This window comes from Paenibacillus woosongensis (genome assembly GCF_009725165.1).
GTDB classification, from domain to species: Bacteria; Bacillota; Bacilli; order Paenibacillales; family Paenibacillaceae; genus Fontibacillus; species Fontibacillus woosongensis.
Genome location: NZ_WNZW01000006.1, coordinates 1 through 57,671 on the forward strand (window position 1 = coordinate 1; position 57,671 = coordinate 57,671).

Genomic DNA, 57,671 nt, shown 5'->3' on the forward strand with positions numbered 1-57,671 from the left:
ATACGGGAAAAATGCAGTTGAGTGGGTAAGTAAAGGACGAGAAGAATTACGCACGAAAGTTAAGACCAATGTAGAGCAAAGCGCAGCTGTAAGAGAAGCGTCCAACTTCGATGTGCATTTGAAAAAAAGGGGAGGAAATTCTTGGAAGGATCAAGAATAAGGGGACGCCAAAAGCTAAGTATACTACGAATAATTTACCAAAGGATCCTAAAGAATTAATTAATAACGGCTGGAAAGATACAACGCCAGAAGGAATAGCGAAGAATACTAGCTCGCGAGAATATATTGACCCTGTTACAGGAATGAAAGTTAGGTTTGACCCTGGGAAACCAGGAGCAAATGGTTTTGAGGGTAAAGATCATTATCATATTCACAACCCAAATAGTACAGTGAAAAATGATTATTACCTTGATGTTAATGGTAATCCGGTAGCAAAAGGCTCGAAAGCATCTCACATTATACCTTAGATTAGGAGAGAAAAATGAAACCATCAGAATTTATTAAAGTGTATAACCTTTTTGATAGTCTTGTAGAGGATTTAGAGTATAATGAAGTCGAGAAGCAGTTAAGGATGACTTTAGAATTGTGTCAGTGGAAGCAATCTTTCTATGTTGAAACTGAGCCAGAAATGCAACTTGGAATATTAATTTTCTCCGATGTGACATTCTACAAAACTGAACCTCATTTATTTAATTTGGACAGTAGTGAGATACTAGAGGTTGATGTACTCCCATTTGATGGAGAAGGTGAGCATATTAAAATAGTTCTTAATGGTTTGGACGATGTAATTGTACTAAACATCCAATCTAACGAGATTGAATGGAGAGAAATAAAAACTGCGGATGGACAATAGTTAGGAGTTTGCAGTACGAAATGAGATCGTAGGTGATTGAGGTAGCCATTTTATATTTATTCATGTGACATACTAGTGTTGCAAAAACTCAATAAAAGCTTATTTCTACCTGTTTATAGGTGGGAATGAGCTTTTTTTGGTTATAGTGATGTTTCGATCGAACTTATCCGGCAAAGTATCTATTACACTTCATGAGACTAACGGCGTTACCATCAGCAGTCCGGAGAATGTACAAATTCAAGGCGGCGACATTAAGCTGGAGGCAGGGAAGGGACTATCACTACAAGCCGGCACAGCGCTGTATCTCAAAGGCGGAGCCAGCAGCATGGTGCTGGATGGTGAAACAGACCTCAAAGCTCCGGTGATCGAGCAGGAAGGGACGATTAAAGCCCCGGTCTTTGTCACCGAACTGCCGCCTGTCCCAGAGCCTGAGCTAATCAGCGTACAGGAATATGAGGCAGCCCAATCATCTGCCGCATCCCATACTTCATCGGGTAGTGGAAATTCTCCTACAGCCAAAATTACGAGCCCGGCTGCTGAAGCCGCGGCCAATAGCATGCTGGCTACAGAGTCGAAGCTGGTGGGTTCGATTCCAGCGATGGCGGGAATTTTAATAGGTGCGCTAGGGGGGCCTGTGAATAAGGCTGTAGGCGTGGCGCTGCTGGCAACGGCAGGGGTTCCTGTGCGAAGTGATGGGAAGGCGCGTGATGTGCCTGCTAATAACCCTTTTCATCCGCTAAAGCAACTAGCAGGCCTGCTCCTACAGGGACTGATCGACCAGCGATTGTACGAAGAAGAAAGACAGGCTTACTACACCCAGTGGATTTTGGGGAAGATGACGACAAGTGCCCGCCAGATGCTGTATTCGTCCAGCCCATTAGATCTTGTTCATAACGTGTTGAGAGAATCGAACAACATGTTCCAAGCCTACCATCAGGTTCCTGAGGATGTGAGAAGGCGCTGGGAGCCTCCTAGGTATTTTCCTGAGGAATATGTGGACACCCATCGGTTAACCTTAGAAGTGCAAACAGAGCTGAATTGGTCCGATGAATTAACTAAGGATGTGGCGCAGCGAATTGCAAAGAAACAGGACTATAACTTGATTGTAAAAGAAATGAAACGGAAGTATGGAGTAGATGTACTCGGTGGCGTAGCTATTATTTACACGTGCTACAATGCCGAAGGAAACGGGGTTACTTTAAATGAACTTTTCTGGGGGAACTCTATTGATATTCCGACAGTAAAAGGCGGGGGCTTCATAGGCCCTAACTTGGGTTTAAAAAAGCCTGGGCTTAACAATATGAAAACGGAGATGCCTAAGGAGACTCCAAAACCTCCGAATCCGTCGAATACGAGTAAGATTGAAGGAATGCCCCCTATTGTTCAGTCGAGAATAAACTTAAGAAATGGTAGTGCAGAAGAAGGGGCAGGTTTTAATCATGTACTAGATAGGCATTTTAACCCTTCGAAGAATGCTTCCCAATTCTCAATTACACCCGACGAACTAAAGGGCGTTCTTCAAAGTAAAGAAGTTGTGAGCACTCCAGTGTCAAGAGTTTTATACTCAGACTTAAAGTTAGCAGATGGGACAAGTGAGAAACAGGCTAGATATGTAAGAGAAGTTACATTAGACTCAGACATAGGTATTGACAAGTTTAGTGGTTCTCCTACAAATATTATGACGGTATTAACCGACAAGCATGGAAATCTAGTTACTGCTACACCGGGGGTGATAAAATGAAACTGATAGGAAGCAAACAGGAACAGGATTTCAGAAAGGAGTTAGAAGGTTCGAATATAGTTTCGGCTAAAGACATTAAAGCAGAAGCGATATTGAATGTGTTAAGAAACACTTTTGGTGAAGTGAAAAGTGCATATATTTTGAATTGGACACCTGAACAAGGCGAAGATATATTCACTATATTAGTTGACCTTGATAAAATTGCTAAAGTTGAAATTAGCAGAGTCAATCCTTCGGAAGTTCCTATTATTGAAACTTTTAATCTGAAGGATTTCCAAAGAAAGTTGAGTAAAGTATTCCAAATTAAATTAGCCGTGGCCATTGATTTGGCGAAAAAGGAACATCAAAACGGTTAAAAAACTGTATTGTGAAACCTTGATTGACTTTATGCCTTCAAGGTTTCCTTTTTTGGTGGGGGGTGACGAATGAACCCATCATTCCATCAATAATACATATAACCCATATAATAACGTGAAGAATTAATCTTCCTGAAAATTTGCTGGTCATTTATGATTCGGGTGGTGAGGAGTTATTTTGCTAAGACTTTTCCACTTTGAACGAAATAAATGAACCAACGGTTGTTTCGTTTATACCTGGGCAGCCGCTGACTTCTCAAAAATATGAGACAGTATCTAGTGATTTTAGGGATTTCCTGTAGGATTTGGTTACAAAAGAGATAGAAGAATAGTATTCTTTCCATTGACCTTGAGTGGCTCCATACCTTTCAAGGTTTCTTTTTTGAATGGGAGTGACGAATGGACTCTTCATTTCAACCAATAACGCTGAGAATGAAATAGATGGAGTTCGTTGGTTGAAGAAATTTTGAAAGTACAGAAAAAACATTAGTAAAGCCAAGTGTGGGAAGTTGAAGTGAAAAAGTACAATCCGAAAAGAAGTTGCTAAACTAAGAGAAGAGACTCGCAATTTCTCTTTTATGGAGGTGACTAATGTGCATATTGCTGCACTGGAAAAGGCTTTAAATGTAAAATTTCCTAGTAAATATAGCGAAGAAATGGAGTATATATCCAAGAAAATTTCTAGTGGTAATAAGCTTGTACTAAACAATGGAGAGGACTCTATTTCCATAAAAAGGGTATTAGATATGGATTGTGAAAAAGAAGAGAGTATATTTCAAGTGTATACCGAATTTAGAGACTTAATGAAAGATGGCAGTATCCCTATAGTAAATGCCGGGTATGATGATTATATATGTCTATACTTTATTGATAGGAAATTACCACCAAAAGTTATATTATGGTGTTACGAGAGGTCATTTGAGAGCATTGACTACGCGATATTTCCTTTAGCAGAAACTTTTGAAGAATTCATAGATAGAATAGAACAAGTAGATGTTTAGAACAAGGCTTGGTGTCACGTTTGTTTAGTTCACGACTATTGATTAATTATCTTCATGGTAAATACAGCTATATTAAAACCAAAATAAATGGAACTTAAAGCTTCAATTAAAAGGCTTATCCCACTTAAATAATGAGTAGGAATGAGCTTTTTTTCATATCGTAATCCGTCTATTGTATCGGTCGGCCATCCAAGTATTTGGAAAAGTCTGATATTTATTTTGTGTAAGTCCCGTTTAATAGAAGATATTAATAATGAACACTCAAATGGAGATGATAGTCTGTAATCCAACATAGACATTACTTGGGAGATTGGAGTAGTGGAACTCCAGAGAGAAGTGGCCACTAATAAAATATCGATTATTCAAGCTTGGAGGTTAAAGGGACATTGCTTAGTATACATGACAATAAAATTATATCCTATGAAGTTGATTTTCAAAAATCTAGAATTACATTGCACACAATAGCTGGTAGAAGAGATTCAAATATCACCAAAATCGAGTTTAATGAGGTGCTGGCTCATGTGTTTGAAACACAGTTACGGGGGAGTATTATTCTTGACATTAACACATTAGATGTAAGCCTATTTCTTGAACACAACAAGGAACTGCTGGAGAAGGAGAAGGAGAAGGATTACGCATGGCCGATATATTATGAAAAATTAGAGGATTTACTTGAACATTTACAACATGAAAAATATAACTATTATGTAATTTCAGCTTCATATGGCCTTAATGGGTGGGTAATTGCTAAAGAATATAAAGTTTATAGTTAAATATTGATTGATGGTCAGATATCACTTTGAATGGCCTGTTATTGGTTATCTTCTTTTTTCACAGATGAGGTCAAGGAGCTTTACATTCAATACATCTTTACATACCCCGCAGGGGTATAATATAATAATTCTTAAGGAAAGGAGTGATAGCCGTATGACAGAACCTAGGGAAACGGAGCATCATTGTGCGGATCCCTCAGCAGATTCGTCCGCAGATGAGAGACGCAGTCATCATTCCGATGAGCTGAAGAGCAATCTGAACCGGCGTCTGAACCGGATTGAAGGGCAAATTCGGGGAATTAAGGGGATGATCGACAAGGATACGTACTGCGACGACGTTCTCAACCAAATTGCGGCTGTACAGTCGGCTCTGAACAGTGTTGGCAGGCTGCTGCTTGAAGGCCATATGAAGAGCTGCGTCATTGAACGCATCCAGGCCGGGGAGACCGAAGTGGTGGAAGAGCTCCTGGTTACGGTGAATAAGCTGATGAAATAATGGCTGGAATGAATGCTAATTATATAACCGGATGAATTAGAGGAGGAATGGAAATGCAAACAGTTACCTTGAACGTAGAAGGAATGTCCTGCAATCACTGCGTGAACTCCATCGAGGGCGCGGTATCCAAGCTTGGAGCGAGCGCCAAGGTCGATTTGTCGGCAAAAAACGTCACGGTCAGCTATGACGAGGGCAAGCTTAGTGTAGAGACGATCAAGGAAGCGATCGAAGATCAGGGCTACGACGTGGTATAACGCAATACAAAGCTGTCCGGGAGTACAAGAAATCTTGTGATCCCGGGCAGCTTTTTTATGAGAATCAGATATTCCCATCAGCTAATCCAAGTGTTAGTCGCCTCAATCACTTTCCAGGCCCCGTCCTTCAATTCCAGCTGGATGGCTATGCCGACGGCCCCGTTACCGGATCGGTACTTCATGCCTTCAATGACGGCTCCGTGCTCGCTGATTTCCACCTTATCGATTTGGAGCAGCACGCCGCTCAGTACCATCCCGTTAACGGTAAAATCGTCGCCCTCGCTTTCCTTCAACTGCTCGAAGGTCGCGTCTCTAACCGGGGCGGCAAACCTGCTGCTTATGTATTCCTCAATATACTGCTTATCTTCCTCTGTTAATTGCGTCAGTACGCTGAAATCTATCGCAATGTATTTCAAGTCCTCATTCAAGGCTTCGTCGATCGGCATCATCGCTTCAAAAACCAGGCCGTACAGTTGCCCCGCGCTCCCATCGGCTTCGGGATTCGAAGTTGTGTCCTGATCATTCTCAGTCTCCCCAGGTTCCCCGGCTTCCGCTTCGAGGTACCCTGCAGCATCTGCTTCATTCCCGGCATCGGCTCCGGCACTGACAGGCTCAGGGCGCTGCTCGAAGGCGGCGGGCTGTGGAACGCCTGGCTCGCTGTTAAGCTCCTTTGTATTTTTACAGCCTGCAATGAGCAGGAATATCGCTATGACGCAGGCAACAAGCAGCACAAAACGCATAGTACGCATGGTATGACCCCTCCCATCTAATTAAACGGTACCAGGGTCACAATAGTTGCCTCGGGTTGGGTTGTTTTAGCAAAATATGATAGGGATTATACATTAGGACAAAATAGACTCGATGATCTCCGCCAACTGGGCAAGACTGCGCTCCATGTCATCCAGAGAAGCAAAGGCATATGACAGGCGGATATGCTGGTTCGCGTCCCGGTCGTACAGATGGCCGGGATTGATGAGAATGTTCCGGCGCAGCGCCTGGTCGAACAGGGTTCTCGCGGGAAGCGGGGCATGCAGCTTGAGCCAGACATAAAAGCCGCCAGCAGGCACTTTCCAGCTTGCGATACCAGCGAAATGCCTGTCTAGGCTGTTCAGCATGACGGCACGGCGCTCCCTCAGCCGTTCACGAATCCGCTCCATATGCTGCTCGTACATTCCGCTGCCCAGCCACTCGGCGGCTGCCTGCTGGGACAATGTGCTGGAGCCGTAGTCGCTTTGCATCTTGATGTCGGCGAGCCGCTCCAGCACGGGCTGAGGACCGGCGATCCAGCCGATGCGCAGGCCGGGGCTGACCGTCTTGGACAAGCTGCCCAGATAAAGGACGTTCCCGCTGGCATCCCTGGCTTTAAGCGGGCGGGGAGGGGGAGCGTCCAGCCATAAGTCGCGATATACGTCGTCTTCGATCACCGGAAGGCCCCCGGCTTCGGTAACCTCCATCAGCTGCGCGCGGCGTGCCTCGCTCATTGTCGTACCCGACGGGTTATGGAAAGTTGGGATCGTATACAGCAATGATGCGTTGTATTGCCTGGCGTAAGCGCCGACCAAATCGGCCCGCAGGCCGTTCTCATCCATCGGGACACCGCGCAGCTTCATGCCCGCGGATTGAAACACGGGAACGGAGTACAGGTAGGAGGGACGTTCTACAAGCACGGCCGACCCGGGCTCGAGCAATCCAACGGAGATGAGCTGCAGCGCCTGCAGCGCCCCGGAGACGATAAGCACGGAAGCGGGAGAGGCCGCGATGCCGAGCTTCTGGAGCCGGGCTGCAAGCAGCTCGCGAAGCCGCAGGTCTCCCATCGGCTCCCCATATCCAAGTGGGGGAGTCCGATCCGCCACGCGGCGCAGCACATTGCTCATCTCCAGGTGCGGAAGCAGCTCGGGCGACAGCTCTCCCGTGCCGAGCCGGATCACACCGGGATGGAACTCGGCGCGGTTGATCTCCTGGACGGCGGGCAGGTTGGGCCGATGGATGCCGGATTTGACATAGTCGTTCCAATTTGTCGGCGGCGTAGCAGCGAGCGCACCCCACGTATGGTTGACTACCCGAGTTCCGCCGCCTTTGCAGCCCTCCAGCATCCCGGCGGCCGTGAGCTCGTCCAAGGCAGTCACAACCGTGCTGCGATTCACCTTGAAGGCCTCGGCCAATTTGCGCTGCGAAGGGATGCGGGTGCCTACCGGCCACTCACCGCCGACGATTTTGTCCCGGATATACTGTGTGATTTGCATATGCAGCGGGGTAGCCGATTGACGGCTGGGCTGCCAGTGGGATTGCTCCATAACCATCCTCCAACGTCGCGATGTGCAGGTGCGCAGTGGCACCATGCCAAGTTTCATTTAATCCTATTATATAATTTGGTTGGTTTGCTATCCATCCAAATGGCTGGAGCCAAACCCGTCTCTTACTGCTTACAATGAGAACAGCAACTTTTGCAGAAAACGGAGGAATCATTGTATGTGGGAAGCGACGATTTATGGCCTGGTCCTGGCATTTGGACTGATATTGCCGCTTGGCGTGCAGAATGTATTCGTATTTAACCAGGGAGCGGGGCACCGCAAGTTTCGCCACGCCCTGCCTGCGGTCATAACGGCGGCTTTATGTGATACGCTATTGATTGTGCTAGCAGTTGCCGGGGTCTCCCTGATCGTTCTAACGATATCCTGGCTGAAAATATTGCTGTTCATTGTTGGCGCATTGTTCATGCTGTACATGGGCTGGTCGATTTGGCGGAGCCGTCCGGATTTGCCAGCGGCTGGTGAAGCCAGCCTCCCGGCGGGTAAACAAATTGTATTCGCGCTTTCCGTGTCGCTGCTCAATCCCCATGCTATCATGGATACGATCGGCGTAATCGGCACGAGCTCGCTTCGCTTCGAGGGACTGGATAAAGCATTGTTTGCCGGCGCAGCCGTCGCGGTATCGTGGGTCTGGTTTCTGGGGCTGTGCTGGATGGGACGCCTGATTGGCGGCATGGATCCAAGCAGGAGACTGCTGCGTCATATCAATAAGCTGTCGGCGCTCATCGTCTGGGCCATGGCAGGGTATATTGTGATTCAGTTATTTTGAGTAGAAAGCATGAATGCATTGAAAAGGAGAGAACCAAGCGATGAATAACGAAAATATTACCGATGCGATGGAGTCTATGAACGAAACGATGGCCTTGCTGCTTAACCACCGCTCCATCCGTAAATTTACGGATCAGGCGTTGACGCGGGAGCAGGTCGAAACGATCATTGCTGCCGGACAAGCGGCTTCGTCCTCCAGCAATGTTCAAGCTTACAGCGTGATCGCCGTGACCGAGGAGCCGCTTAAAGCAGAGCTGGCCCGGCTTAGCGGCAATCAAGCGTACGTGTACAGCTGTCCCGTGTTTTTGGTGTGGTGTGCCGATTTGTCGAGATTGAAGATGGCGGCGCAGCAACACCGGGCTGGTCAGGAAACTTACGAAGGCTCTATGGAAAATCTGATCGTAGCGACCGTAGATACCGCATTGGCGGCCCAGAACGCCGCAGTTGCCGCTGAGTCACTGGGCCTTGGCATTGTGTATATCGGCGGCATCCGCAATCAAATCGCCGAGGTCGCCAGCCTGCTAGGCTTGCCAGAGCTCGTCTATCCGGTGTTCGGGATGTGCGTCGGCTACCCGGACCAACAGCCCGTGCTTCGTCCAAGGCTGCCGCAGCAGGCGGTTCTGCATTGGAACGGCTATGACGCGTCCGGTTCGGAGAAGCATGTCGAACGGTATGACGAGATCATGTCGGCGTATTTGCGCGAAAGAACCGGGGGAGCCAAAGACACACCGTGGTCGGAGCTGATGGCGGATAAGCTCGCACAGCCTTCGCGAATGCATATGGCTTCCTTTTTACGTGAACGGGGGTTTGGCACGAAGTAAAGAAACTCTTCAACTACGCCTATATACCGTAAAAACGCTTCGTATTCTCGCGCAGCCGGCAGCGCGCCTCCTCTGGGGCGATGCCTTGAATGGCGGCCCAAGCTTCGGCGACCTTCAGCACCATGGCCGGCTGGGTAAGCTGCCCTGCAAACGGCCCTTCGAAAGGCCAGGGGCCATCCGTCTCCGCCATCACCTGATCGAGGGGATAGCTACGGGCGAGCTCCATGATTTCTGGTTCATAGAGCAGATCCGGAGTAAATGAAATGTAATAGCCGCGATCGGCCATTTTTCGCACCGTATGCTTTGCGCCCTTGAACCAGTGGAAGTGAGCCTTGCGAATGCGGTAGCGCTCCAATAGATCGCACGCGAGCTCGGCATCCTCGTACACGGCATGAAGCACGACGGGTTTGCCATGTTGCCCGGCAAAGCTAAGGAACCGCTCCAGCAGCTGTACATATGCGTGCAGGTCGAGGGAGCGGCCTTCCTTGGCCATCTGACGGCGAAGATAGTAAGGCAGGCCAATTTCTCCTACGGCGATTATGCGGGGGGCCTTGCGCTCCATCCAGGACAACAGCCGGCTGACTTCCTCCTCATTTGGGAGGGGGTTCTCCGGATGATAGCCGAAGGCTGGATGGATGATTCCCGGGTACCGCTCGGCAAGAGCCAGGTTAGCCATTGAGGACTCCAGATTTGTGGATACGCACACAAGCCCCTCGATACCGCTGAACTGCATATTTTTCACAATACGCTTGATATCGGCATCGCTATACTGGTCCAGGTGGATATGGGCATCAATCATGCTCTGTGAATTCCCTCCCCATTCGTTGGTATGACTTCGTTAACCTCATTATATCTGTTCACCCAATAAACCACAGCATCGCCTCAATCGATTAAGTCCCGTTACAGTGCTTGTGGAGGGCGTCGAGCGGCGGGAGGGGTTGAGTTTTGCCATGGCAGCTGCGCCGTACTTGCGCAAGGATATCTGTTCGGCCGCCCCGGAAAGCCGTGAAGTGGTGCAGATGGTGAAATGACCCTGCCGTATTTTTACAGTTCATTTGCTTTTTTCCTGAGATCAGGATATAATTAAAAATGGTCGATTCAAGTGAGGCATACCTGAAATTCACCCTTTGAAAAGAGTGTCACCTTGTGAGATGGAGCTTTTTTCAATGTGTGAATTTTTTTTGTAAAAATGAACATGTTAATATTTTTAGGAGGTATCCTCATGGAAACTGGAACAGTAAAATGGTTTAACGCTGAGAAAGGCTTCGGCTTTATCGAAGTGGAAGGCGGAAACGACGTATTCGTACACTTTAGCGCGATTACAGGCGAAGGCTTCAAAACGCTGGACGAAGGCCAACAAGTTCAATTTAACGTTGTTCAAGGCAACCGCGGACCGCAAGCCGAAAACGTAGTCAAACTTTAATGCAGGCTCAGCTGCTCTTAACGAACTCCGTTAAGGGCAGTTCTGTTAAAGATGTTGATCGTGGTTTGTCTATAGTGAAATTACGTCCAAGGAGGATGAACATGAATTACCGTAAAAAAACGTTAGAAGAAATTCCTGAGGAGAACACGCCGGTCTGGTCTTGTACGAGCGAGAGCTGCAACGGATGGATGAGGGATAATTTTGCGTTTGATTACACTCCGGCATGTCCTCTGTGTTCTTCGGAAATGGAGAAGGGGATGCGCATGCTTCCTCAATTGGTGAACACAAACTTGGATCAGAAGTCGCTGCCTAAAGGCGTAAGAATCGAATAGCTAGTCACTGATCGACAAGCAAAAGCAGCTGCAGCTCCAAACAACGGAGCGCAGCTGCTTTTTTGCATACTATAGAGGGCTGAGGAGCGAGATGGTTAGATCGCTGGTGGCGGTCATTGAGCCTCAGGTTTTGCTAGGTAAATGTATTTTATACAGCTAGTTAAGCTGTTTGTTTAAAAAACATACGTTAAATGTAAAACATGCAGTTAGTTTGCCTGAATGGAGCCAATTCGCCGAAATACCTTGAAACTAAATGCAGGTACTGCAGTTAGTTCCCTCTAAAACGCCTAAATCGGATGAACTAACTGCATGAAATACATCTAGTTGCCTTGGCATGAAATGCACTTAGTTACCCTAGTATGAAATGCACCTAGTTACCTTGGCATGAACGCACCTAGTTACCCTGGTGTGAAATGCATCAGTCACCTGGTCTTGTCCTGCTGGGAACAGTTATAAATCAGTAGTTGTTAGCACATTACTTGTTGGGACCGTGGTTGATTAGAGATAGTTACATAGCTGGTTAGATCGCCGTGGCGGTCATCGAGCCTCAGGTTTTGCTAGGTAAATGTATTTTATACAGCTATTAAGCTGTTTGTTTAAAAAAACATACGTTAAATGTAAAACATGCAGTTAGTTTGCCTAAATAGAGCGAAATCGCCGAAAAAGCATAAAACTAAATGCAGGTTTTGCAGTTAGTTCTCTTTAACATGCCCAATTCGGATGAACTAACTGCATGAAATACATCTAGTTGCCTTGGCATGAAATGCACTTAGTTGCCCTAGTATGAAATGCACCTAGTTACCTGATCTTGCCTTGCCCATCTAGTTACCCGAGCCTAACCATCTGCTTACCCCAGCCGGTTGTAGCTTTTCCAATACAATATAGCGAGTTGCGTCCGGTCGCGAACCTGCAGTTTGGCGAGAATGTCGGTAATGTAGTTTTTGACGGTGCCCTCGCTGAGGAACAGCTTCTGGGCAATCTCCTTGTTGGACATGCCGTCCGCAATCAAGGCTACGACATTTTGCTCGGCTGGGGTTAGTCCTGCTGCCCGCAATTTGCTCTGCACGGAGTCGGCTGGCGCGGCAGAATCCGAGCTGGAAGAAGCTGAATCGGAAGAAGCCGAACTGGAAGAAGCCGAACTGGAGGAATCCCCGCCGGAGGAAGCTCTGCCGGAGGAATCCCCGTCGGAGGAAGCCCGCCTGGAGGAAGCACTGCCGGAAGGAGCCGGACTCGGAAGCTGCTCGGAGCTTCCTGCCGCATCTCCAGCACTTTGTTCAGCCCCAGCTTTGAGCGCATCAGCCCGGAGCATTCCGGTCAGCTTGCGGGCGATGTCCGGATGAATGAGCATGCTGCCGCTATGTACAGTTTTGATCCCCTCGATAATCCGGCTGGGCGGGATGTTTTTGAGCAGATACCCGCTGGCACCGCTTTGCAAGGCCTCGATAATGAACTCATCATCATCGAAGGTGGTCAGGATGAGCACCGAGGTTTGCGGAAAAAGCGCCTTGATTCGCTTCGTTCCCTCCACGCCGTCGCATTCCGGCATCCGGATATCCATGAGTATCACGTCCGGCACAGGCGTCTCGCCGCTTTCCAACAGATTTACGGCCTCCAGGCCATGGCACGCCGTGCCAACGACTTCAATTTGGGGGTCCATGCCTATCAGCAGGGACAAGCTCTCTCGAATGAATGGATCGTCGTCCACGATTAATACGGATAAATGCACCCCTGCAGCTGCGTTTGCGTTCGTTGTTATGTTTGTCATAGCAGCCTATTCACACTCCCGATTATAAAATATCTCCTTGATGCGTCACGGGAAGCCGGGTCGTTACGGTAAAGCAAGGCTCCGCCTTGACCTCCAGCCATCCTCCCGCGACCTGGCATCGTTCCCGCATTCCCGACATCCCTAAGCCAGCCGTTCTGCTGTTATTCCAATGGGGCGGCGGCGCTGTTCCGTCATTGCTGACGGCCATGCGAACCTCGTCCTCCCCGTAGGACAACCGGATTTCAACTGCGCGGGGCTGACCGTGCTTTAACGCATTGGTCAGGGCTTCCCGCGCATTTTTATACAGAATGGTCTCCAGGCTTGGATATAACGGGTAAGGCTGTCCCTCTACGGACAGCGTCGTCCGGATGCCGTTCTCCCGGCCGATTTCCTCCAGCATCAGGCTTAGCGCCTGAATTCCCGTCGTCTCGGAAGGCGGCTTCAGTCGGCGCACCGTGGCACGCAGCTGGTCGAGACCGGCAGAGAGCTGATCGCGAATTTGCCCAAGCAGGGCCATTCCTTTGTCAGGATCAGCAGGAACGACGTGCAGTGCGGCTTCCATCATCATCTTCACACGGATCAGGCGGTGCCCCAGATCATCGTGAAGCTCCCTGGAAATCCGCGTCCGCTCCTCGGCCTGGGCCGCGCCTTCCACCTGCTTGCTGAACAGCATTAAACGGCGATGGGTCTCATTGAGCTCGTAATGCCGTCTGCGGAGGTCATCGTATTTTTGCTGGAGCTCGTCCTGCTTGCTCTTGAACAGTTGGAGATAGGCGAGAATACCTGCCAGCAATGTTAGAAACAGCAGCACGCCGAACCTCCAGAACAGCGGCTGGGACAGCATTGTGAAGAAGATTGCACCAGTATGAAGCGCAAACAGACTGATCCGCACGAACCTGCCGGGCATGGACGAATAGACGAATACCGGTGCCAGAGCCGACAGGCTGGCAAGTCCGCCGTAAATATAGCAAAGCCACGCCGAATAGGCGATGAGCATAAGGCACCAAGCCGTTAAATGGATGCTCGCCTTCGCGAAGCGCCCCAGTACGGCCAAGGCGAACAAGACCAGCATATGGATGACGTACCGGTCATAAGGAGGGTTTTGCAGCAGGAAAATATGTAAAAATCCCGGGAGCAGAATCATCCCGTACAGAAAAGGAAGAAGCGAAGGCTTCTTCATCGTTCTCAACCCTTTTCATCGAAATAAGATGCAATTATTATAGCATTCCTATGAGAGTTCGGGTGCGGCAAATGGTGACTTTCGTCATTTTATATTGGTGACCATCGATACCTTACGCGGGTAGCGAGGCCTGATACAATGACTACAGAGTCAAAGATGCGTGGGAGGGCGAAACCAGAATGGCATTCGTAGAAGTAAACAATGTCGTAAAAAGATACGGAGACAAATTGTCCGTCGATCACTTGAATATGACCATCGAAGCCGGGGAAATATTCGGGCTCCTCGGCCCAAACGGAGCAGGTAAGAGTACGACCATGAACATGATCGTCGGGCTGCTGCCGATGGATCAAGGCAGTATTACGGTTGACGGGATACCTGTCAAGGAGCGGCCGCTCGATGTAAAGCGCAGAATCGGGCTCGTTCCCCAGGACCTGGCTTTATATGAAAATATGTCTGCGGCGGATAATGTAACGTTTTTTGGCCGATTGTACGGCCTGCGGGGAGGGGAGCTGAAGGAGCGGGTGAAGGAAGCGCTGCGGTTTGTCGGTCTGGAGGAGCGGGCCAAGCAGCTGCCGCATACGTTCTCCGGAGGGATGAAGCGGAGGCTCAATATCGCCTGCTCGATCGTGCACCGCCCGAAGCTGATCATTATGGATGAGCCAACCGTGGGGATCGATCCCCAGTCACGGAATCATATTCTGGAATCGGTGCGGGAATTGAACCGCATGGGTTCGACCGTAATCTATACGAGCCATTACATGGAGGAGGTCGCCTCCCTATGTGATAGGGTAGCGATTGTCGATCAAGGCCATGTCATTGCCTGCGGGACGGAGCAGGAGCTCCGGGAACGGGTCGCCGGCGAGGAGAAAATCGTTATGACGGCCTCCGGTCTGGGGGAGGCGGTATTGTCCGAGCTGAAGCAGCACCCGCGGATCACCCGCATTCTGGAGAACGAGAATGGGCTGGAGCTGTACACGTCTTCTTCGCAGAACGAGCTGCAGGACATTCTATACATTTGCGCCAAGCATGACGCCGTGATTCATTCTGTAGTATGCGAGCAGCCGACGCTAGAGACGCTGTTCCTCAATCTGACCGGGCGCACGCTGCGGGATTAGGGCTAGGGGGGATACGCTGTGAAGCTATGGACAATCGCCTGGTTCGAGCTGCGGATGCTTACGCGGACGCGCGCCGTATTACTGAACTTATTTTTGCTGCCGATGGTGCTTATATTCATTCTGGGCAACGCCCTCTCCAGCAACTTTAAAGACGAGGCAGAAGCTTCGGTGGAGCAGGCCAGGGTCTTGATCGTGGAGCCGAATACCGGGGCAGCTGTACATGGAGAGCTTGAAGTGGGACTAGGGCTTCGCGAGTTTTTGAACAGTCCGGAAATTAAACAAAGAATGCGGATTGAAAAGACCGTGAGCCGCGAAGAAGCGGTTGAAGCTTTGACCCGGGGCGAAGCAGATTTCGGCGTCGTCATTCCGACTGATTTCGAAGAGCGGGTAACAGCAGGGAAAGAAGCGCAGTGGGAGCTCATTCCCGGAAAAAACAGCATGAAAAATTACGTTGCCCAGATGATCTTCCATGCCTATTTGGATGAGGTCAACCGGATGCAGGCAGCGATCATCGCCCTAGGCCCGCAGGGCATTGGAGAGGCCATGGGAACGATGAGCGGGCTGGAGGCGACGTATGTGGAGACCGCTTCGTTGAATGAAGGGGGCGAGACGTATTCCGCTTTTCAATACTACGCTGCCGCGATGCTGATCATGTTCCTCCTGTACTCGGGACTGTCAGCCAGCATCAGCTTATCCGAAGAGAAGCGCAAGAAGACGCTGTACCGTTTAAATTCGATGCCTGTAAGCACGCTGGAGATATTTATGGGGAAAATCGCCGGGAACAGCCTGGTCGCTTTTTTACAGGCCGCCGTTATTATTTGCGGAACGTCATGGTTCTACGGTGTGGACTGGGGCCGTCATCTGTGGATGCTGGCGCTGACCTGTCTGCTCGTAGTGATCGCCTCCATGATGCTGGCCGTAATCCTTACCTTGTTAACCAAATCATCCGCGGTTGCCCGTTCGGCCGTCGTGACGGTCATCGTCGTCATGACTTTTCTGAGCGGGGGGTTCCAGCCGCTGCCGATGGAGATCATTCAACGGATGGGCGAATTTACGGTGAACCACTGGGCAATGCAGACCATACTGCGTTTGATGCTCGGGGCGGATCCGGGCGAAGTGATGCATTACTTGATGATGCTGGGCTTATTCTGCGGCCTGCTGCTTGCCGCCGGCATCGTTTCATATCGGAAGGTGGGTTATCATGAGTAGCTTGACGATTGCCTGGAATGTCATAAGACGAACGATCGGCACCAAAAAAGGGCTGCTTGGCTATATCCTGCTGCCGTGCGTCGTTATCTCTCTCGTCATCGCCCTGCTGGGGCAGGAAGAAATGACGCTGTCGCAAATCGCGTACGTGGATCAGGATCAGGGGGTGGCCAGCGCGTTCCTGCTGGAGGAGCTGACTGACAAGCCCGGCTATGCCTTAAAGGAATATGACGATGATGCGGCGGTCAAGGATGCGCTGCTGTCCAAACAAGCCGCGATAGGCTTTACCATCCCGGCCGGGTTCACCGAAGGAGTCCGCTCCGGACGCGTCCCCAAGCTCCAGGTATATGATTTGGCAACAAGCGAGGCGACCTTTACCCTTAGAATCAACCTGGATGGGCTTGTACGGGGGATGGCGGCTTCCGCAGGGATGGCTAGGACTGCTGCCGGCGAGGTCGGACAGGACAGCGCAGCGCTGGCCGATGTGTTCCGGGAGACGGGAAAACACCGCGTAACCGCTGTCGATCAGGAACTTCGGCTCTACCCGAAGGAGGGGCTTAGCACAGTCACCGGCTTTACGCTGTTATTCCTGATGAGCTTAATCAGCAGCTCGGTGACGCAAATTGTGGAGGACCGCAGCAAGCGGACGATGGCCCGCATATATAGCGCACCGGTCAGAGCCTGGGAGATCGCTGCGGGCAATTTCCTTGGCAGCTTTTTTGTCGGCCTGATCCAGATTGCGGTCGTATTGATGCTCAGCCGCTGGGTGCTGCGATATGATGCCGGCATCCCGCTGCATTTGCACTTTATCGTACTGGCTGCGTTTATGCTCGTAGCGATGGGCATCGCAAGCGCGGCTGCCGGATTGATTCGCAATCCGCAGAACGCCGGGATGCTGAACAATCTGATCATTACCCCGACCTGCATGATCGGGGGCTGCTTCTGGCCGATTTCCTTCATGCCGGAATACATGCAGAAGGCAGCTAATTTCGTGCCGCAGAAGTGGACGATCGAGGCCATCGAGCTGCTCTCTTCGGGAAGCAGCCTGAAGGGAGTCGTTACTCCGCTGCTCATCCTGGTGCTCATGGCGTTCGTGCTGCTGATCATCGGTTCGGCGATCCTTCGCCCCAGTGAGGGGCAGGCAAGGGCATAAGGACGAGGGTGTATATTATGGCATCACAAAAACAGGTTATCCCGTTGACGGTCGGCGTCATCTGGATAACCTGTTTGCCGTTCAAGAACACGGCAGAGAAAATGTAGTGGAAAAAGATTGCATCCCTATATAAAATTTAATATGTTGGATAGAAGCTCGGGTCGGTCAACCCGCATGAAGCTGTCCTGTTATACGGCGGTATTCCTGAAGCATGAACAGGCGCCAGCGGAGAATCATTCCGTAGGCCAGCAGGAAAAATACGGAGCCCGTCTGAAGCACGGAGATATACTGCTCTACGACTTCATGCAGGACGAGTCTCAGCGCAAGTAAACCGATCAGGATATAGGCAAAGCCGCGGGTGCGTTTGGCGTATACCTCGCCGTCAATCAGTTCGAATTGTGTGCTGCGGTTCAGCGGGTAAGAGAAGAGTAACCAACCTACGGCAAAGGCGACGGCGCCCCAAAGAATCGGGATATGAAATTCAGGAACGATGAACATCCCGAAGCCGGTAGTCATGCCTAGCGGCGGAATAATGATCTTCTTGACCGTTACGGGCCTGCGGCTGGCTTTTAACCGGATAAACAACGCGAGTGCAGCCATAACGATGGCTCCGACGGTTACAAAAACCTGCATATAAGAAGGAATGGTGATATTCATAGAATGTCCCTTTCTTGAACATGTGTAGTTGGCGAGACCATTATAACATAAATCACATACGGAAAATAAAAATGAGCCCAAGGCTCGCGAAATCATCGGCGCGCCCGTGTTTCAAGGATATGACGGAAAGGGGAAAGGAATATGAACAGCGAGTTTACAGTTGCCCTGCATTGCCTTCTTTTTTTGCATATGAATGCCGATTACATTGCCAACAGCGAGAAAATTGCGGCGAGCGTGGCCACGCATCCTGCCCGTGTCCGCAAGGTGCTGAGCATGCTAAAGAAGCAAGGGTATGTGTCGACGAAAGAAGGAGTGGGCGGCGGCTACTTGCTCAGCGCCGATTTGAATGCCATCAGCCTTGGCGACTTGTACCGCCTGTTCGCGAAAGGCACCCTTCAGCCAGGCTGGTGCTCGGGCAGCCAGGAATCGAGCTGCCAGGTATCCTCGAAGATGCGTGAGGTAATGGATCGGATTTTTGCCGGAGGCGAGGATCAGCTTGAGCGGTATTTTGACGAAATCAAAGTATCCCGCGTGAGGGGATTGCTTCAGGAGCTGCGGGCTGAGGCAGGTTCGTAAATCAACCAACCAATTAGGGGGAGAAAGTCTATGAGTATCTTTAAGCCAGAGGAACAGTATTTCTATGTTGGGGGTTACTCTTCCGGAGAAGAAGCGGGGATTCATCTTTGCAGCTTAAATACGGACAGCGGAGAGCTTCGTCTCATTCACGGCATCTCAGACATCGAGAACCCGTCTTTTCTTATCGTAGCGGATAAACAACATGCAGTTCGTCAGGCGGCTGCAAACGTCATGCAGAAACATGAAAGCGATACCGCGGAAAATTCGGCCAACCCTGTTAGCCCGGCAGCTGGGGATGCGGGAACAATGCGGCTGTATGCCGCTTTGGAATGCGAGGAGGGCAAGGTCGCTGCCTATGGCATTAATCCGCAGGACGGCAAGCTGAACTTACTTGAAACGGCACGAACGGAGGGGGCAAGCCCGTGTCATTTGTCGCTGTCCCCTTCCGGGCATCTGCTCGTCGCCAACTATTCCAGCGGCCATGTCAACAGCTTTGAATTGGATGGGGAGGGGAGCCTAGCCCAAATGTCGGCGGCTGTTCAGCATGTCGGCAGCGGCTTTCGCCAGGATCGCCAGGAGGCAGCTCATGCCCACAGCGTAATCCCATCCAAGGATGGCAAATATGCTTTCGTATCCGACCTGGGTCTGGACCAGATCGTCGTTTACAGAGTGGAAGACGGCAAGCTCGTTACGCACCGCGAGTTGACGCTGCCGCCTGGAGCGGGGCCAAGGCATTTCATTATCCACCCGTCCGACACGTTCGCTTACGGCATCAATGAGCTGAACAACACAGTGACCGTGTTTGCGTACAATCCAACCCATGGTATTTTGGAAATTATTCAGCATATAAGCACTTTGCCCGAGGACTTTGCCGAAGAGAGCTATGCGGCGGACATTCATCTGTCGCCGGATGGCAAATATGTATACGCATCGAACCGTGGCCATGACAGTATCGTCCGTTTCAGGCTGGATGCTTCGACCGGACAGCTCAGCGCCCCGGAATGGACTAGCGCTGGCGGAAAATGGCCGCGCAACTTCGCTGTCCTGGACGACTATGTGCTTGTGGCGAACCAGTTTAGCAACAGCATCACCTTGCTGCGCCGCGACCGGGACACTGGCAGCCTATCGCCTGCCGACAGTGTGCTGGAGGTGAAAGAGCCTTCCTGTATCGCGATTGTTCCGCGGTAGCACACTGATCAGTGGCTTGACTTGGATACAGGTATCTGGGAAGTGAGTTTAAGTTGGCAGCAGGCAGCAGTAGCGGACTAATGGGTAGCCGGTATGAAGGTAGTGGAAGCGGGGATGTAAGTGTAAGCTGAAAGTAAGAGTCAGTAAGCTAATATGCAAGTAACGAATTGCTGTTATACGAGTGGTGAGTTGGCAGGTATGCAGGTAGTGGCTTAGCTGGTGTGCAAGCAGTGGCTTAGCTAGTACACATGAGCGAGTAACTGGGATATAAGAGTCAGTAAGCTGGTATACAAGTAGTGAAATTGCTGGTATACAAGTGAGTTAGTTGGTGTGCAGGCAAGGTATATTAGTGAGTTGGCTGGTGCGGGTAAGCGAGTTAGTTCGGCTGTCGGGTTAGAAATATTGGCGAACTGGTTCTTTAAGCAGTTAGAATCGCAGTTTGGTGAGATTTCCGCCGATTGCAGATGGAATGGCTGGGCATATGCGAACCTAACGGACACAGGAGGCGCTATTTGTGAAATAACGGGAAAATTAGAGGGCTAACGGACCAGTGTTCCGCTATTGCTCCCAAAAGCATGTTTCTGGCAGTCCATTTGGCCAAATAACGGAACCAGGGTCCGCAAGCACCGGTGAAAGAGGGCTATTTCAACAAATAGCGGATCTCCTGTCCGTTAGGAAGGAGCCAATTCCGAGGGGGCCGCGGCATCAATACCGCCGAGCACACCCGAGCACATCAATCCCTTCAGTTATTAGGCACATTAGACTCATCAGCATATCAAACATCGTGTACATCAAACACCAAGCACCAAGCACCAAGTACACCAAGCACACCAAGCACACCAAGCACACCAAGCACACCAAGCACACCAAGCACACCAAGCATTCCAAACACTCCAGCCTTACCGTTTCCATCAACCCACCCGTCTCTAAACCTCACGAAGCTACGCTCCCCACCCCCGCTGAAAATTGAAGGACAAGGCCGACTGGCCTTGTCCTTTTTTGCATACCTAACTACCTAATGCCCCTCAAAAATGTGCTTTACAAGGGAATATAAGCTTCTCTTATAGTTTTTTAATACATTTCCAATAAAAGTGTTTGACAAGAAAACCCAGCGCATATAGAATACAATCATAGCATACTAAACAGGTAGGAATAATAAATAAAATAATGTTCTCACCGTACGGACGGAGGAACGCTCTACTTGCCTTGGCAGACACGTAGCAGTTCGGTCTGACCGTAGGGATAGGGCGTTTCTCTTTCTATTTTGCTAGGCAATTGACATGAGAATCAGTTGAGGCACATCGAGCATTTCTGCAGAAATAATATGACAGGTTTCTTAAAGAGAGATGGGGAGAGTGAGTAGTTATGAAAAAGGTGTTGAAGCAAGGGTTGATCGCAGGTCTCGTATTGGCTGTGTCGCTGGTTGCCGCGGCTTGCGGAAATTCGGGAAGCGGGGCCAAAGAGATCAGTCTGCTGAACGTATCCTACGATCCGACCCGGGAGCTGTATACCGAGTTCAACAAAGCATTTGCTGCTCATTGGGAGAAGGAGAAGGGCGAGAAGGTATCGATTAAGCAGTCGCATGGCGGATCAGGCAAGCAGGGCCGGGCGGTGATCGATGGTCTCGATGCGGATGTCGTTACGCTGGCTCTTGGTTATGACATCGACGCGATCCAGCAGGCCGGATTAATCAATGAAGGCTGGCAGCAGAAATACGAGCATAACAGCTCGCCATATACGTCGACGATCGTGTTCCTCGTTCGCAAGGGCAATCCGAAAGGCATCAAGGATTGGGATGATCTGGTCAAGGACGGGATCGAGGTCATTACGCCTAATCCGCAGACCTCCGGCGGAGCGCGCTGGAATTACCTTGCGGCATGGGGCTATGCCCTGCACCAGAACAACAATGACGAGGCCCAAGCTCAAGAGTTCGTAAAGAAGCTGTATGAGAATGTACCAGTACTGGACAGCGGTGCCCGCGGAGCAACCACGACATTTGTGGAGCGCGGACTCGGGGATGTGCTGCTGGCTTGGGAGAATGAGGCTTGGCTGTCCGTAGAGGAGCTTGGCCCGGATAAGTTCGACATCGTCTACCCGTCGGAAAGTATTTTGGCTGAACCGCCAGTAGCGGTAGTGGATAAAAATGCCGACAAAAAAGGCACCCGCGAAGTGGCCGAGGCATATTTGCAGTACCTGTATTCGGAGGAAGGCCAGACGATTGCAGCGGAGAATTATTACCGTCCTACGCTGGATAGTGTAATAAGCAAGTACAAAGATGCTTTCCCGGAAATCAAGCTGTTTACGATAGATGATGAATTTGGCGGATGGGCTGAGGCACAACAGAAGCATTTTAGCGACGGCGGCATATTCACGCAAATTTATGCGCCGAAATAAACCGACCATACAAACGGAGGGGCATTCCTGCGGTGATCGAGCGGGATGCAACGGATGGAAAGGATGAACCTGCATGCACAGTAGCACTTCAAAGCGCGGGGTGCTTCCCGGCTTCGGGATCACGATGGGTTACAGCGTACTATATATCAGTTTGGTCGTATTGATTCCGTTATCTGCGCTGCTGCTGAACTCTACGGGTCTAACCTGGGAGAAGTTCTGGGAGGTTGCGACAGATTCGCGCGTACTCGCTTCATATAAAGTCAGCTTCCTCACCGCGGCAGCGGCTGGACTGATTGATACTGCACTCGGTCTGCTGATCGCGTGGGTGCTTGTTCGATATGAATTTCCCGGCAAAGGATTGTTCGATGCGATGATTGATCTTCCTTTTGCTCTGCCTACTGCGGTTGCTGGAGTATCGCTGACGGCGATTTATTCGGCGAACGGCTGGATCGGCTCCTTGTTTGAACCCTTGGGGATCAGAATCGCCTTTACCCCGATCGGCATCACCCTGGCGCTGATGTTCATAGGGATTCCCTTTGTCGTCAGAACCGTTCAACCGGTGCTTCAGGAGCTGGATGCCGAGGTTGAGGAGGCGGCCTCCACGTTAGGTGCCAGCCGGTTCCGGACGTTCCGCTCCGTCGTTCTGCCGGAGCTGATTCCGCCGCTGATGACGGGATTTGCCTTAGCCTTCGCCCGGGGGATCGGGGAATATGGCTCAGTCGTCTTCATTTCCGGCAACATGCCGATGAAGACAGAGATCGCCCCGCTGCTCATCATGTCTAAGCTGGAGCAGTTCGATTACGCGGGGGCTACAGCCGTGGCTCTTATGCTCCTGATCATTTCTTTTGTACTGCTGCTGCTCATCAACTCTTTGCAGCGGAGAGTGCGCAAGACGGCGAAATAGCAGGGGCATAACCGCCCGCTGCCAATGTCTCATCGCTTTTACTGCCCAAGGCGTAATGCCATGATACGGGTCATATATGGGATGTATGGCGATGTTAGACGGCAAGGAATGTGAAACAGAATATCGATTTGATGATCAAGCGATGAAGCAATCCAGTGATGAAGCAATCCAAAGATTCAGCATTCAAGCGATCATCAAGCATCCAGTATTAGTATTCGGGGAGGTATCAGGAAATGGCTGGCTCTGTACCGCTATCTGCCAAGAAGCCATCCACGGTCAGGCAGCGCAAAGTGAATGAATCAAGCGCTGTAAAGTGGATTCTGATCGGTGCGGCAGTTTTGGTGCTGCTGTGGCTTATCGTACTGCCATTGGTTGTCGTTCTTAGCGAAGCCCTTAAGAAGGGCTGGGAAGTATATATTGAGGCCATCCGCGACCCGGATGCGCTGTCAGCCTTGAAGCTAACGCTTCTCGTCGCCGTTATCACCGTGCCGCTGAATACGATTTTTGGCGTCGCCGCGGCCTGGGCCGTGACGAAGTTCAAATTCCGCGGGAAGCAGCTGCTCGTCACGCTGATCGATTTGCCTTTTGCTGTATCTCCGGTAATCGGCGGTTTGATCTACGTTCTGGTGTACGGTGCCAACGGCTGGTTTGGCCCATGGCTCGAGGAGCATAATTTAAAAGTTATTTTCGCTCTGCCGGGAATTATTTTGGCTACCTTATTCGTGACCTTTCCCTTCGTTGCCCGCGAACTTATCCCGTTAATGGAGGATCAAGGACAGCAGGAGGAGGAGGCGGCGGTTATGCTGGGGGCACGGGGCTTCAAAGTCTTCTGGAAAGTAACGCTGCCGAACATCAAATGGGGTCTGCTGTACGGCATCATTTTGTGTAATGCAAGAGCGATGGGGGAATTTGGGGCCGTATCCGTCGTCTCCGGGCATATCCGGGGCGAGACCAACACGCTTCCCCTGCATGTGGAAATTTTGTATAACGAGTATCAGTTCTCGGCGTCGTTCGCCGTAGCTTCGTTGCTGCTGTTATTGGCGCTCGTGACCCTGATATTCAAAAGCTGGTTCACACGAAAAAGCCAGCATTAATGTTGTTTTTCATTAAACGGAATATTCACAGGCTGAATTGCCGAGGAGAGGGAGGCAGTAAGTATGGCAAAACCATTGAAGGTTGACGATGTATGGTTGGATCGGATTGCAGGATTGTTAGACGAGATGGAATTCGGGTCGCTCAACATTGTCGTCCATGAAGGACAGATTGTCCAGGTGGAGCGTACAGAGCGTAAACGGTACGAAATGGGAGCCTCCGGCGCTGCCAAGTCCTCCGGGGGCCAGCGGAATGCGGCCCGGCCCTTGCGTCAGTCAGGAACTAGATAAATAAATTATAGCGATATGAAAAAGAGACAACCCCGATTCCGGTGGCTTCGAGGTCGGCAGACCTCGGAGGACAGCAGATATCGGGGTTATTTTGCCTGCGTTCGCGAAACGGACGCATCATTCCGGCGAAGAGCTTTTGGACTCCGCTGCGGAATCCGTCTCAAGGCCGGGCAAATCCATAATTTGCTCCTGAAGCAAGGCTAATTCGTCTTCTTCGAAATAATGGCCCACGAAGGGGCGCGACTTGCGCGGCTTGCTGCGGCTGAAACGAAATCCAGACAGGAATAGTAGCAGCTGAAGTGCAAGAACATACGGTGCCCAGGCTAAACCTATGAAATGAAGCAAAGCAGCCAAACCGATCGCCACGGCTAGCCAGCGCTGCAGCAAAGAACTGGATGTCTCCCTGCGTCCGCCTCGGAGAAATGGATACACCACGATCAGCGAGAACAGGCAGGAGAGGAAGCGAGACCAGACATACAGCCCAGCCCAGCGTTCGTCCTGCATCTGACTCGCCTGGTCCAGCGAGCCCAGGAACCACAGAATCAAGATAAAGAGGCTCGCGGTAAAAGCAAACGGCAGCGCATGCTGGATCTGTTGCCAGACCGTCCAGCCCCAGCCCGGCTTCTCGGCGCGGCTCAGCAGCGCGCTGCGCTCGTCCATCAGGCGTTCGGTCTCGCGCTCAATCGTTCTAAGCAGCAGCGAGAGGCGCGTGCTGTCGCGTTCCTCCATCATATAAGCCGCGATTTGTGCGAGTAAATCTTCGGTGACATAGGGCGCGGCTTTGCAGGCCAGCAGCTTATCGACCAGCGCGGCATGCTCGGCTGAGGCCAGTCCGCGCTGGCTGCCCGCTTCCCGGAGGAGCGCTCCCGTGGCTGCGGTGTACAGCTCCAAGCTGCGGTGCAAGCGGTCAAGCCGAACATTGATCCGGTAGGCCGTTCTTCGCTTGGAAGCGGCATACTGCCACGCAAATATGACGACCGCCGGGGCTATAATTATGGCTGCCGGGGTATACAATTGAAGCCACGCGATCCAATCCCAGAGAACCACCCGTACCACCCTTTCGATATTCCTCATTCCACTATTGCATACGTCAGGTGCGTTTTTCAAGCGCCAGAATTGGAAAATAACGAAGCGCAATTTTTTTGCAAATCAAGAACCTCCTAAAGTGGGTATATAGAGAGCACTACCTTTCTTTTGGGGGGATTCACATGGTTATTGGAAAAATCGCGCTGAAAATATTTATCGGCTTCGTGGGGCTGTGGGTACTGACACGCCTGCTCGGAAAAAAGGAAATTTCCCAGCTTACGCCGTTCGATTTCGTTTCATCCGTCATGCTGAGCGACCTGGTCGGGGAGACGGTATATGACGAAGACATCAAATATTCGGAATTGATCTTTGCGTTGTTTTTATGGGGATTACTGTCCTTCGTATTTGAAAAAATATCGCAGAAGCTGAAGCGTGCCCGCGGCTTCCTGGATGGGAAGCCGTCCATCATCATCCGCGACGGCAAGGTGGATCTCCGGCATATGCGCCAAAACGGACTGGACTTCGATCAGCTGCGCATGCTGCTTAGACAGCATGAAGTCTTCTTCATAAGCGAGGTCGCTTATGCTATATTTGAACCTAACGGAACGCTAAGCGTGATGAAGAGGCCGCAGGAGGAAGCGATCAAGCGCAAGGACCTCGGCTTGGACACCTTCAATGAGAAAGCGCGCCTGTCTTACTGCCTGGTAGAGAACGGCGTGATCGACCGCACAAGCCTGCAAATGATCGGCAAAGACGAAGCCTGGCTGCAGCGGCTGCTGGAGAAGAGCGGTTATGAGCGGGTGGAGGACGTGGCCTATGCGGAGTGGAAGGAAGACGAGAACCTTTACGTGGTGCCGCAGCAGCGGAACAGAAGGGAGAATTAGAGTGGAGCGGGAGCAAGTTCGTGTAGTAAGGGAGATTCCGGATGCTGGAGATTATGCGGCCCTAAGAAGCCAAGCGGGTCTGAGCCCGCGGAGCGAGCAGGGAATCAGGGTCGGCTTGGGCAACTCTCTTTTTGCGGTATGTTTGTATGCTGGAAATGAGCTCATCGGCATGGGGAGAGTTGTAGGCGATGGAGGCTGTTTTCTGCAAATCGTGGATATCGCCGTGCGTCCGGATTATCAGGGGCAAGGGCTTGGAAGGCTCGTCATGGACGAGATCATGGCCTATCTGGCCAGAGAGGCGCCGCCGGAAGCCTATGTCAGCCTCATCGCCGATCAGCCGGCAGACAGGCTGTATTTAAAATATGGCTTCCAATACACGGCCCCGGCGTCTCTCGGGATGTATTTGAGGATATCACAATAGCGCAGCATGAGCTGAGCTTGTTGCATGATCCCCTGAACTGATAAATAAAGGAGATGTCTGTTTGACTGCCACTGTCATTGAAATTTTGTTGATTGCTGTCCTGGCCGGAATTGTAGGCTCCATTCTCGGTCTAGGCGGTGGAATCGTCGTTACTCCGGCACTGACACTGCTGTTCGGAGTGGAAATCAACCACGCGATCGGAGCCAGTCTGATTTCGGTTATCGCGACTTCCAGCGGCTCGGCCGTAGCCTACATAAGAGACCGAATTACGAATGTGAGGGTAGGCATGTTCCTGGAAATTGCCACGACGGTAGGGGCGATTACGGGAGCGTTCCTCGCGGCGTTAATTGCGCCGAATTTCTTGTATTACATTTTTGCCCTGCTGCTATTGTATTCGGCTTATGCGATGGTGAAGAAGGGCAAGGAGGAAATCCCCGTGAACGTCCCGCAGCATCCCGTGGCAGAGAAGCTGGGGCTTGGCGGAGAGTACTATGATAAAGCGCTTGGCAAAAATATTACCTATAACGTGGACCGGGTATACGAAGGTTTTGGCGTCATGTACGGCGCGGGCGTAGTATCCGGACTGCTCGGCATCGGCAGCGGAAGCTTCAAGGTGATGGCGATGGACGTTTTTATGAAAATGCCGCTCAAAGTATCCACGGCGACGAGCAACTTCATGATGGGCGTTACCGCCGCGGCTAGTGCGGGAATCTATTTTCTTCGCGGCGATATCATTCCTGTCATTTCGGCCCCGGTGGCTCTCGGTGTGTTGATCGGGGCGACAATCGGAGCCAGGATCATGCAGCGGCTGAAAAGCAAAACGATCCGCAAGCTATTCATTCCGATCATGATCTATGTAGCCTGTCAAATGATCTACCAAGGATGGGGGGCGTAACCTATGGCTGAGCAACAACAAGCAAGCCGTCAGGATCGGGCGGCGGAGGTCGAAATCGCCATTAGCAAAATGCTGCGAATCGGCATCGTGCTGGCCGGCCTCGTGATCGTCGTCGGCTTGGTCCTCTTTCTCGTTACCGGGGACAGCGGTTATCCCGGGGATACCTTCCCGACGAGCCTGCCGGAAATTTTGCGCGGTATGGTGGAGCTGAAGTCCGTAGCCATTATCGAGGCTGGCTTGATCCTGCTTATCCTGACCCCGGTGTTCCGCGTCTTCGTCTCTATGTTCGCGTTTATCCATGAGAAGGACTACCGCTTCGTGCTGATTTCGATTCTCGTGCTGGTCATCCTGGCCCTCAGTTTTGCGCTTGGCAAGGTTGGAGTCTAGTTTGGGCTGGAGCAGCTTAGCCTGACCTAGCGCAGGGCTTAACTTTTGGCTAGCACAGCTTAACTTCCTGATCCAGCATGGCTGCACATGTTGGCCTGGAGCAGTTTAGCTTCTTAATCCAGTTACCTTAAACCTAAAGCAGTTTCACTTGATGGTGCAGCACAGCTATAGTTTTATGCACACCAGCTTTACGCATACACACTCGCTTTATGCACAAAGCCTCTTCCGCTAAGCAGGAGACTGACTTTTTCTCGCAATTGAGGGCGTGGTCAGCTCCTATGCGCCTGGAAGAGGCCCTTTTTGTCGTCTGGGGTTGCCTGCGACGTTTGAGCCGAGGCGCTTTGTGATAATTATAATAGAAAGCATCATCAAAACCAGAAGAGAGAAGGCGTTTGAAATGAAAATCGTCATTTACGGCAGTACGGGCACGATTGGCAAAGCCATTTTGGCGGAAGCGCTGCGGCGAGGACATGAAGTGACCGCAGTCGTTCGCAATACATCCAAGCTTGAGGCTGAGTCGGGGCAGGAGCGGCTTCATTTGCTGACCGGAGATATTTTGATGCCGGAGTCGATTGCACAGGCAGTGGAGGGGAAGGACCTTGTCATTAGCGCTTACGGCCCGCAGTTTGGAGAGGAGGACGAGCTCCCGGAAGCAGCCCGTTCTTTGGTGGAGGGTGTAAAGCGGGGAGGCGTCCGCCGTTTGATCGTCGTGGGCGGAGCCGGGGGATTGGAAACGGAATCCGGCGTTCAATTGATGGATACCCCGGAATTTCCGGAGGAAATCCGGCCTTTGGCCAGAGCGCATGAGGAAGCCTATCACGTCTACAAAGCCTCCGATCTGCTGTGGACGGTTTTAAGTCCAGCAGCTGTCATTGAGCCGGGCAAACGCACAGGGCAATTCCGGATTGGCATTAACCGTTTAGTTACGGACGAAAGGGATCAGAGCCATATTTCCGTAGAGGACTATGCAGTGGCTTTGCTGGATGAAGCTGAAGATCCGCAGTTCCCTGAGGCGAGATTTACGGTTGCATATTAGTTCAAACCAGTAGTATAAAATTAATTCTATTAATTAAAGCGTCTGCTGATGTGAGTGTTCGGATTGGCAGGAAGGCATTGGCATACTTAAGATGTAAGCAGCAGGATGTTGATGGCAGGCCTGGATGGACAGTAACAAAGCACGGATATTGAGGGCAGAACTAGATGATCGGTAACAAAGCCGGATATTGCGGACAAGCCTATGATGAACAGCAATAAAGCAGGATGTAGCTGGGCTGGGCATGGCTAAGATGAATAGCAATGATGTTGCTGGATTGATTATGATCAAAAGCAATAAGGCAGGTTAGCAGGCAGGGGGGGGACAATGCAGCTGGTAACTTCGGAACAGATGAGGGAGATCGATCAGTACACGATAAATATGCTGGGCATTCCGGCGATGGTTTTAATGGAAAACGCCGGACGGGCCATCGCTGAGGAGGTGCTGGCTTATTGCCGGGCCAACAGCCTGCGTACAACCGATGGCCGCCAACCGGCGCAGTGTCACGCATGGGGGAGGAACTGGCAGAAACACCCGTCGGACGCCAAGGATGGTGCCTGGCAAGCTATCCAAGCGACCCGGGAGGTGATCCGCTCGGATGCAGGCGATAGAGAGGCGCTGGCCGGGGAATGTTGGCTAATCCTGATTGGCAAAGGCAACAACGGGGGTGACGGGCTAGTCTGTGCCCGTCACTTGGCGGACGCGGGCCTTGGCGTCCGCCTGCTGTATGCGGAGCCGCCGGAATCGCTTCGCGGGGATGCGGCGGCACAGCACGCGATCGCGGAAAGGCTGGGCCTGCCGCGATCGGTATACACGCCCGGTGAGGCCGGGACTTTCTCCGGCTGCACCGGGATCGTGGACGCGCTGCTCGGCACGGGCGCGAAAGGGGCTCCGCGAGGGGCTTACGCTTCCCTGATCCGCGAAGCGAATGGAAGCGGTCTGCCGATTATCGCGGCAGACATCCCGAGCGGCCTCGACGCCGATACGGGCAGCCTGCACGACCCGTGCATCCGGGCCCGGAAGACAGTTAGCCTGGCCTTTATGAAGGCGGGGCTGACCCAATATCCGGGAGCGGAGGCGTCTGGTGAGGTCGTGGTGCGCTATATCGGCATCCCGGCTGCATTGCCTCCGCATGTGCCCGGGGCAGGGCAGCTGCTGACCGAGGCCTCGCTGCAGGGCGGGCTCGGCGTCAGCGTGGACCGTACCCGCCAGGCGGACGGCCACAAGGGCACATACGGGCACGTGCTGCTGGCCGCGGGCAGCCTGCCGATGAGCGGCGCGGGGCTGCTCTCGGCCAAGGCCGCGCTGCGCGCCGGCTGCGGTCTGGCCACGTGGGCGCTGCCCGCGGCGCTGCAGCCGCACACGGCAGGCGCCGTGCCCGAGCTCATGACCGCCCCGGTTCCCGATGACGGGAACGGGGCGTGGAGCGAGGCCGCCGCAGACGAAGTGCTGCGGCTCATGCAGGCGCGCGATGTGCTCGCCGTCGGCCCGGGGCTTGGCCGCTTCCCGGGCGAGGCGGGCTTCCTGCGCGCCCTGTGGGAGGGCATCCCCCGTCCGCTTGTCGTGGACGCGGATGCCCTGAACATCCTCGCTGCGGCCGGAGGCCTGGCAGCGTGGCAGCGCCGGGACGCGGCGACGGTGCTGACGCCGCATCCCGGCGAAATGGCCCGGCTCGCCGGGCTGAGCACGGCCGAGGTCCAGCGGGACCGCCTCGGCCTGGCGCGCCGCTTCGCCGTGCAGCATGGCGTGACGCTGGTGCTCAAAGGGGCCCGCACGGTCGTTGCGGACCCTGACGGCAGCGTCTACGTCAACACCACCGGTCACCCCGGGATGGCGACCGGAGGAAGCGGCGATGTGCTCACTGGCATCATCGCCTCGCTGCTGGCCCAAGGCCTGAGCGCAATTCAAGCCGCTGCGCTGGGCGTTTACCTGCACGGCCTGGCCGGAGAGCGCGCCGCTTCGGCGCGATGGACATCCGGCTCCCTGCTTGCCGGAGACATCATCGAGGCGCTGTAGCGCTTGATATGCAGGGCGAGAGGCATTGCACCGCAAGAGCAGTTCATCGGCATATGGGCGACAGCTATCCAAGCATGCCCCGGACCTGCTTCGTGCGCACAGGGAATTGTGCTCACGAACCTGTAATCTGCCGCCATAAGCGGAATCACCGGCTCCCGGCACGCAGGAAAAGCTAGCCACCCGCCGTTAAAGCGGTCAACCAGGGAAATGCCGCTGCTCTATGTCGTAACCATTGCTCCGCCGTTTACATGGACGACTTCTCCGGTAACGAAGCTGGAATCACTGCTGGCGAGGTATACATAGGCGGGAGCCAGCTCATACGGCTGAGCCGCACGTCCGATAGGCGCATCCGTACCGAAGACGGCAACCTCCTCTGCGCTGAAGCTGGAGGCAATAAGCGGCGTCCAGGTCGAGCCCGGCGCCACGGCGTTGACGCGAATGCCGCAGTCGATCAGCGAGAGCGACAGTGACCGGGTGAACGAGACGATCGCTCCTTTGGTCGATGAATAATCGATCAATGTCTTATGTCCTTGATAGGCCGTGATGGAGGCAGTGTTAATAATCGAGCTGCCTCGGCATAAATGGGGCAATGCGGCCTGAACCATGAAGAAAAACGGAAAAATATTCGTTTGAAAAGTCTGATAAAGCTGCTGCTCTGAAATATCAGCGATGCTTTGCTGAGGGTATTGTACGCCGTGGTTGTTGACCAGAATGTCGAGTCTGCCAAAGGTGGAAATCGTTTCGCGGACGACGGCTTCGCAGTTTTGCTTGAACCGCAGATCGATTTTGATAGGGAGGCAGCATTGGCCAAGCTCTTCAACACGGGCTTTGGTCTCCAGGGCGTCCGATGTTTCCCATAAATAAGGGATGACGACGTCCGCTCCTTCTTTGGCAAAAGCGATTGCGACCGCCCGGCCGATGCCGCTGTCTCCGCCAGTGATAATGGCGACCTTGCCTTTCAGCTTGCAGCTCCCGCGATAGTTTGGATTTTCCGAGATCGGACGGGGATGCATTAAGCTTTCCAGGCCAGGCTGATGCGGCTGATGCTGGGGCGGGAAGGCGATGGGCTGTTCTTTGCATACGGTTTTCTTGGCATAATACGGGTAAACGGGATTGCCGCTGTCTCCTGGATAAGGATGCATGTGCTGCCCTGCCGTCATGGGAAGCTCATGATCTGCGGGATGTGCCATATGCTTGTGGCCGTGCGCCGCGATTGGGGCATTTGGGTGCATCGGGAAAGCCGGGGTTACCGGGGGTTCCGGGCTTGCCGGGCTTACTGGGTTTATTGGGTTTATTGGGTTTATTGAATTCATTGGGTGCATTGAGTGCATTGAATGTATTGAATGCATTGAATGCGCGGAGTGCATGGAACTCATTGGATTCATCGGGTTCAACTGCAAAACCTCCAAAAATTAATCATAATAATTCTTCTGGAGTATGAGTATGCATATGCCTAGGCAAGGGTGCCGATAATTGACTTTGGACGAAAATATTGATAGCATTTTTAGTAAAGTAGAGTTGTTCGGTCGGAATTTAATCAATGGAAGCTCACACTGCAAACGGCAGGATTAGATCACAACGGAAAAATTAGCTATGATAGAATTTAGCTGATAGTATGTAGCGAACGACAATAAACCTAAGTAAAGGAGAATATAGATATGCCAAAGGTAACGATTATTAATGGCAGTCCTACGCCCGGCTCCCGTCTGACGGCGATGATCGAGCTGGCGGATGAACTGCTGCGGAAGCAGGATTTCGAAGTGAATCATGTGAATGTGGGCGAGCTTCCTCCGGAAGATCTCATCCATACGAAGTTTGAGAGCGAGGCGATCGTCAAGGCGAACGGTCTTGTGGCCGAAGCGGATGCCGTCATTATCGCCAGTCCGGTGTACAAGGCCTCCTACACTGGAGTGTTGAAGACCTTCCTGGATCTTGTCCCGCAAAAGGGCCTGGCCGGCAAAATCATCCTGCCGCTCTTTATTGGCGGAAGCCTTGCGCACCTGCTGTCGATCGACTACTCGCTTAAGCCGGTGTTATCAGCGCTTGGAGCGCGCCATATTCTGGGCGGGGTATACGCGGTAGATGCTTATATCGCCCGTACGGATCAAGGCGGCTTCGATGTCAGTGAGGAACTGGTTACACGCCTGGAGGATAACGTGGCCGAACTGGTCGAGGAGACCAAACGGCGCATCCAATATGCGGCCCTAAAGTAATTTCAGCAAGCTAAAGTTAAAAAGCTCTAAATCATTCGTAATGAACGATTTAGAGCTTTTTTGAGTTTGTTGGAACCGCAAAATGATGCAATAGTGCAAAATTTTTTATTTAGGGTCGCTCATGATCCGGTTTCTTGGAAACCACTGAATTCAGGGTGATTCCAAAGAAACTGGGCGAGTAACTTGTACCGCTGGAAAATCAAAACTAAATGTATTTTATACAGCTAGTTAAGCTCTTTTATCAAAAAAACATGCGCTAAATGCAAAACATGCAGTTAGTTTGCGAGAATGGAGCGAATTCGTCGAAATCACTTAAAACTAAATGTAGGATTTGCAGTTAGTTCCCTTTAACACGGCTAAAGTCGATGAACTAACTGTATGAATTACATCTAGTTACCTGCTGATCCTGGCCATCTAAGTAAAATCAGCACAGCCACAATCTGTGTCCTGACCAACCTAGGAACAGTCATACAATCACAATTTGCGTCCTCATCAACCTAGGAACAGTCGAAAAATCAGCAGTTTTATTTACTGGAAAGACACCAGTTCAATTAAGTAAGGGGCTACTGAGGCTACCGCACCATACATCTAAGGGACCGTGAGATTATCCAGTATTCTTCTAAGGATTTCATTCGCATTTCTCGTATCGAAGTTATTGAGTCCGTGAGGCCCTCACAGTATCCTCCACCGCTTTCAACCCATAGAGAGCAAAGTTTGGATTCGAAGAATACCTGCACTTTTGCATTTACTTTATCAGAAAAGAAAGAAACCCTCTTATTGACTCACGGACTCCACCTTGACGACGGGGATGCGAATGAATCGTCCCGCAGGCTGGCCTACGATGATAGAATCATCAGGCGAGCTGGTGTACTGCTCTTCGGTTGTCCCGTTCTCCTGGGATTCCATATAATGCTCGGTGTAATGCGTGAAGCGTCCGGTGACCGTGGCTTCTCCTTCGTAGAAGGTGAAATCGCCCTGCAGCATGACATAGCTATTCTGGCCGAAGGCGAGCACTTCTCCGGTCCCTGGGGAAGTGACGGTGCTGGTGAAACGGACAAGCGCGCCGGGATAAAGGGCGACGTCGTCGGCGGAAATATCTACGTATCTCTGCTTGACTCCGGTAAACTCAAAGTGATCGCCGTAACGGACATAGATGGCCGTCTCACCCTCGCCTTCACCGTGCGGATTCAGGACATGAAGCGTACCGTCATTTTGAACAATCAAGTCGTCTGCTTCAAACGAAAACAATAGCTGGATGCGATCCTCCAGCACTTCGAAGGCCATATACGACGCCTCGCGCGCAGCCGAATCTGCCTCGATGACCACTACAGGGATGCTCGAGGTGCTCAGAACCGGGTCAATGCGCAGGCTGTGGATTTGCGCATGGACGGATACGTCGCGATTCGATAAGATCTGCACGCTTTCCTCGCTGTTCATCCGGCCAAAAAACAACTGGTTGCCCGCATCGGTCGCAGCGACGTAAACGTTCGAGCCGAACTTTTTCGTACCACCCGCGACATGCTTATAGCCCTCCCCGTCGCCGGAAGCCGGCAGAAGCCGCACCGGCTCGGCGGCTACCCAGGCCAACTCGGTCGCACGGATTTCCGCCTTCGTATCCTGGTAATTGCCGAGCGCCCTATACAGGTCGATCGCTTCCTGATAATTTCCGCTGGCTGTGCTTTTTTTGGCGGAGTGGAGCAGCTTGGCGATCCCGTCCTTGGCATAAGCCAGCACCTTGGAACGCGGGTTAGCGGAGCTGGCGAACGACTCAAACTGCCGGGAATGCAGGGCAAAGGCGGCGTAGTCCTTGTTGTCCCAATCTTGTTTCAGCAGGGAATCCATTAATTCGTTCGTCTTGGCTATCACCCACGGCGCGTCGTGCTCATGGGTCTCATATTGCTTCACCATGGATGAAGCGTTCTGCAGCATGGCCTCGATATAACCGCTTGCTGTGATCCGCTCCAGCTTGGTTTCATCATATCGCTGAAATACCGCATTCAACTGATCGAGCCATTCCTGCTCCGTTCCGAAGAAGTGGGCGGGCATGCGCAGCAGCTTCCATTTGAACGATTCATCGTCATAATGGCCATTATCTAAATTACGCTCTGGCTCTTCCAGCAGGGCTGTGCGGAATTGTTTGAAATAATCCATGAAGCTTTGCGAAATGCCATATTGTTCAGAGACCTGCTTATAGTATTCGCTGTAAGGCCCTTCGGGCGTCATGTAGCTGCTGCGGACCTGCTGAAGGCCGGCATAGGCGTCCATCAGGCGCTCGAAATCATCTCCCCGGGCCGCCGCGGATGCTTGACCCAGGATGCCGGACAGGCTTTCCTTCATAGCCGTGATCGGCGCCAGCTCTTCCAGCCGGGAGGCGATGAACTCTTCTTTGTAGCGAATGGTTTTATTGCTCCGCGCTTTCTGGTATAAAGTTTCGGCGTCGATCAGATTTTGCTCCTCATACAGAGCATCCGCTTGATCGATTGTGCTGAGCTTCTGGGAAATTCCTATTCCTTTGTATATCAGCAGCGGAATCATTAATACACATAATACAATGAGCAGATGATGCAGGGTTAACCATTTTTTATACGTCATGGATGTTAGACCTCGGCTTTATTTGTTGAAAATCGGCATCCCACTGGTATTTCTCCTCATAGATCCGCGCCGTCTCCGCTTGGAGAGCGCCCCAGTTCAAGTCCGGATTCTCTGTGACGATGCGGTACAGCCGGAGGAACCGGTCCTTGGGCAGCTTACGGGCATAACGGGCCAGGAATCCGGAATAGGCCAGCACATAGCGTTTCATTCGTACTGCTGCGCCAGCTACTCCGGCAAGAATGTCATCCCCGTCCTTCATCGCCGTAATTTGCTGCTCATATTTAATGACATATTGGAAGGTGCGGTCTTTGATGAGCTCCCGCTTGATTTTGGCCAGCTCGCCGATATAGGAAGCCAGCTCGGGGTCGAAGTCCTCGAGCAGCAGCGGCTCCAGCTCAAGATCCATATCCTTGCGCAGCACAAGGGATTGCAGCAGGAGAATTTGCAGCTTGCGGATATGGTCGTTGCGAATGATGACAGCGACTTCGCGCATCAATTCATAGGAGCGCGCCTCGTTTTCCTGCGCGGCTGCGATATCCAGATTGCGTACGAGGCCGTTTGCGATGCGGTCCCGGTCGCGGACGAACATTTTGCTCAGCTCGATAGAGGTCCGGCTCGGCAGCGCCTTGCGCCTTACGAATAAGAGAAGAGCCATCAGCGCAGCCCCGGAGACCGCCGAAATGGCGATAAACTGAAAGGTCGGGCTAAATGCGACTGCAATCAGCGTCAGCAGCAGAGTGAGCAGCAGATCATTGCTCAAGGAGCGCTTCGCCGCTCGCAGCGCCAGCTCCTGAATGGGAAGCAGCGCCGGTTTGCCGCAGGTCGTGCAATTCTCCTCCATAAGTACGGTATAGTTATGGCAATTTTTGCAGCATCTTAACTTTTCATAGGCATATTTCGTTTTTATTGGAGGGCGCAGTACAATATTTTTCTTTTTCATGGCACTCTCTCTTCATGGTTGATAAGCTGCAGCAATTGGGCGTCAAGCTCCTGGGGAGCGATGATACGATCTCTGCGCGTGTAATAGAGCACGGACTTTACAATGGCAAACAGAAACAAAAGGGTCAGGCATCCGTATGTAACCATATGCGGCTTCCTTTCGTAATTGAATTATGAAGGTATTAATTATATCATATGGACAGCGATCGACTTGGTAGATTTTGACGAAACATAGGGATGAATATTTTCAACCTCTTAACCTTTTTTTAAGGAATATTGATTACAATAGATAAAGCTCTAGTACAATTATACTACCTGAAACCAGAATAAAGGAGCACGATTATGCAGAAGCGTAATAAGCAGTCTTTACGTATATTAACGGCTTTTATGGTCTTTTGGTTACTCGTTACTACGCTGGGCTCCGAGATATACGGAGCGGCGCCGGCCGCGCAGGGGAGCCAGCCCGGCTCGCGAATCGACGCGGTGCTCGTCATTGACGTCAGCAACTCTATGAAGACGAGCGACTCGAATAAAGTCGGCAATGAAGCGATGAAGATGTTCATCGATATGCTGTCCGCGCAGGGGGATAAGGTAGGCATTATCGCCTATACGGACAAAGTCCAGCGGGAGAAGGCGCTGCTTGAGATCAAGACCCCCGAGGATAAGCAGGATTTGAAGGATTTCATCGATGGCCTCGACAGGGGGCCATACACCGATATCGCAGTGGGCATCAAGGAAGCGGTCAAGGTACTGCAAAAAGGCTCCGACCCGAACCACGAGCCAATGATCGTCCTGCTTGCGGACGGCAACAATGATTTCAACAAAAGCTCCGGGCGCACGCAGAGCGCATCCGACCAGGAGCTGAAACAAGCGGTCGAGGAAGCAAAGGCAGCCGGCATTCCGATCTATACGATCGGGCTGAATGCTGACGGCAAGCTGAACAAGGCGCCGCTGGAGGATCTTGCGAACCAGACGGCCGCCAAGTCCTTCTCGACCAGCACGGCGGATGATCTTCCGGGCATCCTTAGCGAAATATTCGCCAGCCATCTGAAGCTGAAGATCGTGCCGATCCAGAGCATGACGGGGACCGGCAGCTTCCAGGAGGTTACGGTCAACGTACCGAATGCGAACGTGCTCGAAGCGAACATATCGATCATGTCGGCGCAGCCCGTCGAGACGGAGCTGGTGAATCCTGCCGGGGATAAAATAGCAGTGCCGTCGGACGATGTGCTGCTGTCGAAGTCGAAGAGCTATTCCCTCATTAAGCTGCTGAGTCCGGCCGAGGGCGATTGGAAGCTGCGGGTCAAGGGGGCGTCCAAGGATAAAATCGACATTAACCTCGTCTTCAACTACGACCTGGAGCTGGAGATGGAGCCAATTGCGGCGGGAAGCCATAAGCCCGGCGACAAGGTGCAGATCGGAGCGTATCTGACGAGCAACGGCCAGAAGCTGCAAACCGCCGATCTGTACAAGAACATGAACGCCGTGCTGCTTGCGAAGGATCTGGACAGCGGCAAGACGGAGGAAGTCAAGCTCAACAACACGGGCGATAAATTCGAGGGAACGTTCGAAATTCCCGAAGCCCATGATTATGAGCTGAAGGTGCGCGCCGAGGAGCGCAGCTTCTACCGGGAGTCTGAGCCGGTAACGATCAGCGCCAAAGCTGCATCCGGAGGAGCGGCGGCGACCAAGCCGGCAACGCCAGCGGCCCCGGAGGAAGAGAAGCCGTTTCCGTGGCTTACCGTCGTCATCTCGGCCATAGCCGCAGCTGTTCTTGCAGCGGCCGCTTACTTCATTACTGCAGCCGTGAAGAAAGCGAACCGCGGCTTCGTCGGACAAATCGTCATCGAAATCCGCGATGAGAATACACACGAGAAGTCGTTCCCGCAATATAAGAAATTGACCGCCTTCAAGGGCAAGTTCAATTTGCATCAGCTGCTGCAGCTTGCGCCGGAGCTGAAGGAGACGGAGAAAGTCGTCTTTACCCCGGCGAAGGGAGACCGGATCATGCTGCGCAACGGTTCAGACGCTCCGGTCGAGAAATCCGGACGGGTTGTGGATGCGAGCGCGGGACTGGAGCTGAAGAGCGGAGACCGGATTACGCTGCCGCTGCAGCATATGGATAAGACGATTTTCATAGAGTACCTGGTATAAATTTGAGGAGGAAACGTATATGAAACCGGTAGTCAGAGAGCATATCCAGCAATTGGACGTATCGCTAGGCGGAGGCATCGTCAGCGACAAAATCCGTGTCGACACGATCGACAATCCGATCCTCATCATCGGCCTGGGCGGCACGGGGATCGATGCATTGCTTCGCTTGAAATATCAGATCAACCGCCGCTTCAAGCTGCCGGAGGACCCGTTGTCCAAGAAGAAGCGCGAGAAGCCCGACAACGTGGAATTCCTGGCGTTCGAGACGAACGAGCAGGACCGCACGAAGCGCTATAAAGGAATCGGGCTCGACCCAATCAATGAATTCGTCCTGCTGTCCAACCCGGAAATCGGCGGACTGCTGCAGAACCGGAGTATTTTGGAGCCGTATATTACCGATTGGCTGTCCCCGGAACTTAGCATTACGGACGGTATGAACGGGGCGGCGGGCGTGCGGCAGGCCGGACGGCTGCTGCTGTTCACGAAGATCAATCAGGTCGTGCAGGCGATCGATAAGAAAATCAAAACGCTGTCGGTAGGCACGAACAAGAAGCTGATGGTGTTTCTGTTGACCGGCTTGTCCGGCGGTACGGGAAGCGGCTGCTTCCTCGACATCGCCTATATCGTGCGCGGCATCATCGAACGCGATCACGGCTCGGCCGGGATCGACCGGGTGAATACGCTCGGCTATTTGTTTACGCCGGACATCAACCTGTCCAACAAGAGCCTGAGCGAGCATACGCGCGAGTACATCAAGAAGAACGGCTACGCGGCGCTGAAAGAGCTGGACTACTGGATGAACGTGGACAGCCGCGGCGAGCGATTTAAGCAGCAGTACGGCAACATTCTGACGGTTAACTCTCCATTGCCGCCGTTCAATCTGTGCCATCTTATTTCGGCGACGAATACCGAGGGCAAGCTGCTGGAGAACGCTTATGACTACTGCATGAACGTCACCGCCGAGAACATTACGAACTTTATGGCGAGCGAAGAGAAGCAGTCCGGCGAGGAATTTGCGATCCACGACTATATCAGCAATATTCGCACGAACATCGCGCAAATGAACAAGATGTACCCGGCGAACTATGAATATAACATTATCGGGGCGTCCTCTGCGGTGCTGCCGATCGAGGAAATGACAACTTATTTGGCATACCGGCTGTTCGGCAAAATGGAGAAAATGTTCCAGCATGCGCCGAGCCAGGAGGACGTCGAGAAGTTTGCCCGCAAGCTGGGCATCGACCTTGAGAGCATGATCAAGACATTTGAGTCCCGCGTTCCCGAGCCGCTGCCCGGCTACGAGAACAGCGAACGGCTGAGCTTCGCCAACGTGGTAAAATCCCAGGTCGTGAACATGGATACGGAGCTGGAGCAGACCTTCCTGGCCCGGGCGAGAGAGGAATATATCAAGGCGAAGAAGCAGCTGCCTGGCGAGGTGCTGGAGCAGTTCAGCGAGCAGATCCGCCGTCTGTTCCTCCATCCGGAGCAAGGTCCGTTCTATGTGTCCCGTTTGATCTACACGGAAAAAGGCTTCTGCCTTCTAAAAATGCTGCTGTCCTACATTGAGACGCTGCGTGAGAACCTGCTGCGCATTCCGCGCGACATCGAGGCGGCGCAGGATCAGGCGCACGAGAAGCTGGGCGACGCCAAGAGCGCATTCGTCTCCAAGGAGAAGAAGAAGAACGCTTATATCGAAGCGAAAATTCATGAATATTGGCTGCATGCGGACGTTGAGCGCACGGAGCAAATGATCGAATTCTATGAGGATCTGTATCAGCTGCTGAACCAGGAGAACAACCGGATTTACAGCGTGTTTACGGAAATTCTAAACGCGCTGAGCTCGATTTTTGCCAAAAACGGGGACATCCTGACAAGCGGCGAGGAGCAGGTGGACCATAAAGGCAACAAAACGTACTACTGGAATATCGTCAGCGTGCCGGACATTTCCAGTGTCGTCAGCGGCATCATGGACAAGAAAGACGTCGACGATCTGATTCGCGATTTCTCCCTGGAGCTGTTGAACAATTCAAACCAATGGGTGAAGGAGCAGGAGATCGATATCGTCAGCTCCATCTCCGACTTCCTGACCGAGAAATTCGGCGATCTCATTACGAAGTCGATGGAGGATTTCCTGGTCATTAAATACGGGCAGGACGAGTCAATCGAGAAATTCGTCGAGCGCTTCATTGCCAGCAAGCTGGATGAGGAGGCCGTTCCGGTCTTCCACCTGTCGAACAGCACGGGCAATCTGCATTTCCCTTCCTGGGGCTTCGTCTCCGTTCCGGTGCAGGCGCCGAGCATCCTCAAAGGGATTCGCAACTACCAGAACAACGCGGTCGGCAAATCGCATTTTACGGTCAAGGAAAGCGAAGTGAAGAACCGGATCTTCTGGCTGAACACGCGCAACGGGGTGCCGCTGTTCGTCTACACGCCGCTGAAGGTGTACGAGGAGAGCTATGAGCGGACGATTCTCGATAAGGAAGGAATCGGGCGCCACCTGGTGCAGACGGATAAGAACAACTGGACATACCTGCCTTCGCCGATCCCGGAGAAATCCTGGGGCGACACGTATACCAACTCGCGGGTGCAGAGCTATAACTCGCGAGTGCGCGAGGAGTTTGCCAAAGCGCTTGAGCTGAAGGTCATCGTGGAAAAAGACGCCGACCACAATACGAGCAACCGTTATTCCGCAGTGTTCACGAAGCCGTTCGATTTGGAGAGCACGCTGGCTGCCTATGACATGCGTCTGGACGCGCCGAAGCCGAATTTGGGCGAAGTGAAGCGTGCCGCGGTTGAACTCAGACGCCTGCTGGCCGAAGGACTTCCCCAGGAGGGCGACAAGGACATTTTTGGCAGCATCAACGAGGAGCTGGCCAAGGAGAACCTGATCCGTACGCCGGAGCTGATCGCGCGCGTGCGGCAGGAGATCGCCAAGTACGACGGAATTGCGGCGATGGCGGCGAAGCTGGATGCGGTGCTGGAGCAGCACCAGGACGAGGAGAAGTGGCTGGAGCAGTTCATTGAGGCGCTCTATACCGAAACGATTACGAAAAAGGGCGCGCTCTACGTCTACGATCGCGATCCGGAGGAAGAGGCGTGGGAGCCGTTCGCCAACTTGATGAAGAGCCGCAATTATGTGGAATACGAAGTGTTCACGCATTTCCGCGGCTTGGACGAGAAGAACCGCAGCGCCTTGATGCGCAAGGCATCGCGCCGCGACGCGGAGCTGACGGCGAGCGAGGATATCCAGCCGCTGCTGCAGACGCTGGATGAGCTGGCTGAACGATTCCAGGAGGGGCGGGACTCGCTGGAATACGAGAAGGTAGAGCTGGCTAACGGGGAAGAGATGTACCAGTTCTACAGACAGGTCGCCGCGAAGCTGAACGACATTCGCAGAAGGTTGAAATAATGATCAGGCAGAAGCTGGAGCAGTTCGCCGCTGACTATGACCGGGCGGAGGAGCGCAGCACGGGCCTGGGCGACGACCAGAGCAGCATTCATTATCCCGCAGTATTTCTGTTTATAGGCGACAAGAGCAAAGAAGCCATTGAACCGATCATGCAGATGAACGAGAAGAAATGGGAGAACAGCGAGGGCCTGATCTACATTCACGTCGGGGCGGAGGATGGCCCTCCCGCTGGCTCGGCGGGGATACCGGGCGGGGCCGGCTTGAACCAGTCTGCTGCTCCTTCCTCACCACGTATGCTGCATTATCGCGTTCCGGTCACGGTAGAGGAGGGCTCGGCAGCGCCTGCTGCGCGCCGCGACATTTATCGGCAGTTCTATGAGGAAGCCGGGAGCCTGCCTGCGCTGAACCGGGTGCTGCGGCAGGCCAGCGGCGCTCTGGCCGAGTATGGGAGGCTGTACCCGTCCTTTGACCGGGTTCGCCTCTCGATCATTACGCGGGTCGATGACCCGCTTAATGTGTTTGTCCCGGAAATCTCGCTTCTGGCTGAAGCGATTTTCCGGCAATCGTTCAAGTCGGTGCAGCTTGACCTGTACGCCTTGATCAGCGAGCGTGAGGGAGCGGAGGCCTTCGGCTACAGCAGCTCGCTGGGCGTGGCGTTTCTCCGAGAGCTGGAGCTCATGCAGGATTCGAATTACGAGTTCAGCGCACCGCTTCACGTAACGGAGGACGGGATCTCGATTCCGGTCACCCATTCGCAGTCCCCGCTGTTCGATCTTGTCTACGTGTTGTCGGACCGGGATGAGCGGGGGATCGCTTCGTTGAACGGCATGCAGAGTTGTTACGAGATCATCTCGCATATTAGCCTGCTGAAGAACAGGCATCAGAAGGAACAGGTCTGGGGCGCGAACAACCCGGCTTACAATAATACTTCGTTCAAGAACAATATTATGACAGAGTCGGGGCGTCAGGGCTTAGTCTCCGCCGGGTTATCCCGGGTGAAGCGGCCGAACCAGTCCATCGCCCTTGCTGTGCTCTATCACTTCTACCGCGGCCTGCTGGAGCGGATGAAGCAGGAGCCGCAACTGACCGCTGCCGAGAAGCTGGGCTTCTTCGGCTTGGATGGGGCCGCTCTGGAGCGGACAACGGCGAGCATGCTGCCTTCCGGGGAAGGCCTTGGCGAAATGCACGGCCTGATGACGAATGATGTCAGCTACGGGGCCGTGCGCAAGCTGTCGCTGAAGGAAGCGGAGGAGACGCTGTTCGGCGGCGGGGGCGAGGCGTTCTTCCGCCGCAATTTCGAGGAGGAGGCGGCTCGCCATTTGAAGGAATTTGAGGCGGCCAAATGGCTCGATCAGGCAGTGACGCGGTCGCTTGAACAGCGGCCGGACGTGCAAATCTATGCTTTGGCCGCCTGGACAGGCGACGGGGACGGAGATGCGGGCGTTGCCGCCCACCTGCTAGGCAGCCGCCGTGAAGCGGAGCTGCTGCTGGCATCGGCAAAGGCCGAATTGGAGCAGTTCCGCCAGGGCCGGGTGGAGGAGCAGTCCTTTCCGCGCGTTCCGCTCATGGACCGGCATAATTTGCGCAGCCTGATCCGCTATTTGTTCGACAATGTGTATTCCCGCAAGCGGGACATTCTGCTGCTGGAGACGAGGCTGAAGCTCATCGCGAAGCTGGAGGACGCGCTGCAGGGGCTGCACGGCCGGTACCGCGCCGAGATTGCGCAGCTGGAATCGCTGGAGCGGGAGCTGCGGGATACGGCGCTGGGCAGCATCAAGACGGCGGATGATTATATTGGCCAGAACATCATGGAGTATTACGAGCGGGTGACCGCCGATTTGATGGAGCAGTGGGAAACGAAGCGGGGACGCCACGCGTTCTTTGCCGAGAGTGCGCTCGGCGACTCGCGCCGGTTGATGGAGAACGGCCCGGAAGGGCTGGCGGACCGGCTGATCGAGGTCTGCAAGCAGACGATCCTGGCCTCGCCGCTGTTCAAGCGGACGTTCGAGGAAGAGCTGCTCCAGCGGGCCAATGTGACGGTCGAGTACGGCAATAAGACGGTGCTGACCAAGGAGGAGCTGTTCAAGAAGCTGTACCGCATTCTGGAGGACAACGCTGCGATCCAGGCTCGCTTGTACGATTACACGCAGGAGCATCGCTACGAGGAGAAGTACGTGTTCGGCGATTATACGAGCGAACTCGTGCGCCATATTTTCCAGGCAGACGAGACGTCGCGGATTTACAAGCTGGGCTGTGTTCATGAACAACGAAGCAGCGGCCTGGAGAAGCTCAACCTGATGGGCGGCTTCCACATTGAGGACTTGATGTATTACCTGAATGGAAAAGTCTATTATGAAACTTATTCGCAGAACGGTTATGAATTTCACGGAATAGACCGGGCTTTGCTGCCCAAGCTGCGTTAATCGCCTGCGTAGACTTGCTGTGTTCCCCCGGATGGCGTTATCGCCGTGCCGGAGGGGGTGTGGCATATATAAAAATTGTAGGAAGGAAGTACGTGTATGCAGCGTAAAATTAACTGGCTGTTGGTGCTGTTCAGCCTCATTGGCGGGGCCGTCGGATTCGTGATCGGCGAGGTGCTGCTGGGGCAGCTGTCCGGCCGGATGCCGGGAATTCTGCTTATTGGACTCTATTTCGGCATTCTCGCCCTTTCGATCGGCCTGTTCTGCCTGATTGCGGAAATGATTTCTCCGCGGCTGAACGGCTCTTCCTGGCGGCAAAGATATATGGGCACCTCCTGGAAGCTGCTCGTTCCGGCTACGCTTGTGATGCTGCTCCTGGCAGGGACGGCGTTCGAATTCATTTATGAGCTGAATGTCGGCCGCGCCAAGACAGTGAAGGACATCGTGCTCATTATCGACAATTCCGGAAGCATGATGGAGACGGACCCGGACGATCTGCGCTATGAGGCGGCCAAATCGTTTGTGGATCAAATGGACAGCGGCAAGCAGGTGGCGGTCATTGTGTTCAATGACCAGCCCGAGCTGATTCAGCCCTTTATTCGCGTTCGTGATCAGGGGGTGAAGGGCGAGGTGCACGCCGCAATCGATGCGCTGGAGCCGACGAATTTCGGCACGGATATCGCCCTGGCGCTGGAATCCGGGATGGAGCAGATCAAAGGGCTGAACAGCTCCAGCGGTGCGATGGCGGTTCTGCTGTCCGACGGCTTCAGCGACGTGAATACGGCCCAAGTGCTGGCCGATTACCGGAGCCGGGGAGTCGTTGTGAATACAGTGGGCCTGGGATTAAGCCGGTATGGCAATTCCCAAGGAGCAACCCTGCTCAAAGAGATCGCGAGTGAAACGGGCGGCCGGTATTATGACGAAGCCGATGCGGCCAACCTTTCTTTTGTCTTTCAGCAAATATACGACAATCTGGACGAACGCACGCTGGTGACAGAGCGCACCGGATTGATGGCGCATAGCGCCTATTACATGATCCTGAGAATCGTGCTGATTCTGGCGCTTGGGGCGCTGCTGGGCTTGTCGCTGGGCCTCATGTTCGATAACCGCTATTTAGCCAAAAGCTTCACAATCGGCGGGGCTGTTGCCGGACTTCTGGCCGGACTGCTGCTGGAATTCGGCTTGAACGGCTCAACTGTCGGCGATGCGCTGCTGCGGCTGCTGGCCTGCCTGATCCTGGCTGCGGTGATGACGGTGTTCACAGTCGTCGTGCCGATGCGCGAGAACGGAGCACGCACCGGCATTCGCCGGAGAGGCGCTGCTGTCCGGGATGCGGCTGCAGGGTATACGGAGCCGGCGCGGGACCGGCGCAGCAGAGGATTTTAAGGGATTTTAAAGGCATAAGGGGGCAGAGCAATGCGTTTTATTGAAGCAGAGGAAGGCTTGCCGCTGATCACACAGCTGAGCTACAAGCTCGATGAGGATCAATGCCTGCTCCGCTGGCAATGGCCCGAAGGCCTGCAGGCGGTCTATATTGACGAGAGAGCGGCGGACCGGGGCCTGTACGGGGAGAGCGATCATGCTCCGCAGCCCGAGGGATTGAGGCTGTATACCCGCGAGGAGTACAAGGCGGCAGGCGGGTACCGCGACCGGATCGACCAGGTCGGTCTGGTGCGCTATACCGTGTATGCCTGCATCATGGAGCACGGGGAGAAGCTGCTCATTCGCCAGCCGGGAGCGGAGAATACGGTGGAGATCAGCACCGGACGGGCAAAAATCCGCTATTCGATCCGGCAGAAGAGCAGCCTGCTGCGCAAATACAAGACGGTGCAAATTTCGGTGCTCGCCGAGGTGGAGGTCCCTAAGGAAGCGTTATGTTATGTGAAAAAGCAGGACAGCTATCCGGCCAGCATCGAGGACGGGACGGTGTACCCTTTTCTCCGGGATTTCCCGGCGGGCAGATCCACGCTGCCCGTTATCGAGGTCGGCAAGAACGACTACGTGCGGCTGTTCTTTACGGACGGCCGCAAGTACGGCCGGTTCTTCGAGCTGATTCCTGAATAAGCACCGCAAGCGAGGAGGAATGAACGATGGGCTTATTTGATTTGTTCAAGAGAAAACCGCAGGCCGAGCCGCGGCCGTTGTTTTACGATATTGTCTGCCCTTACTGCTTCAGCAAGTTCGCGCCGGACGATGTTGTCTTCCGGGCGACTCATTACCGCGAGGACGACGAGGATTACGCGCTGCGCGAGGACGAAGTGCTGAACAGATACCGGGAGCGGTTCGGACTGGACATCGTCTATGACATGGAAGCCGTGCTGCGTCCCCAGGACGTTCCGCCGGAGCATCTGATTTATTCCGATCATGTCCTGATCGGGCTGAACGACCGTTATGGCGAGGTGACCCGGCGCAGGCTGTGCCCGAGCTGCCATAACGAGCTGCCGGTGACGGCGGGCAAAGTGCCGAGCAACATCATTTCGATCGTCGGCGCCTCCCAGGTGGGAAAATCCGTATATATGACCGCATTGATCCATACGCTGCAAAATACGACCGCCGATCATTTCGACGCGGCCTGCATGCCGCTGAATGCGGAGATCAGCCGCAAGTTCCGCACGATGTACGAGGAGCCGCTGTTCGAGCGCGGCGACCTGCTGGCTTCCACGCAGAAGGAGAAAATGCAGGAGCCGTTTATTTTCCAATTCGTGTTCAAGGATGAGTCGAAGCCGCCGCTAACGCTGGTCTTCTTCGACGTCGCCGGGGAAGGGATGGTGGATCAGGACTATCTGGGCCTGCAGGGGCAGCATATTAAAAATTCTTCAGCGCTGCTGTTCATGGTCGATCCGCTGCAGATCCGCTCGATCCGCGAGAAAATCCGCATCAATGTCGGCGACAAGCCGGGCGAATGGGTATCGCAATACGATGAACCACGGGATGTTGTGCTGACGATGTTCGGGGACTTCATCGCCTATGAGGATCAGGGCAAGACGGATATCCCGACCGCCGTCGTGCTTACGAAAAGCGACATGCTGCACGCCTTGAAGGATGAAGAGGGCGAGTATATCAAGTCGAACAGCAATATTTTTAACAATGCGGTGCATCGCAAATATTTCAATTTGACCGAGTTCGAGAACATCGACGGGGAAATTCGCCGCTTCATTGAGAAGGTCGATCGCCCGTTCAAGGGTACGATGGACGTGTATTTCAAGGACACGGGCTATTTCGCCGTATCGGCGCTGGGCAGCAATCCAGTGGATCAGAAGCTGCAGGACGTGGTGCAGCCGATCCGCGTGGACGAACCATTCATTTGGCTGCTGTATAAGCTGAAGTATATTGAGGGGAGAGAAATGTCTTGAGCATGAAGCGATCATCTCCCGATTTGATTCAGCAGCAGATTTATACCCGGGAGCGCAGCGGGATTTTTCGGGCGACGGAAGGGTTTGACACGGTTGCGGCCTCAGACGGCCTGGATGCGGTGTTTATCAAAAAACAGCTGCATCCGTTCTGCGGCTACGATGCTCCCGCGGAGCTCGTCTCCCGGGGCGAGAAGGACGATGCCAGCTATCCGCCTGCGATCCATCTGTTCCATACGGAAGGCGGCGATACGGTGCTGGGGCGCAGCGTGTATCAGTCGGCGGATTTTACCGGGCTGCGCAGCGCCTTCCTGACGCATAACTACATCATTCCAGCCGCGCGGCAGGATGAGATCGTTACTCATTACCGCGACTATGTTGAAGCAGCGTTTGCGGAGAGATACGTCCCGGAGATCGGCCGGCAGCTGCCGGAGCTTGAGCACATTCCGCAGAACCCGCGTTATGCGCAGGAGGGTCTGCCGCGCCTGATGGCCGAGAAGCTGCTGCATGAGCTGAAGCTGGACGAGAAAACCTTCAAGCGGCTGTTGTTCGCGGTCATGACCGCGGTAGGCGAGGGCCGGAAGAAGGTCTATGTCGCGCTGGACGTGCCGGCGGAGCAAATTTCGGCAGCGGCCTCCGCGCTTGTTCAGGTGCTGTACGCCTGCCTGCCGTTCGAGCAGCGCCGCCGCCTCGGCTTCATCACGTATGCTAAGGAGCCGCAGAGCCGCAAGTTCATCCATCTGCAATTTGTGGAGCGCGGCAGCATTCGGCCAAATGACCGGGAAATTGAGAAGGACTATGTGTTTGATCTCGCCACCGGCCGCGCGCCGCAGGATGAGCTGGAGGAAGGAAGACAGCCGTATCTCGAAATGGTCTGGAAGGCGATCGGCGATTTGGAGCGGCTTCAGGCGTTCCACCGCTTCGCGGATGAGATGCTGGCGGGTATGGAGCCGCAGCGGCGCCTGCTGCTGTCCAGCTATCATGAGCTGGCTGTGTTCTACCAGATCGAGGCCGGAAATTGGGACTTATACGAGGCTCATAAAATTACCGTGCTGCGGGGCTTGCTGAGTTATTTGGAGCCTTCAGGCGCTTTGGAATCGCGTATCCGGCTGAACGATATTTTCCTGGCTGCGTTTGACCGGGAATTCGATGCGGTGAAGCTGCGGAACATGCCTGACCTGGCCGTCGTGGAATGCTTCAGGGACTACTATCGCCTGGAGAGCAGAAGCTATGGCATCAAGCTGATCAATTATTTGATCTATGCGATCGGCAATGCGGTTATGGGGGACAAGCCCGACCTGGCCCGTTCGCTGTACGCTCTGGTGGAGAGCCAGCCGGAGATGAGCAAGACCTTTTTTGACCATGTTCTTAAAAATAGCGATCTGGAAAGCTCACTATTCGAGCCTTACATCCGCGCCAAGTTCGAGGAAGCGCTCGGGTCGCGGGAAGTGCTGAACGTGGTGCACAGCTGGGCCGTCGCCCATCCGGGCGTGCTGCGGAACGGAGCCTTCAAGGAATACGCGGTTGCGGCTCTGGCGGACAAGCTGAAGAAGGAGCAGCCGCTGCTGCCGGCGGTACATATGGCGCTGGAGCATATCCGCAAGTGGGGAAGAACCCCGGTGACGGATCGCGGCATGACCTTGGCCGATTCTGAGCTGGCGGAGGAACTGTCGCTTGCGGCCAAGCGGGTGCTGCTGGATGAGCTGGAGCTGGAACGGCTGACCCGGGAGCAAATTACAGGGGCGGAGTTTCTGGCTCGTCCGGATGCCTTTGCCGGGCTGCTGCTTGAGGGCAAGCAGCGCAATCATGTCGATATGCTGCAGGCGCTGTACGAATGGTTTGCCCAGCGCGAGGCTGCGGAGGATATTTTTGACGGCCTGCCTGCGGCGGATGTGGGGCGGCTGCAGAATTTGGGCAAAAAATGGCTGCAATCTACGGTGGATCTGGCCCATTTCGGCAAAATCGTGCTGGCCTTCTATGACACCACATCCGGGCAGGTCGATTACAAGGCGCTGCTGGATTACCTGCAGCGGAATGCGAAGGATCCGGAGCGGATTTACGAGTTCATGCTCTGGTCGCAGGGACAGCCGCAGTTTGCCCATGGCCGCGGCATCGTTTCTGGCTATACGGCAGCGCTGCTGAACTATTTCAAAACGCATGACCGGAACGCCTTCAAGAACAGGGACTACCGGACCCGCTATTTCGATAAAGCGGGAGCGCCATTGGCCGCCGTATTTGCCAAAATACGCCTGGAACTGTCCTCGCCGTTCAAGCGATTTCTGGCACAGAACGGGAAAAAAGCGAGAATGAGCGCGATGATTCTGCTGGCTGGTCTAGTGGTCATTGCAGGCATTTTAATCATCATGCAGCAGCAGGGCATGCTTGGCGGCGCGAAACCGCCGACCGAGGCCACCCCTCCGCCTGCTCCGGTTGAACCCGAAGTGCTTGTCTATGCCGACCAGGTGACAGGCACTGACGGCGCGGAGACAACTTCGCTGGTGTTTCTTTTTGCCGGGGCAGAGAAATGCAAGATGTTCGATCCTGCCGCATTGTCGATTGTAGCGCCGGATCAGACCGTTCAGCAGTTTGCGAATTTGAAATTTGACGCTTACTGTGTGGATGGAACCGCAGCTGCCGGAGGCTCGGCTGAAAACGGAGCGAGCAGCGGAACTGACGGTGCGGAATCGGGCGGCAGTGGTGATGGAAGTGAGGGGGCCGGGACTAGTGGCTCTGACGGTTCGGCAGCAGGCAGTGCTGGCTCGGCGGCGAATGAGGGAGCAGGCACTGGTACAGCTGCGAATGGTGGAGCAGACAGTACCGGAGCGGGCAATAGTGCGGTAGGCAATGATGCTGCAGACAGCTCTGTGGCAAGCACTGGTGCGGCAGGTTCTGGAGATGCGGCGGAAACATTAGATGGCCCTGCTGGGAATGTTGAAGGACAAGGAGCCGGGGCTCCGCAGAATGGCCAAGGTGGCTCAAATGGTCAAGCTGACCAAGGAGCTGGAACAAGCGGCCAAGCCGGGACATCAGGAACGGATGCGTCGGGGAGTGGACAGGCTGGCGATCCGAATGCGACGCAACCGGAGGGGGCTTCGAACGGTATCTCAAGCGGTAAGACTGATGGCGAAACAAAGCCCGTGTACTCTTCACGAATTACTGTCTCTTTAGGCCAGAAGGTGGATGTTCTGACAGGCAGCGTAATAACGGTGGGCGACCAGCAATACTCGGTTATTACGCGCCAGGAGGCGGAAGCTAAGGCAGGCGTGAGCTTACAGCCTACACAGCCAGCAGAACCAGCACAGCCACAGTCTGAAACAGTTCAGCCTTAGTCTTGGTAAACCCGTCTTATAGATGGAGCAAATCAGCCTAATGTAAAAGAATGGGGTAATTCGTGAATAGCGACTTAAGAATAATGTCAGAAGGACAAATACAGTGCTTGAAGCCGTTGTCTCCTTAACTAAGCAATGGTACACTGTTTTTATCTAAAAGTTAGGGGGACTTGGAGTGCAGAAGCTTGTTTTTTTTGTAGGGGTAGCTGGTACAGGGAAAACTACAGTTGCCCGCAAGATTGCTGACCGGATTCCGGCGGCTTTCCTGGATCGGGATACCGTAGGCGGAAGATTCGTTGAGAAAATTTTGGAGATGAACGGCCTGGACGTGAACGACCGTGACTCCGATTTCTATAAGAAGCATCTCCGCGATCTGGAGTATGACACCACCAAGGATATTTGCATCGAGAATCTGGCCGCAGGGCAGAACGTGTTCATGATCTCTCCCTTTACGGCTGAATTGAAGAACAAGCAGTGGATCGAAGACGTTATCTCCGCAGCGGGTCTGACGAAAAACGAAGTTGACGTGAAGGTTATCGTTGTAACACTAAGCGATATGGAGACGCAGAAACAACGCATCATCGACCGCCAAACCGAACGCGACACCTGGAAGCTGGAGCATTGGGACGACTTCAAGCATCGTGTTCAGTTTGTTCCTGAGATTAACTGGGACATTCCAAAATCCTCTGTTCTTGTGTTCGATAACAGCGGCGATTTGACCTCGGAGAAGGTTGATTCGGTGTATGAGTTTGTGAAGGCTACTAGCCGTTAAGCAGGATAACGCTGCCCCTTGGGGGTGGCGTTTTTTGTTGGGGGAGGGGATAAGCAGTCTGTTTTCAAAATTTATAAAGAAAAAGAAAGCCCATTCCATTCTCAAATTCTAGGAAGAGTGGGCTTCAGATTATTTAAGTTTACAAGTTACTTTAACTCCAACCTGTCCAAGTATTTTGCAATTCAGGAACTCCACCAGCTTTTTATAGTCCGTTGCTAGTTTATCTGCAAACGCTTGGTTTGAATATGCGCCCTGCTCACGAGACCGTTGCAATTATAACTACACCAATAAAGACGAATCCCCAGAATGTCGGCATTTTTCTATTTATACAAATTTCCTTTCACCTTACTGTTTCTTCAATGCGCTTGATATCTAAGATCAGGGATCTTGATAGGGAAGAACTGCTCTCTCCTGAATGATCTGGAGCAGCCAAATTAAATACATGAAAACAGCGGTGCAAACCGCCAACTTGCTCCAAAAAGGATAGTAGGCGTTTGTAAATATCGGGAATATGCAATACAGCGACGCCAGATATAGTAATATCATTATAAAATTAATCATCTTACTTTTCGTAAAAGAGAAGAGCTCATGTATTACAATGCGCCGATGACGATATTTATCCGAGAATACAGTGATTGGCATGATGGCAAGGTGTAATACAATATGAACGATAAATATAGCAATGGGAAAAAATATAAGGTCTAAACCAAGGGCTGCGGCATTATCGAACTCAATGCTGGACTCTAATGCCTGTCTACGGATATCAAATGTAGATAATCTCATATGAAAAGAAGCAAAAGTGGAAAGTAGGGAAATAGCTGCTGAAACAATCAGCCAAATGCTCTTTTTCAACAGAACACCTCCCCGGCGGCATCTTATGGGATTTTAATCCATCTTATAACATTACACCCTAAAATACAAAAAAAGGGAGCCTCAGCCCTCTTGTACACCAGTTACTTAATTCACTGCCGCATGGCTAATAGTTCAACTGATATAAATGGATTTATAGTAGTTAGTTTTTGTGTGAAAGAAGGAAAAGTAGATTTTAAATGTATTTCATGTCGTTAGAGAAGGGTAACTGGCCAGTATGGATTGGATTCATGACTTTAGCAACATAATATCCATCTAATTTCCACGATTAAGCATTTAGAGCATAATTAGATACATGAATTCCATTTAGTGTCCGACAACTTTTTAATAAAATGCAAGTATTCGTATTACTTGTGATCATAATGCTTACGTCGTGTGAGGACATTCTCTCCCAAGCAAAAAGAGGGCCGCAGCCCTCTCGCACATCCCGCCACTTACTCCATCGCCGCAGGTCGTGTTATTAGCAGATCCTGCCCATCATTTTCTCTATCCTTCACAGGCGAGCCACCTGCCGTCTTCATTCTCCATTTCATATGCTCAGGATAACCATAAGTTCCATGCTCGCTCAGGTCGAGGCCCATGGCCTCTTCTTCCTGCGAGACGCGCAGGCCCATCAGCTTCTTCATCACCCACAGAATGGAGAAGGAGAGGATGAAGACGAAGGCGAACGTGCCGACGACGCCGAGGATTTGCACGCCCAATTGTCCGAGGCCGCCGCCGTAGAACAATCCCGCTTGGCCGACCCCCGTCAATTCTACCAGCTTCGGCGTGGCGAACAGACCTGTGGAGATGGCTCCCCATACTCCGGCGATGCCGTGAACCGAGGCGGCAGCGATCGGATCGTCAATGCCTGCACGTTCTATCCATCTCCCCGCAACAAAGGTTATGATCCCTGCCACGGCACCGACCAGGATGGAAGCCCAGGTATCAAGGAAGGCGCAAGACCCCGTAATGGCAACAAGTGCGCCCAATACGCCGTTCAACATACTCGGGATATCGGATTTACCCCGAACTAGCCAAGAAATGAGGAGAGCAGCAACACCGCCAGCTGCGGCAGCCAAATTTGTAGTCATTAGGACGTACCCGAAAAATCCATCATTTAACGGAGTTAACGCGCTTCCAGGGTTAAAGCCAAACCAGCCGATCCACAGAATAATGACCCCTAGTACCGTAATGACCTGGTTATGCCCCGGAATGCTGTTGGGCTTCCCGTCTTTGTTGTATTTGCGCAGTCGGGGCTTCAGCAGAATTGTCGCGGCCAACGCAGCGGTCGCTCCTGTCAAGTGAACGACGGTTGATCCAGCATAGTCCTGCATCCCAAGGCTGCCAAGCCAGCCGCCGCCCCATACCCAATGAGTGACCATAGGGTAAATAATTACTGAGAAAATAATCCCAAACACGATATACACGCTGAGCTTCGCCCGCTCCGCCATCCCGCCGCAGGCAATAGCCAGTGAAACCGCGGCAAAAGCCATCTGGAACAGAAACATTAAATTCAGCGGTACGCCGATGTCGGCCAGTACGCTAAACGAACCGCTATCTCCTTCTCCCCCGAATAAAAAACCTGCTGTTCCCCAAAAGCTGTTTCCGTCGCCAAAAGCGAAACCAAAACCCAAGGCCCACCAGGACAGGATGGCCACGCCCAGCGTCAGCACCGTCTTGCCGGCAACATGACCGGCGTTCTTCATTCGTACATTCCCTGCCTCCAGCAAAGCAAACCCGGCCTGCATAAAAAAGACCAGCATCGCGGCCAAGAACACGAACAGCGAGTTAAATCCAATTTCCATCATGTTACCCACTCCTCCAAGTATAATTACTAATTCCCTAAAAAGGTTAATGAAATTATAAACGGGAGGAGCCTTGGGATTACATGCACTTTTTCGCATTTAATATATAGTATTGCGTCAGAAATTTGCTTGAAAACGCTTTGTTCTATCAGGCTGCTGGGGATCGTAAACTAAATGTGATTTGTATTTATTTGCGGTGATGCCGTAGATCTAATGAGGTTTTTTTGCTTGCTTTTTTTGTTGTGTTACACTAGGTATAAAGGCAATAAAACGTGAGCTGCACAGGGAAAATTCTATATTTTTTCATCATGGTGAATTCGCGATTATCGTGGGTCCAAGCGGGGCAGGGAAATCCACGCTGCTTAATATACCTGGGGATGGATACGGCGGACGAAGGCGAGGTGCTCGTCGACGGGAAGGACATTGCCAAGTTCAGCAGCAAGGGGTTGACGGGGGATGGCCGCCATGACGTCGAATTGTGTACCAATTCTATTTCAAGGTGCAGGTGGCCAGAATCACGGAGAACGCTGCGATGCATTATGTTTACATGACTATGTCTAATGATGAAGGAATTTCGGCAAAAAACCGGAATATAACATACAGCAGGTTTTGTCGAATGATACAAAAACAGCAAATTAGGCGAGCGCAGCAGGAATGACAAGCTAGAGTGCTAAGCCAGGCGGAAATCATCCGGAGGTAAGCAGAATGGCTACAATATTATCTTTTATCAAAAAATACCGCATTGCCGCCATGTCGGCAATTTGCATGATGTTGATCGAGCTGTTTGTGGAGCTGATCCAGCCGCTGCTCATCTCCCGCATTATCGATGACGGGATCAGCAAGCAGGATCTGTCCGTCGTCTGGCTGTGGGGAGGCGTGCTCGTCGTGAGCGCGCTCCTTGCTTTTGCGGCGGGGTTGGCCAGCTCCTTCTTTGCGTCCCATGCCAGCCAGGGGTTTGGATATGATCTGCGCGACAAGCTGTATGACAAAGTTCAGACCTTCTCGTATGCGGTGTTCAGCAGATTCCCGACGTCATCGCTCATTACGCGTCTGACCGGGGATATTACACAGCTGCAGGAAATGGTGTTCATGAGCCTGCGCTTTGCGACGCGTGTCCCGCTGGTCGTGACGGGGAGCGTCATTATGGCTCTGATCGTAAATGTGAAGCTGGGCCTGCTGCTGACGGTAACGGCGCCGGTGCTGGCGGTCTTCATTATGTGGATGATGAAAAAAACATCCCTTCTCTTTCGCGCCGTGCAGCAGCGGATGGATACGGTGAACGGGGTTATTCAGGAGAATCTGACCGGCATGCGGCTGATCCGCGTGTTCGTTCGCGTCGGTCATGAAATGAAGCGGTTCGAGCAGCGGAGCCGTGAGCTGATGCAGGGCACCGTCTCTGCCCTGCGGCTGACGGAGACGACGATGCCGCTCATGCTGCTGATGATGAACGGCGGCATAATCGCGATCCTGTGGTTCGGCCGCTTGGATATTGCATCGGGACAGGCCACGACAGGCGAGGTGGTGGCGGTGCTGAACTACTCGCTGCGCACGATTGGGGCGTTGTCCGCGCTATCCTGGATCATCAGCTCGTATTCGCGGGCGGCTGCTTCCGGCCAGCGGGTCGTGGAGGTGCTCCGTACGGAGGAGGAAGAAGGATCGGCGGAAGCAGGAGCTATGGTGACGGACAAGGCTGGACATGCCCGTGAAGCCAGTGAAGGACGTCAAGCTCATGGGGGACAGAAACCCTCTCAGCAGGCTGGTGCTGCCGATAAGACTCACCTTCCGATCCAGGGCGAGGTACAGTTTGACGAGGTGAGCTTCAGCTACCCGGCCAGCGATATTCGGGTGCTGCAGGAGATCTCTTTTGAGGCCAAGCCTCGGCAGAGGATCGCGATCATGGGGGCTACCGGGTCGGGCAAGACCTCGCTCGTTCAACTGATTCCCCGCCTGCATGAAGCGACGGGCGGAACGATCCGCATCGACGGCCGCGACATCCGCCAGATGGAGCCGGAGCAGCTGCGCGGTGCAATCGGCTATGTTCCGCAGGAGGTCATGCTGTTCTCGGGCTCGGTGCGGGACAATATCGCCTGGGGCCGCGAGGATGCGAGCATGGAGCAAATCGTGAATGCGGCCAAGCAGGCGCAGATTCACGAGACGATCAAGCGGCTGCCCCATGGATACGACACGATGCTCGGGCAGCGCGGCGTGAATTTGTCCGGCGGGCAGAAGCAGCGGCTGTCAATCGCCCGGGCGCTGGTGCGCCGGCCGGCGATCCTTATTCTGGACGACAGCACGAGCGCGCTGGACGTCAGGACAGAGGCGGCTTTACTGGAGGAGCTGACGCGGTTATCCTGCACTACTTTTCTTATTACGCAAAAAATCAGCTCCACCACGTCGGCCGACCTCATTCTGCTGCTTGATGAGGGGCGTCTTATCGCCAAGGGCAGCCATGAGGAATTAATGGCGGAATCTCCGCTGTATCGGCGGATTTACGAATCTCAGTACGGGGAGGCGTCGCAGCATGCTC

The 57,671-nt window shown here is 53.0% G+C and carries 53 protein-coding genes and 2 pseudogenes (2 of these 55 only partly in view); 41 read left to right on the plus strand and 14 right to left on the minus strand.

The genetic code is table 11. The features are described 5' to 3' along the window. Positions 1 to 302 precede the first annotated feature (302 nt). From GNP95_RS26230 to copZ, 8 genes and pseudogenes are all read left to right on the plus strand, one after another. Positions 303 to 467 carry a hypothetical protein gene (locus GNP95_RS26230; RefSeq protein WP_230873851.1) on the plus strand — a complete coding sequence of 55 codons (165 nt, stop codon included), beginning with the start codon at positions 303 to 305 and terminating at the stop codon, positions 465 to 467. Positions 468 to 481: 14 nt separating this feature from the next. Continuing rightward, positions 482 to 853: a hypothetical protein gene (locus tag GNP95_RS15315; RefSeq protein ID WP_155611752.1), complete on the plus strand. Its 372-nt coding sequence runs from the start codon at positions 482 to 484 to the stop codon at positions 851 to 853. Positions 854 to 1,019: 166 nt separating this feature from the next. Then, positions 1,020 to 1,817, plus strand: a pseudogene (locus tag GNP95_RS26770) (hypothetical protein); the annotation flags it as partial. Between the two features lie 773 nt (positions 1,818 to 2,590). After that, positions 2,591 to 2,950: a hypothetical protein gene (locus tag GNP95_RS15330; protein ID WP_155611753.1), complete on the plus strand. Its 360-nt coding sequence runs from the start codon at positions 2,591 to 2,593 to the stop codon at positions 2,948 to 2,950. Positions 2,951 to 3,543: 593 nt separating this feature from the next. Beyond that, positions 3,544 to 3,951, plus strand: coding sequence for an SMI1/KNR4 family protein (locus tag GNP95_RS15335; protein WP_196427201.1), 408 nt, complete (start codon positions 3,544 to 3,546; stop codon positions 3,949 to 3,951). Positions 3,952 to 4,319: 368 nt separating this feature from the next. After that, positions 4,320 to 4,724, plus strand: a complete 405-nt coding sequence (locus GNP95_RS15340) for a hypothetical protein (protein WP_230873852.1) — start codon at positions 4,320 to 4,322, stop codon at positions 4,722 to 4,724. A 154-nt stretch (positions 4,725 to 4,878) separates the two neighbouring features. Then, on the plus strand, positions 4,879 to 5,220 hold the full coding sequence (locus GNP95_RS15345) for a metal-sensitive transcriptional regulator (RefSeq protein ID WP_155611755.1): 342 nt from the start codon (positions 4,879 to 4,881) through the stop codon (positions 5,218 to 5,220). Positions 5,221 to 5,273: 53 nt separating this feature from the next. Then, positions 5,274 to 5,474 (plus strand): copper chaperone CopZ, encoded by a 201-nt coding sequence (gene copZ, locus GNP95_RS15350; protein WP_155611756.1) that lies wholly within the window; start codon positions 5,274 to 5,276, stop codon positions 5,472 to 5,474. 77 nt (positions 5,475 to 5,551) lie between these two features. On the opposite strand, the gene GNP95_RS15355 is transcribed toward copZ, so the two are convergent. Both GNP95_RS15355 and GNP95_RS15360 read right to left on the minus strand, forming a co-directional pair. Beyond that, a complete protein-coding gene (locus tag GNP95_RS15355; RefSeq protein ID WP_155611757.1) occupies positions 5,552 to 6,223 on the minus strand; it encodes a hypothetical protein in 672 nt (223 codons plus the stop codon). 93 nt (positions 6,224 to 6,316) lie between these two features. Beyond that, positions 6,317 to 7,768, minus strand: coding sequence for an aminotransferase-like domain-containing protein (locus tag GNP95_RS15360; protein WP_155611758.1), 1,452 nt, complete (start codon positions 7,766 to 7,768; stop codon positions 6,317 to 6,319). 175 nt (positions 7,769 to 7,943) lie between these two features. Between GNP95_RS15360 and GNP95_RS15365 the strand changes: the two genes are divergently transcribed. Both GNP95_RS15365 and nfsA read left to right on the plus strand, forming a co-directional pair. Beyond that, positions 7,944 to 8,552, plus strand: a complete 609-nt coding sequence (locus GNP95_RS15365; protein WP_155611759.1) for a LysE/ArgO family amino acid transporter — start codon at positions 7,944 to 7,946, stop codon at positions 8,550 to 8,552. Between the two features lie 76 nt (positions 8,553 to 8,628). After that, positions 8,629 to 9,372: an oxygen-insensitive NADPH nitroreductase gene (nfsA, locus tag GNP95_RS15370; protein WP_155611949.1), complete on the plus strand. Its 744-nt coding sequence runs from the start codon at positions 8,629 to 8,631 to the stop codon at positions 9,370 to 9,372. 19 nt (positions 9,373 to 9,391) lie between these two features. On the opposite strand, the gene GNP95_RS15375 is transcribed toward nfsA, so the two are convergent. Then, entirely contained in the window at positions 9,392 to 10,171 is a 780-nt protein-coding gene (locus GNP95_RS15375; RefSeq protein ID WP_155611760.1) for a TatD family hydrolase, read from the minus strand. A gap of 423 nt (positions 10,172 to 10,594) precedes the next feature. Between GNP95_RS15375 and GNP95_RS15380 the strand changes: the two genes are divergently transcribed. Next, complete coding sequence (locus GNP95_RS15380) at positions 10,595 to 10,795, plus strand: cold-shock protein (RefSeq protein ID WP_155611761.1); 201 nt, start codon at positions 10,595 to 10,597, stop codon at positions 10,793 to 10,795. Between the two features lie 101 nt (positions 10,796 to 10,896). Beyond that, on the plus strand, positions 10,897 to 11,127 hold the full coding sequence (locus GNP95_RS15385) for a cold-shock protein (protein WP_019635379.1): 231 nt from the start codon (positions 10,897 to 10,899) through the stop codon (positions 11,125 to 11,127). 847 nt (positions 11,128 to 11,974) lie between these two features. Here GNP95_RS15385 and GNP95_RS15390 read toward each other — a convergent pair. Then, positions 11,975 to 12,892, minus strand: a complete 918-nt coding sequence (locus tag GNP95_RS15390; protein WP_155611762.1) for a response regulator transcription factor — start codon at positions 12,890 to 12,892, stop codon at positions 11,975 to 11,977. A 22-nt stretch (positions 12,893 to 12,914) separates the two neighbouring features. Next, entirely contained in the window at positions 12,915 to 14,072 is a 1,158-nt protein-coding gene (locus tag GNP95_RS15395) for a sensor histidine kinase (RefSeq protein WP_155611763.1), read from the minus strand. Positions 14,073 to 14,251: 179 nt separating this feature from the next. Here GNP95_RS15395 and GNP95_RS15400 point away from each other — a divergent pair, with 179 nt between their 5' ends. The 3 genes from GNP95_RS15400 to GNP95_RS15410 are packed head-to-tail and all read left to right on the plus strand — an operon-like array spanning position 14,252 to position 17,546. Then, positions 14,252 to 15,187, plus strand: a complete 936-nt coding sequence (locus tag GNP95_RS15400) for an ABC transporter ATP-binding protein (RefSeq protein WP_155611764.1) — start codon at positions 14,252 to 14,254, stop codon at positions 15,185 to 15,187. A gap of 18 nt (positions 15,188 to 15,205) precedes the next feature. Beyond that, positions 15,206 to 16,396, plus strand: coding sequence for an ABC transporter permease (locus GNP95_RS15405; RefSeq protein WP_155611765.1), 1,191 nt, complete (start codon positions 15,206 to 15,208; stop codon positions 16,394 to 16,396). Further along, complete coding sequence (locus GNP95_RS15410) at positions 16,389 to 17,546, plus strand: ABC transporter permease (protein ID WP_155611766.1); 1,158 nt, start codon at positions 16,389 to 16,391, stop codon at positions 17,544 to 17,546. Before GNP95_RS15405 ends, GNP95_RS15410 begins: the two co-directional genes overlap by 8 nt. A gap of 165 nt (positions 17,547 to 17,711) precedes the next feature. Here GNP95_RS15410 and GNP95_RS15415 read toward each other — a convergent pair whose 3' ends face one another. Next, complete coding sequence (locus GNP95_RS15415) at positions 17,712 to 18,203, minus strand: CcdC family protein (protein WP_155611767.1); 492 nt, start codon at positions 18,201 to 18,203, stop codon at positions 17,712 to 17,714. A 141-nt stretch (positions 18,204 to 18,344) separates the two neighbouring features. Here GNP95_RS15415 and GNP95_RS15420 point away from each other — a divergent pair, with 141 nt between their 5' ends. Both GNP95_RS15420 and GNP95_RS15425 read left to right on the plus strand, forming a co-directional pair. Beyond that, entirely contained in the window at positions 18,345 to 18,779 is a 435-nt protein-coding gene (locus GNP95_RS15420; protein WP_155611768.1) for an Rrf2 family transcriptional regulator, read from the plus strand. A 30-nt stretch (positions 18,780 to 18,809) separates the two neighbouring features. Further along, positions 18,810 to 19,967: a lactonase family protein gene (locus tag GNP95_RS15425; RefSeq protein WP_155611769.1), complete on the plus strand. Its 1,158-nt coding sequence runs from the start codon at positions 18,810 to 18,812 to the stop codon at positions 19,965 to 19,967. 775 nt (positions 19,968 to 20,742) lie between these two features. Here the strand turns inward: GNP95_RS15425 and GNP95_RS15430 are convergent. Further along, complete coding sequence (locus GNP95_RS15430; RefSeq protein WP_155611770.1) at positions 20,743 to 20,904, minus strand: hypothetical protein; 162 nt, start codon at positions 20,902 to 20,904, stop codon at positions 20,743 to 20,745. A 428-nt stretch (positions 20,905 to 21,332) separates the two neighbouring features. Between GNP95_RS15430 and GNP95_RS15435 the strand changes: the two genes are divergently transcribed. The 5 genes from GNP95_RS15435 to GNP95_RS15455 all read left to right on the plus strand — a co-directional run bounded on the left by GNP95_RS15435 (position 21,333) and on the right by GNP95_RS15455 (position 24,647). After that, on the plus strand, positions 21,333 to 22,361 hold the full coding sequence (locus tag GNP95_RS15435) for a sulfate ABC transporter substrate-binding protein (protein ID WP_155611771.1): 1,029 nt from the start codon (positions 21,333 to 21,335) through the stop codon (positions 22,359 to 22,361). A 73-nt stretch (positions 22,362 to 22,434) separates the two neighbouring features. Next, on the plus strand, positions 22,435 to 23,265 hold the full coding sequence (cysT, locus tag GNP95_RS15440) for a sulfate ABC transporter permease subunit CysT (protein WP_155611772.1): 831 nt from the start codon (positions 22,435 to 22,437) through the stop codon (positions 23,263 to 23,265). Positions 23,266 to 23,350: 85 nt separating this feature from the next. Beyond that, positions 23,351 to 23,563 (plus strand): hypothetical protein, encoded by a 213-nt coding sequence (locus tag GNP95_RS15445; RefSeq protein ID WP_230873853.1) that lies wholly within the window; start codon positions 23,351 to 23,353, stop codon positions 23,561 to 23,563. After that, on the plus strand, positions 23,499 to 24,359 hold the full coding sequence (gene cysW, locus GNP95_RS15450) for a sulfate ABC transporter permease subunit CysW (RefSeq protein WP_155611774.1): 861 nt from the start codon (positions 23,499 to 23,501) through the stop codon (positions 24,357 to 24,359). Before GNP95_RS15445 ends, cysW begins: the two co-directional genes overlap by 65 nt. A gap of 63 nt (positions 24,360 to 24,422) precedes the next feature. Then, positions 24,423 to 24,647 carry a YezD family protein gene (locus tag GNP95_RS15455; RefSeq protein ID WP_155611775.1) on the plus strand — a complete coding sequence of 75 codons (225 nt, stop codon included), beginning with the start codon at positions 24,423 to 24,425 and terminating at the stop codon, positions 24,645 to 24,647. Between the two features lie 117 nt (positions 24,648 to 24,764). Here GNP95_RS15455 and GNP95_RS15460 read toward each other — a convergent pair whose 3' ends face one another. Continuing rightward, positions 24,765 to 25,703: a hypothetical protein gene (locus GNP95_RS15460; protein ID WP_230873854.1), complete on the minus strand. Its 939-nt coding sequence runs from the start codon at positions 25,701 to 25,703 to the stop codon at positions 24,765 to 24,767. 152 nt (positions 25,704 to 25,855) lie between these two features. Between GNP95_RS15460 and GNP95_RS15465 the strand changes: the two genes are divergently transcribed. The 6 genes from GNP95_RS15465 to GNP95_RS15490 all read left to right on the plus strand — a co-directional run bounded on the left by GNP95_RS15465 (position 25,856) and on the right by GNP95_RS15490 (position 31,309). After that, the gene (locus tag GNP95_RS15465) at positions 25,856 to 26,557 is read left to right on the plus strand and encodes a DUF421 domain-containing protein (protein WP_155611777.1); all 702 of its coding nucleotides are present in this window, start codon (positions 25,856 to 25,858) and stop codon (positions 26,555 to 26,557) included. A gap of 1 nt (position 26,558) precedes the next feature. Further along, complete coding sequence (locus GNP95_RS15470; protein WP_330163463.1) at positions 26,559 to 26,978, plus strand: GNAT family N-acetyltransferase; 420 nt, start codon at positions 26,559 to 26,561, stop codon at positions 26,976 to 26,978. Positions 26,979 to 27,039: 61 nt separating this feature from the next. Continuing rightward, entirely contained in the window at positions 27,040 to 27,873 is an 834-nt protein-coding gene (locus GNP95_RS15475) for a sulfite exporter TauE/SafE family protein (RefSeq protein ID WP_155611778.1), read from the plus strand. Positions 27,874 to 27,876: 3 nt separating this feature from the next. Beyond that, positions 27,877 to 28,260 carry a DUF1634 domain-containing protein gene (locus GNP95_RS15480; protein WP_155611779.1) on the plus strand — a complete coding sequence of 128 codons (384 nt, stop codon included), beginning with the start codon at positions 27,877 to 27,879 and terminating at the stop codon, positions 28,258 to 28,260. 397 nt (positions 28,261 to 28,657) lie between these two features. Beyond that, positions 28,658 to 29,296 (plus strand): NAD(P)-dependent oxidoreductase, encoded by a 639-nt coding sequence (locus GNP95_RS15485; protein ID WP_155611780.1) that lies wholly within the window; start codon positions 28,658 to 28,660, stop codon positions 29,294 to 29,296. 324 nt (positions 29,297 to 29,620) lie between these two features. Further along, a complete protein-coding gene (locus tag GNP95_RS15490; RefSeq protein WP_155611781.1) occupies positions 29,621 to 31,309 on the plus strand; it encodes an NAD(P)H-hydrate dehydratase in 1,689 nt (562 codons plus the stop codon). Between the two features lie 218 nt (positions 31,310 to 31,527). Here GNP95_RS15490 and GNP95_RS15495 read toward each other — a convergent pair whose 3' ends face one another. Beyond that, positions 31,528 to 32,451 (minus strand): SDR family oxidoreductase, encoded by a 924-nt coding sequence (locus GNP95_RS15495; protein ID WP_155611950.1) that lies wholly within the window; start codon positions 32,449 to 32,451, stop codon positions 31,528 to 31,530. 516 nt (positions 32,452 to 32,967) lie between these two features. On the opposite strand from GNP95_RS15495, the gene ssuE reads away from it, so the two are divergent. Further along, a complete protein-coding gene (ssuE, locus tag GNP95_RS15500) occupies positions 32,968 to 33,522 on the plus strand; it encodes an NADPH-dependent FMN reductase (protein ID WP_155611782.1) in 555 nt (184 codons plus the stop codon). A gap of 774 nt (positions 33,523 to 34,296) precedes the next feature. Here the strand turns inward: ssuE and GNP95_RS15505 are convergent. From GNP95_RS15505 to GNP95_RS25810, 3 genes are read right to left on the minus strand one after another with little or no spacing between them, the layout of a single operon-like run. Beyond that, positions 34,297 to 36,114 carry a hypothetical protein gene (locus tag GNP95_RS15505; protein WP_155611783.1) on the minus strand — a complete coding sequence of 606 codons (1,818 nt, stop codon included), beginning with the start codon at positions 36,112 to 36,114 and terminating at the stop codon, positions 34,297 to 34,299. Next, entirely contained in the window at positions 36,104 to 37,054 is a 951-nt protein-coding gene (locus GNP95_RS15510; protein WP_230873855.1) for a hypothetical protein, read from the minus strand. Before GNP95_RS15510 ends, GNP95_RS15505 begins: the two co-directional genes overlap by 11 nt. After that, positions 37,051 to 37,200, minus strand: a complete 150-nt coding sequence (locus GNP95_RS25810; protein ID WP_196427202.1) for a hypothetical protein — start codon at positions 37,198 to 37,200, stop codon at positions 37,051 to 37,053. The genes GNP95_RS15510 and GNP95_RS25810 overlap by 4 nt, the downstream gene beginning before the upstream one ends. A gap of 195 nt (positions 37,201 to 37,395) precedes the next feature. Here GNP95_RS25810 and GNP95_RS15515 point away from each other — a divergent pair, with 195 nt between their 5' ends. From GNP95_RS15515 to GNP95_RS15550, 8 genes are all read left to right on the plus strand, one after another. After that, positions 37,396 to 39,207 (plus strand): VWA domain-containing protein, encoded by a 1,812-nt coding sequence (locus GNP95_RS15515; RefSeq protein WP_155611784.1) that lies wholly within the window; start codon positions 37,396 to 37,398, stop codon positions 39,205 to 39,207. Positions 39,208 to 39,226: 19 nt separating this feature from the next. Next, positions 39,227 to 42,616 carry a tubulin-like doman-containing protein gene (locus GNP95_RS15520; RefSeq protein WP_155611785.1) on the plus strand — a complete coding sequence of 1,130 codons (3,390 nt, stop codon included), beginning with the start codon at positions 39,227 to 39,229 and terminating at the stop codon, positions 42,614 to 42,616. Continuing rightward, positions 42,616 to 45,039 (plus strand): transcription initiation factor TFIID, encoded by a 2,424-nt coding sequence (locus GNP95_RS15525; RefSeq protein ID WP_155611786.1) that lies wholly within the window; start codon positions 42,616 to 42,618, stop codon positions 45,037 to 45,039. The genes GNP95_RS15520 and GNP95_RS15525 overlap by 1 nt, the downstream gene beginning before the upstream one ends. A gap of 96 nt (positions 45,040 to 45,135) precedes the next feature. Next, positions 45,136 to 46,422, plus strand: a complete 1,287-nt coding sequence (locus GNP95_RS15530) for a vWA domain-containing protein (RefSeq protein WP_155611787.1) — start codon at positions 45,136 to 45,138, stop codon at positions 46,420 to 46,422. A 30-nt stretch (positions 46,423 to 46,452) separates the two neighbouring features. Further along, positions 46,453 to 47,100 (plus strand): beta-mannanase, encoded by a 648-nt coding sequence (locus GNP95_RS15535; protein ID WP_155611788.1) that lies wholly within the window; start codon positions 46,453 to 46,455, stop codon positions 47,098 to 47,100. Between the two features lie 26 nt (positions 47,101 to 47,126). Further along, positions 47,127 to 48,389 (plus strand): TRAFAC clade GTPase domain-containing protein, encoded by a 1,263-nt coding sequence (locus GNP95_RS15540; RefSeq protein ID WP_155611789.1) that lies wholly within the window; start codon positions 47,127 to 47,129, stop codon positions 48,387 to 48,389. A 2-nt stretch (positions 48,390 to 48,391) separates the two neighbouring features. Beyond that, positions 48,392 to 51,715, plus strand: coding sequence for a GAP1-N2 domain-containing protein (locus tag GNP95_RS15545; protein ID WP_230873865.1), 3,324 nt, complete (start codon positions 48,392 to 48,394; stop codon positions 51,713 to 51,715). Between the two features lie 175 nt (positions 51,716 to 51,890). Next, the gene (locus GNP95_RS15550) at positions 51,891 to 52,487 is read left to right on the plus strand and encodes a P-loop nucleotide/nucleoside kinase family protein (RefSeq protein ID WP_330163464.1); all 597 of its coding nucleotides are present in this window, start codon (positions 51,891 to 51,893) and stop codon (positions 52,485 to 52,487) included. A gap of 378 nt (positions 52,488 to 52,865) precedes the next feature. Here the strand turns inward: GNP95_RS15550 and GNP95_RS15555 are convergent, their stop codons facing one another. Continuing rightward, positions 52,866 to 53,339 (minus strand): hypothetical protein, encoded by a 474-nt coding sequence (locus GNP95_RS15555; RefSeq protein WP_155611791.1) that lies wholly within the window; start codon positions 53,337 to 53,339, stop codon positions 52,866 to 52,868. 452 nt (positions 53,340 to 53,791) lie between these two features. Beyond that, complete coding sequence (locus tag GNP95_RS15560) at positions 53,792 to 55,147, minus strand: ammonium transporter (protein WP_155611792.1); 1,356 nt, start codon at positions 55,145 to 55,147, stop codon at positions 53,792 to 53,794. Positions 55,148 to 55,439: 292 nt separating this feature from the next. Here GNP95_RS15560 and GNP95_RS26775 point away from each other — a divergent pair. Further along, a pseudogene (locus GNP95_RS26775) lies at positions 55,440 to 55,508 on the plus strand (ATP-binding cassette domain-containing protein); the annotation flags it as partial. Positions 55,509 to 55,521: 13 nt separating this feature from the next. Then, positions 55,522 to 55,695: a hypothetical protein gene (locus GNP95_RS26780; protein ID WP_413773752.1), complete on the plus strand. Its 174-nt coding sequence runs from the start codon at positions 55,522 to 55,524 to the stop codon at positions 55,693 to 55,695. Positions 55,696 to 55,849: 154 nt separating this feature from the next. Then, a protein-coding gene (locus GNP95_RS15570) for an ABC transporter ATP-binding protein (RefSeq protein WP_155611793.1) crosses the window boundary here: on the plus strand, positions 55,850 to 57,671 show its 5' portion. It continues 14 nt past the right edge of the window; the window shows 1,822 of its 1,836 coding nt (coding positions 1–1,822); its start codon is at positions 55,850 to 55,852; its stop codon lies beyond the right edge, outside the window. After that, a protein-coding gene (locus tag GNP95_RS15575) for an ABC transporter ATP-binding protein (RefSeq protein WP_155611794.1) crosses the window boundary here: on the plus strand, positions 57,666 to 57,671 show its 5' end (the start). Its footprint extends 1,833 nt past the window's final position; only the first 6 of its 1,839 coding nucleotides appear in the window; its start codon is at positions 57,666 to 57,668; its stop codon lies beyond the right edge, outside the window. Before GNP95_RS15570 ends, GNP95_RS15575 begins: the two co-directional genes overlap by 20 nt.

Bases quoted from the DNA above. Each gene is read 5' to 3' on its own strand.
- GNP95_RS15515 (WP_155611784.1), top strand. From the start codon at position 37,396: ATGCAGAAGCGTAATAAGCAGTCTTTACGTATATTAACGGCTTTTATG.
- GNP95_RS15520 (WP_155611785.1), top strand. From the start codon at position 39,227: ATGAAACCGGTAGTCAGAGAGCATATCCAGCAATTGGACGTATCGCTA.
- GNP95_RS15540 (WP_155611789.1), top strand. From the start codon at position 47,127: ATGGGCTTATTTGATTTGTTCAAGAGAAAACCGCAGGCCGAGCCGCGG.
- GNP95_RS15465 (WP_155611777.1), top strand. From the start codon at position 25,856: ATGGTTATTGGAAAAATCGCGCTGAAAATATTTATCGGCTTCGTGGGG.
- cysW (WP_155611774.1), top strand. From the start codon at position 23,499: ATGGCTGGCTCTGTACCGCTATCTGCCAAGAAGCCATCCACGGTCAGG.
- GNP95_RS15510 (WP_230873855.1), bottom strand. From the start codon at position 37,054: ATGAAAAAGAAAAATATTGTACTGCGCCCTCCAATAAAAACGAAATAT.
- GNP95_RS15455 (WP_155611775.1), top strand. From the start codon at position 24,423: ATGGCAAAACCATTGAAGGTTGACGATGTATGGTTGGATCGGATTGCA.
- GNP95_RS15380 (WP_155611761.1), top strand. From the start codon at position 10,595: ATGGAAACTGGAACAGTAAAATGGTTTAACGCTGAGAAAGGCTTCGGC.
- copZ (WP_155611756.1), top strand. From the start codon at position 5,274: ATGCAAACAGTTACCTTGAACGTAGAAGGAATGTCCTGCAATCACTGC.
- nfsA (WP_155611949.1), top strand. From the start codon at position 8,629: ATGAACGAAACGATGGCCTTGCTGCTTAACCACCGCTCCATCCGTAAA.
- GNP95_RS15445 (WP_230873853.1), top strand. From the start codon at position 23,351: ATGGCGATGTTAGACGGCAAGGAATGTGAAACAGAATATCGATTTGAT.
- GNP95_RS15485 (WP_155611780.1), top strand. From the start codon at position 28,658: ATGAAAATCGTCATTTACGGCAGTACGGGCACGATTGGCAAAGCCATT.
- GNP95_RS15495 (WP_155611950.1), bottom strand. From the start codon at position 32,451: ATGCATCCTTATCCAGGAGACAGCGGCAATCCCGTTTACCCGTATTAT.
- GNP95_RS15535 (WP_155611788.1), top strand. From the start codon at position 46,453: ATGCGTTTTATTGAAGCAGAGGAAGGCTTGCCGCTGATCACACAGCTG.
- GNP95_RS15360 (WP_155611758.1), bottom strand. From the start codon at position 7,768: ATGGAGCAATCCCACTGGCAGCCCAGCCGTCAATCGGCTACCCCGCTG.
- GNP95_RS15490 (WP_155611781.1), top strand. From the start codon at position 29,621: ATGCAGCTGGTAACTTCGGAACAGATGAGGGAGATCGATCAGTACACG.
- GNP95_RS15505 (WP_155611783.1), bottom strand. From the start codon at position 36,114: ATGACGTATAAAAAATGGTTAACCCTGCATCATCTGCTCATTGTATTA.
- GNP95_RS15425 (WP_155611769.1), top strand. From the start codon at position 18,810: ATGAGTATCTTTAAGCCAGAGGAACAGTATTTCTATGTTGGGGGTTAC.
- GNP95_RS25810 (WP_196427202.1), bottom strand. From the start codon at position 37,200: ATGGTTACATACGGATGCCTGACCCTTTTGTTTCTGTTTGCCATTGTA.
- ssuE (WP_155611782.1), top strand. From the start codon at position 32,968: ATGCCAAAGGTAACGATTATTAATGGCAGTCCTACGCCCGGCTCCCGT.
- GNP95_RS15395 (WP_155611763.1), bottom strand. From the start codon at position 14,072: ATGAAGAAGCCTTCGCTTCTTCCTTTTCTGTACGGGATGATTCTGCTC.
- GNP95_RS15390 (WP_155611762.1), bottom strand. From the start codon at position 12,892: ATGACAAACATAACAACGAACGCAAACGCAGCTGCAGGGGTGCATTTA.
- GNP95_RS15410 (WP_155611766.1), top strand. From the start codon at position 16,389: ATGAGTAGCTTGACGATTGCCTGGAATGTCATAAGACGAACGATCGGC.
- GNP95_RS15420 (WP_155611768.1), top strand. From the start codon at position 18,345: ATGAACAGCGAGTTTACAGTTGCCCTGCATTGCCTTCTTTTTTTGCAT.
- GNP95_RS15330 (WP_155611753.1), top strand. From the start codon at position 2,591: ATGAAACTGATAGGAAGCAAACAGGAACAGGATTTCAGAAAGGAGTTA.
- GNP95_RS15375 (WP_155611760.1), bottom strand. From the start codon at position 10,171: ATGATTGATGCCCATATCCACCTGGACCAGTATAGCGATGCCGATATC.
- GNP95_RS15435 (WP_155611771.1), top strand. From the start codon at position 21,333: ATGAAAAAGGTGTTGAAGCAAGGGTTGATCGCAGGTCTCGTATTGGCT.
- GNP95_RS15530 (WP_155611787.1), top strand. From the start codon at position 45,136: ATGCAGCGTAAAATTAACTGGCTGTTGGTGCTGTTCAGCCTCATTGGC.
- cysT (WP_155611772.1), top strand. From the start codon at position 22,435: ATGCACAGTAGCACTTCAAAGCGCGGGGTGCTTCCCGGCTTCGGGATC.
- GNP95_RS15560 (WP_155611792.1), bottom strand. From the start codon at position 55,147: ATGATGGAAATTGGATTTAACTCGCTGTTCGTGTTCTTGGCCGCGATG.
- GNP95_RS15345 (WP_155611755.1), top strand. From the start codon at position 4,879: ATGACAGAACCTAGGGAAACGGAGCATCATTGTGCGGATCCCTCAGCA.
- GNP95_RS15315 (WP_155611752.1), top strand. From the start codon at position 482: ATGAAACCATCAGAATTTATTAAAGTGTATAACCTTTTTGATAGTCTT.
- GNP95_RS15400 (WP_155611764.1), top strand. From the start codon at position 14,252: ATGGCATTCGTAGAAGTAAACAATGTCGTAAAAAGATACGGAGACAAA.
- GNP95_RS15365 (WP_155611759.1), top strand. From the start codon at position 7,944: ATGTGGGAAGCGACGATTTATGGCCTGGTCCTGGCATTTGGACTGATA.
- GNP95_RS15355 (WP_155611757.1), bottom strand. From the start codon at position 6,223: ATGCGTACTATGCGTTTTGTGCTGCTTGTTGCCTGCGTCATAGCGATA.
- GNP95_RS15385 (WP_019635379.1), top strand. From the start codon at position 10,897: ATGAATTACCGTAAAAAAACGTTAGAAGAAATTCCTGAGGAGAACACG.
- GNP95_RS26780 (WP_413773752.1), top strand. From the start codon at position 55,522: ATGGATACGGCGGACGAAGGCGAGGTGCTCGTCGACGGGAAGGACATT.
- GNP95_RS26230 (WP_230873851.1), top strand. From the start codon at position 303: ATGAAAGTTAGGTTTGACCCTGGGAAACCAGGAGCAAATGGTTTTGAG.
- GNP95_RS15415 (WP_155611767.1), bottom strand. From the start codon at position 18,203: ATGAATATCACCATTCCTTCTTATATGCAGGTTTTTGTAACCGTCGGA.
- GNP95_RS15480 (WP_155611779.1), top strand. From the start codon at position 27,877: ATGGCTGAGCAACAACAAGCAAGCCGTCAGGATCGGGCGGCGGAGGTC.
- GNP95_RS15545 (WP_230873865.1), top strand. From the start codon at position 48,392: ATGAAGCGATCATCTCCCGATTTGATTCAGCAGCAGATTTATACCCGG.
- GNP95_RS15525 (WP_155611786.1), top strand. From the start codon at position 42,616: ATGATCAGGCAGAAGCTGGAGCAGTTCGCCGCTGACTATGACCGGGCG.